The sequence below is a fragment of the Catellatospora sp. NPDC049111 genome, assembly GCF_040648615.1.
GTDB classification, from domain to species: Bacteria; Actinomycetota; Actinomycetes; order Mycobacteriales; family Micromonosporaceae; genus Catellatospora; species Catellatospora aurea.
Genome location: NZ_JBEZEB010000016.1, coordinates 1 through 56,005 on the forward strand (window position 1 = coordinate 1; position 56,005 = coordinate 56,005).

The 56,005-nt window shown below is 71.0% G+C and carries 50 protein-coding genes and 1 pseudogene (1 of these 51 cut by a window edge); 12 read left to right on the forward strand and 39 right to left on the reverse strand.

Annotated features, from left to right (window positions below):
• Positions 1-175: 175 nt before the first annotated feature.
• The 3 genes from AB0B66_RS22150 to AB0B66_RS22160 all read right to left on the reverse strand — a co-directional run bounded on the left by AB0B66_RS22150 (position 176) and on the right by AB0B66_RS22160 (position 4,626).
• A complete protein-coding gene (locus tag AB0B66_RS22150; RefSeq protein ID WP_360532827.1) occupies positions 176-1,240 on the reverse strand; it encodes a DUF916 domain-containing protein in 1,065 nt (354 codons plus the stop codon).
• A 73-nt stretch (positions 1,241-1,313) separates the two neighbouring features.
• Entirely contained in the window at positions 1,314-3,290 is a 1,977-nt protein-coding gene (locus AB0B66_RS22155) for a metallophosphoesterase family protein (RefSeq protein ID WP_360532830.1), read from the reverse strand.
• Positions 3,291-3,417: 127 nt separating this feature from the next.
• Positions 3,418-4,626, reverse strand: a complete 1,209-nt coding sequence (locus AB0B66_RS22160) for a HupE/UreJ family protein (protein ID WP_360532833.1) — start codon at positions 4,624-4,626, stop codon at positions 3,418-3,420.
• Positions 4,627-4,804: 178 nt separating this feature from the next.
• On the opposite strand from AB0B66_RS22160, the gene AB0B66_RS22165 reads away from it, so the two are divergent.
• Positions 4,805-5,482 carry a hypothetical protein gene (locus AB0B66_RS22165; RefSeq protein ID WP_360532836.1) on the forward strand — a complete coding sequence of 226 codons (678 nt, stop codon included), beginning with the start codon at positions 4,805-4,807 and terminating at the stop codon, positions 5,480-5,482.
• Positions 5,483-5,486: 4 nt separating this feature from the next.
• On the opposite strand, the gene AB0B66_RS22170 is transcribed toward AB0B66_RS22165, so the two are convergent.
• From AB0B66_RS22170 to AB0B66_RS22240, 15 genes are all read right to left on the reverse strand, one after another.
• Positions 5,487-6,851 carry a hypothetical protein gene (locus AB0B66_RS22170; protein ID WP_360532839.1) on the reverse strand — a complete coding sequence of 455 codons (1,365 nt, stop codon included), beginning with the start codon at positions 6,849-6,851 and terminating at the stop codon, positions 5,487-5,489.
• A gap of 340 nt (positions 6,852-7,191) precedes the next feature.
• Positions 7,192-7,956 carry a hypothetical protein gene (locus tag AB0B66_RS22175; protein ID WP_360532842.1) on the reverse strand — a complete coding sequence of 255 codons (765 nt, stop codon included), beginning with the start codon at positions 7,954-7,956 and terminating at the stop codon, positions 7,192-7,194.
• A complete protein-coding gene (locus AB0B66_RS22180) occupies positions 7,949-8,398 on the reverse strand; it encodes a hypothetical protein (RefSeq protein WP_360532845.1) in 450 nt (149 codons plus the stop codon). Before AB0B66_RS22180 ends, AB0B66_RS22175 begins: the two co-directional genes overlap by 8 nt.
• A gap of 1 nt (position 8,399) precedes the next feature.
• The gene (locus AB0B66_RS22185; RefSeq protein WP_360532848.1) at positions 8,400-9,509 is read right to left on the reverse strand and encodes a PASTA domain-containing protein; all 1,110 of its coding nucleotides are present in this window, start codon (positions 9,507-9,509) and stop codon (positions 8,400-8,402) included.
• A complete protein-coding gene (locus AB0B66_RS22190) occupies positions 9,506-9,967 on the reverse strand; it encodes a phage tail protein (protein ID WP_360532851.1) in 462 nt (153 codons plus the stop codon). The genes AB0B66_RS22185 and AB0B66_RS22190 overlap by 4 nt, the downstream gene beginning before the upstream one ends.
• The gene (locus AB0B66_RS22195) at positions 9,957-12,491 is read right to left on the reverse strand and encodes a putative baseplate assembly protein (protein ID WP_360532854.1); all 2,535 of its coding nucleotides are present in this window, start codon (positions 12,489-12,491) and stop codon (positions 9,957-9,959) included. The genes AB0B66_RS22190 and AB0B66_RS22195 overlap by 11 nt, the downstream gene beginning before the upstream one ends.
• Positions 12,488-12,883 carry a GPW/gp25 family protein gene (locus AB0B66_RS22200; protein WP_360532857.1) on the reverse strand — a complete coding sequence of 132 codons (396 nt, stop codon included), beginning with the start codon at positions 12,881-12,883 and terminating at the stop codon, positions 12,488-12,490. Before AB0B66_RS22200 ends, AB0B66_RS22195 begins: the two co-directional genes overlap by 4 nt.
• Positions 12,880-13,218, reverse strand: coding sequence for a hypothetical protein (locus AB0B66_RS22205; protein ID WP_360532860.1), 339 nt, complete (start codon positions 13,216-13,218; stop codon positions 12,880-12,882). Before AB0B66_RS22205 ends, AB0B66_RS22200 begins: the two co-directional genes overlap by 4 nt.
• Complete coding sequence (locus tag AB0B66_RS22210; protein WP_360532863.1) at positions 13,215-14,699, reverse strand: phage baseplate assembly protein V; 1,485 nt, start codon at positions 14,697-14,699, stop codon at positions 13,215-13,217. The genes AB0B66_RS22205 and AB0B66_RS22210 overlap by 4 nt, the downstream gene beginning before the upstream one ends.
• The gene (locus tag AB0B66_RS22215) at positions 14,696-15,334 is read right to left on the reverse strand and encodes a hypothetical protein (protein WP_360532866.1); all 639 of its coding nucleotides are present in this window, start codon (positions 15,332-15,334) and stop codon (positions 14,696-14,698) included. The genes AB0B66_RS22210 and AB0B66_RS22215 overlap by 4 nt, the downstream gene beginning before the upstream one ends.
• The gene (locus tag AB0B66_RS22220) at positions 15,322-16,365 is read right to left on the reverse strand and encodes a hypothetical protein (RefSeq protein WP_360532869.1); all 1,044 of its coding nucleotides are present in this window, start codon (positions 16,363-16,365) and stop codon (positions 15,322-15,324) included. The genes AB0B66_RS22215 and AB0B66_RS22220 overlap by 13 nt, the downstream gene beginning before the upstream one ends.
• Before the next feature lie 187 nt (positions 16,366-16,552).
• Positions 16,553-17,041 (reverse strand): phage tail protein, encoded by a 489-nt coding sequence (locus AB0B66_RS22225; protein WP_203691588.1) that lies wholly within the window; start codon positions 17,039-17,041, stop codon positions 16,553-16,555.
• 1 nt (position 17,042) lies between these two features.
• Positions 17,043-18,263: a phage tail sheath family protein gene (locus AB0B66_RS22230; RefSeq protein ID WP_360532873.1), complete on the reverse strand. Its 1,221-nt coding sequence runs from the start codon at positions 18,261-18,263 to the stop codon at positions 17,043-17,045.
• A gap of 2 nt (positions 18,264-18,265) precedes the next feature.
• Complete coding sequence (locus tag AB0B66_RS22235; RefSeq protein WP_360532876.1) at positions 18,266-18,958, reverse strand: hypothetical protein; 693 nt, start codon at positions 18,956-18,958, stop codon at positions 18,266-18,268.
• 124 nt (positions 18,959-19,082) lie between these two features.
• Positions 19,083-21,635 carry a CHAT domain-containing tetratricopeptide repeat protein gene (locus AB0B66_RS22240; RefSeq protein WP_360533239.1) on the reverse strand — a complete coding sequence of 851 codons (2,553 nt, stop codon included), beginning with the start codon at positions 21,633-21,635 and terminating at the stop codon, positions 19,083-19,085.
• 147 nt (positions 21,636-21,782) lie between these two features.
• Here AB0B66_RS22240 and AB0B66_RS22245 point away from each other — a divergent pair, with 147 nt between their 5' ends.
• The gene (locus AB0B66_RS22245; RefSeq protein ID WP_360532879.1) at positions 21,783-22,964 is read left to right on the forward strand and encodes a S8/S53 family peptidase; all 1,182 of its coding nucleotides are present in this window, start codon (positions 21,783-21,785) and stop codon (positions 22,962-22,964) included.
• Positions 22,965-22,977: 13 nt separating this feature from the next.
• Here AB0B66_RS22245 and AB0B66_RS22250 read toward each other — a convergent pair whose 3' ends face one another.
• A complete protein-coding gene (locus AB0B66_RS22250) occupies positions 22,978-24,216 on the reverse strand; it encodes an RNA-guided endonuclease TnpB family protein (RefSeq protein WP_360532882.1) in 1,239 nt (412 codons plus the stop codon).
• A gap of 115 nt (positions 24,217-24,331) precedes the next feature.
• Between AB0B66_RS22250 and AB0B66_RS22255 the strand changes: the two genes are divergently transcribed.
• Together AB0B66_RS22255 and AB0B66_RS22260 are read left to right on the forward strand one after the other, a co-directional pair.
• A complete protein-coding gene (locus tag AB0B66_RS22255) occupies positions 24,332-24,901 on the forward strand; it encodes a sigma-70 family RNA polymerase sigma factor (protein WP_360532885.1) in 570 nt (189 codons plus the stop codon).
• Complete coding sequence (locus AB0B66_RS22260; RefSeq protein ID WP_360532888.1) at positions 24,901-25,341, forward strand: hypothetical protein; 441 nt, start codon at positions 24,901-24,903, stop codon at positions 25,339-25,341. Before AB0B66_RS22255 ends, AB0B66_RS22260 begins: the two co-directional genes overlap by 1 nt.
• Positions 25,342-25,448: 107 nt before the next feature.
• On the opposite strand, the gene AB0B66_RS22265 is transcribed toward AB0B66_RS22260, so the two are convergent.
• The 4 genes and pseudogenes from AB0B66_RS22265 to AB0B66_RS22280 all read right to left on the reverse strand — a co-directional run bounded on the left by AB0B66_RS22265 (position 25,449) and on the right by AB0B66_RS22280 (position 31,146).
• Positions 25,449-26,588 carry a hypothetical protein gene (locus AB0B66_RS22265; RefSeq protein ID WP_360532891.1) on the reverse strand — a complete coding sequence of 380 codons (1,140 nt, stop codon included), beginning with the start codon at positions 26,586-26,588 and terminating at the stop codon, positions 25,449-25,451.
• A 173-nt stretch (positions 26,589-26,761) separates the two neighbouring features.
• Positions 26,762-28,135, reverse strand: coding sequence for a cellulase family glycosylhydrolase (locus AB0B66_RS22270; RefSeq protein ID WP_360533242.1), 1,374 nt, complete (start codon positions 28,133-28,135; stop codon positions 26,762-26,764).
• 36 nt (positions 28,136-28,171) lie between these two features.
• Positions 28,172-28,636 (reverse strand): annotated as a pseudogene (locus tag AB0B66_RS22275) (CBM35 domain-containing protein); the annotation flags it as partial.
• Positions 28,637-28,701: 65 nt separating this feature from the next.
• Positions 28,702-31,146 (reverse strand): PQQ-dependent sugar dehydrogenase, encoded by a 2,445-nt coding sequence (locus AB0B66_RS22280; protein WP_360532894.1) that lies wholly within the window; start codon positions 31,144-31,146, stop codon positions 28,702-28,704.
• A 303-nt stretch (positions 31,147-31,449) separates the two neighbouring features.
• On the opposite strand from AB0B66_RS22280, the gene AB0B66_RS22285 reads away from it, so the two are divergent.
• From AB0B66_RS22285 to AB0B66_RS22300, 4 genes are all read left to right on the forward strand, one after another.
• Positions 31,450-32,007, forward strand: coding sequence for a hypothetical protein (locus AB0B66_RS22285; RefSeq protein ID WP_360532897.1), 558 nt, complete (start codon positions 31,450-31,452; stop codon positions 32,005-32,007).
• Between the two features lie 116 nt (positions 32,008-32,123).
• Positions 32,124-33,380: a helix-turn-helix transcriptional regulator gene (locus AB0B66_RS22290; protein ID WP_360532900.1), complete on the forward strand. Its 1,257-nt coding sequence runs from the start codon at positions 32,124-32,126 to the stop codon at positions 33,378-33,380.
• A 124-nt stretch (positions 33,381-33,504) separates the two neighbouring features.
• Positions 33,505-36,936, forward strand: coding sequence for a ThuA domain-containing protein (locus AB0B66_RS22295; protein WP_360532903.1), 3,432 nt, complete (start codon positions 33,505-33,507; stop codon positions 36,934-36,936).
• A 119-nt stretch (positions 36,937-37,055) separates the two neighbouring features.
• The gene (locus AB0B66_RS22300; RefSeq protein ID WP_360532906.1) at positions 37,056-38,342 is read left to right on the forward strand and encodes a hypothetical protein; all 1,287 of its coding nucleotides are present in this window, start codon (positions 37,056-37,058) and stop codon (positions 38,340-38,342) included.
• Between the two features lie 281 nt (positions 38,343-38,623).
• On the opposite strand, the gene AB0B66_RS22305 is transcribed toward AB0B66_RS22300, so the two are convergent.
• The 5 genes from AB0B66_RS22305 to AB0B66_RS22325 form a co-directional block, all read right to left on the reverse strand.
• Positions 38,624-39,247, reverse strand: coding sequence for an AAA family ATPase (locus AB0B66_RS22305; RefSeq protein ID WP_360532909.1), 624 nt, complete (start codon positions 39,245-39,247; stop codon positions 38,624-38,626).
• Entirely contained in the window at positions 39,244-39,885 is a 642-nt protein-coding gene (locus AB0B66_RS22310; protein WP_360532912.1) for a 3'-5' exonuclease, read from the reverse strand. Before AB0B66_RS22310 ends, AB0B66_RS22305 begins: the two co-directional genes overlap by 4 nt.
• Positions 39,852-41,030, reverse strand: coding sequence for a hypothetical protein (locus AB0B66_RS22315; RefSeq protein ID WP_360532915.1), 1,179 nt, complete (start codon positions 41,028-41,030; stop codon positions 39,852-39,854). The genes AB0B66_RS22310 and AB0B66_RS22315 overlap by 34 nt, the downstream gene beginning before the upstream one ends.
• 173 nt (positions 41,031-41,203) lie before the next feature.
• The gene (locus AB0B66_RS22320; RefSeq protein WP_360532918.1) at positions 41,204-41,419 is read right to left on the reverse strand and encodes a hypothetical protein; all 216 of its coding nucleotides are present in this window, start codon (positions 41,417-41,419) and stop codon (positions 41,204-41,206) included.
• Positions 41,416-41,622 (reverse strand): hypothetical protein, encoded by a 207-nt coding sequence (locus AB0B66_RS22325; protein ID WP_360532921.1) that lies wholly within the window; start codon positions 41,620-41,622, stop codon positions 41,416-41,418. Before AB0B66_RS22325 ends, AB0B66_RS22320 begins: the two co-directional genes overlap by 4 nt.
• A gap of 165 nt (positions 41,623-41,787) precedes the next feature.
• On the opposite strand from AB0B66_RS22325, the gene AB0B66_RS22330 reads away from it, so the two are divergent.
• The 4 genes from AB0B66_RS22330 (at position 41,788) to AB0B66_RS22345 (ending at position 44,596) form a co-directional block, all read left to right on the forward strand.
• A complete protein-coding gene (locus tag AB0B66_RS22330) occupies positions 41,788-42,825 on the forward strand; it encodes a helix-turn-helix transcriptional regulator (RefSeq protein WP_360532924.1) in 1,038 nt (345 codons plus the stop codon).
• A gap of 16 nt (positions 42,826-42,841) precedes the next feature.
• On the forward strand, positions 42,842-43,174 hold the full coding sequence (locus AB0B66_RS22335) for a DUF296 domain-containing protein (RefSeq protein WP_360532927.1): 333 nt from the start codon (positions 42,842-42,844) through the stop codon (positions 43,172-43,174).
• 218 nt (positions 43,175-43,392) lie between these two features.
• Positions 43,393-43,761, forward strand: coding sequence for an antibiotic biosynthesis monooxygenase (locus tag AB0B66_RS22340; RefSeq protein ID WP_360532930.1), 369 nt, complete (start codon positions 43,393-43,395; stop codon positions 43,759-43,761).
• A 178-nt stretch (positions 43,762-43,939) separates the two neighbouring features.
• On the forward strand, positions 43,940-44,596 hold the full coding sequence (locus tag AB0B66_RS22345) for a YdcF family protein (protein ID WP_360532933.1): 657 nt from the start codon (positions 43,940-43,942) through the stop codon (positions 44,594-44,596).
• 22 nt (positions 44,597-44,618) lie between these two features.
• On the opposite strand, the gene AB0B66_RS22350 is transcribed toward AB0B66_RS22345, so the two are convergent.
• The 11 genes from AB0B66_RS22350 to AB0B66_RS22400 all read right to left on the reverse strand — a co-directional run.
• Positions 44,619-45,191, reverse strand: coding sequence for a hypothetical protein (locus AB0B66_RS22350; protein WP_360532936.1), 573 nt, complete (start codon positions 45,189-45,191; stop codon positions 44,619-44,621).
• Between the two features lie 47 nt (positions 45,192-45,238).
• Positions 45,239-45,751: a hypothetical protein gene (locus tag AB0B66_RS22355; protein ID WP_360532939.1), complete on the reverse strand. Its 513-nt coding sequence runs from the start codon at positions 45,749-45,751 to the stop codon at positions 45,239-45,241.
• Positions 45,752-45,835: 84 nt separating this feature from the next.
• Positions 45,836-46,552 (reverse strand): hypothetical protein, encoded by a 717-nt coding sequence (locus AB0B66_RS22360; protein ID WP_360532942.1) that lies wholly within the window; start codon positions 46,550-46,552, stop codon positions 45,836-45,838.
• A 44-nt stretch (positions 46,553-46,596) separates the two neighbouring features.
• Positions 46,597-48,036 carry a rhamnulokinase family protein gene (locus tag AB0B66_RS22365; protein ID WP_360532945.1) on the reverse strand — a complete coding sequence of 480 codons (1,440 nt, stop codon included), beginning with the start codon at positions 48,034-48,036 and terminating at the stop codon, positions 46,597-46,599.
• Positions 48,033-50,063: a bifunctional aldolase/short-chain dehydrogenase gene (locus tag AB0B66_RS22370; RefSeq protein WP_360532948.1), complete on the reverse strand. Its 2,031-nt coding sequence runs from the start codon at positions 50,061-50,063 to the stop codon at positions 48,033-48,035. The genes AB0B66_RS22365 and AB0B66_RS22370 overlap by 4 nt, the downstream gene beginning before the upstream one ends.
• Positions 50,063-51,244, reverse strand: a complete 1,182-nt coding sequence (gene rhaI, locus AB0B66_RS22375; RefSeq protein ID WP_360532951.1) for an L-rhamnose isomerase — start codon at positions 51,242-51,244, stop codon at positions 50,063-50,065. Before rhaI ends, AB0B66_RS22370 begins: the two co-directional genes overlap by 1 nt.
• On the reverse strand, positions 51,244-51,573 hold the full coding sequence (locus AB0B66_RS22380; protein ID WP_360532954.1) for an L-rhamnose mutarotase: 330 nt from the start codon (positions 51,571-51,573) through the stop codon (positions 51,244-51,246). The genes rhaI and AB0B66_RS22380 overlap by 1 nt, the downstream gene beginning before the upstream one ends.
• A gap of 19 nt (positions 51,574-51,592) precedes the next feature.
• Positions 51,593-52,645, reverse strand: a complete 1,053-nt coding sequence (rhaS, locus tag AB0B66_RS22385; RefSeq protein WP_360532957.1) for a rhamnose ABC transporter substrate-binding protein — start codon at positions 52,643-52,645, stop codon at positions 51,593-51,595.
• A gap of 46 nt (positions 52,646-52,691) precedes the next feature.
• Positions 52,692-53,699, reverse strand: a complete 1,008-nt coding sequence (locus tag AB0B66_RS22390; protein WP_360532960.1) for an ABC transporter permease — start codon at positions 53,697-53,699, stop codon at positions 52,692-52,694.
• On the reverse strand, positions 53,692-54,726 hold the full coding sequence (locus AB0B66_RS22395) for an ABC transporter permease (protein WP_360532963.1): 1,035 nt from the start codon (positions 54,724-54,726) through the stop codon (positions 53,692-53,694). Before AB0B66_RS22395 ends, AB0B66_RS22390 begins: the two co-directional genes overlap by 8 nt.
• On the reverse strand, positions 54,723-56,005 hold the 3' portion of the coding sequence (locus AB0B66_RS22400) for a sugar ABC transporter ATP-binding protein (RefSeq protein WP_360532966.1). 217 nt of this gene lie beyond the right edge of the window; 1,283 of the gene's 1,500 nt are visible here — the last part of the coding sequence; the start codon falls outside the window, past its right edge; it ends in the stop codon at positions 54,723-54,725. The genes AB0B66_RS22395 and AB0B66_RS22400 overlap by 4 nt, the downstream gene beginning before the upstream one ends.

Sequence of the window (56,005 nt, forward strand, 5' to 3'; positions counted from 1 at the left end):
CGCCGCCGGGAGTCCGAGCCGACCGGCTGAGCCGGTCCCGGCAACGCGGACGCGGGGCGGGGGCCGGGGGGGGGGGCGCGGGGGGCCCGCGCCGGCCCGCCGGGCCCGTCGCCGCGGGTGTCCGGGCACGCTCTGGGTGGAGCGTGCCCGGACACCCGCCGTCGCGGGGACCGGTTCACCGCTGCTTGTCGCGCAGGGCCTGTTCGACGGCCTGCTCGACGCGGGCGTCCTCGCGCTGCCGCCGCCGGGCGCGGTTGCGGCGGGATCCGACCAGCCCGACGGCGACCACGGCGGCCACCGCGACGATCAGGATCAGCAGCGCCCACGGCATCGCCCAGGTGCCGCCGGTGGCTTCGACCTGTTCGAGGTCGGTGCTGGAGCCGGAGGCATCGGTGAGCAGTGGAGTGAGGGTCGCGGTCGCTGTGAGCTTCGTCGCGGGCGCGACGCCGTGCACCGGTGCGGTGACCGTCCAGCTCTCACCGGGCAGCAGCTGCGGTGGCGCGGCGATGTCCCCGGCGTCGGCCCGCAGCCAGCCGAACGGCCCGGTGACCGACACGTCCTGCCGCGCCGACAGCACCGCGTTGCCCGTGTTGTGGATCCGGTACGTGACCGTCGCGTCGCCCTTGGCCAGCGGGTTCGCGGAGCCGGTGTAGTCGACGTGCAGGTCCTCGACCGCGAGGCTGGGTTTGAGTTCGCCGCTGATGCGCAGCTTGACGCGGATGCCGAGGCGGCGGTCGACGTTGATGGTCTGCGCCTGGTCGGTCTGGGTCAGCGAGGTGACGATGCCGCCGACGTAGTCGCCGGGGGTCGCGTTGGCGGGCACGGTGACGGCGAACGGCACGGTGACGGTCTTGCCCGGCGCGACGGTGATGTTCGGGCTGGTGGTCTGCAGCCAGACGCCGACGGCGGTCGACTTCTGGTCCTTGGGGAGCAGGTCGAGCTGGCCGGTGCCGGTGGTGAACCCGTCGGCGGCGTACACGGCGAGGTTCAGCGGGGTGGTGCCGCGGTTCGCGACGACGAGGGCGTCGTCGGCGCGGCCGCCGGGGTTGACCGCGTAGCTGTAGCTGGACCTGTCGGCGCCGTACCCGTTGGAGGCGGTCCGGACGGTCCAGGCGACGTCGCCGTCGGCGGCCAGCGCCGGGCCGGCACCCGGGCCGACGACCGCGCCGACGGCGAGCAGCGCCAAAGCGGTGGTGCGGAGCAGGGCGGCGACGGCTGTACGGCGGGTGGAGGTGCGCATTGCGGTGGTTCCTCGGATCGGTTCGGTGGTGGGGCGGGCGCGGGACGCCCGCCCCACCGTCATGGGTTGACGATCAGCTGCTCAGCGCGGTGATCGTGATGGTGGCCCGGTAGCTGCCCTTGGCGACGCTGTCCGGGATCTTCAGGGACAGGTCGGCGCCGAGCTTGGCCGAGCCACGCGGGTGGCCCTGCTCGGCGGCGGCCAGACCACGGGCGACGGACAGGCCGAGACCCTGGTCGTCGTACGCCGACAGCACTGCGGCCCCCGGCTGCGCGCCGGCACCCGCGTCCAGCAGGAACGGCGTCCAGCCCAGGAACGCGCCCGGGAAGGTCTTGTCGCCGTCACGGAACTCGCCCGCGCTCGCCGAGATCGACCACGGGGCCAGCGAGCGGCGGCTGTCCGTCACGAGGATCGGGTTGATATTCCCGGTGGCCTCGAAGAAGGTGCCGTTGCGCTCCTGCGCGGTGCCCAGGTCGACCAGGCCGTTGTAACCGTCGATGGTCCAGCCGAACTCGCCCGGAGCCGGGTTCGGCACCGCGACCTGCACGTCCTGGCCGGAGCCGTGGTACGGACGCACGGTCACCTTGTCGACGATCGAGCCGACCGGCTGCGCCTCGCTGGTGTTGTAGCACCAGCTGCCCTTCTCCACCGACGCGTTCGGCGCGGCGCACGTGCCGCTGCGCAGGTTCTCCAGGACGAGCTTGTCGGCCCGCACCTGCACCTTGACGTAGCTGCGCACGTGCTCCTGGTTCTGCACCGAGTTGTACCAGTAGCTGTCCGGGTTCAGCGGGTCCGGGCCGTTGCCCCGGATGCCGGTGCCGGTGGCGTCGGGCTTCTTGATGTCGTAGTACTTCGAGCCCGAGGCCGAGTTCGCCGTCACGTAGATCACGCCGCCCGGACCGGGGAACACCTCGGCCGCGCCGGGCTGCTCGTCCGGGTTGGCCTTCTGGCCGTTCTTGATGGCGTAGCTGCGGGAGTAGCTGTGGTCGTGGCCCTGCAGCACCATGTCGATGCCGAGCTGCGAGAACGCGGTCGTGAAGTGCTCACGCCGGTCCTTGTTGTCGGTGTCGGTGGCGTGGCTGGCCGGGGAGTAGATGGAGTGGTGGTAGACCAGCACCTTCCACTTGGCCTGCGCGCCGTGCTTGTTGATGACGTCGGTGATGTAGGCGACGTGGGCCGAGTCGCCCACGTTGCCGCCACCGGCGGGCACCGCGTAGCTGTTGCTGTTGATGTCGATGAACAGCACGTCCTTGTACACGAACCAGTAGTCGCCACCGGACTTGGTGCCGGCCGGGTTGCCGTTGTCGTAGTACGGGGCCGAGCGGTCCGTGTTCGGGGTGAAGTGGTGCTGCTCGTAGGCCTTGCCGCCGACGTCGTGGTTGCCGATCGTCGCCACCACCGGGTACTGGCGCAGCTGGTCGGGGGCCAGGAACGAGGTCCACTGGGACTCGTTGTTGGCCGACTCGACGTGGTCGCCGCCGGAGACCAGCAGCTCGGCGTTCGGGTTGGCCGCGGTGGCGACCTTGAGGGTCTCCTCCCAGCCCGCCTGGTCCTTCAGGGTGTCGCCGGACGAGCCGATCTGCGGGTCTCCGAAGAACAGGAAGTCGTAGTCGCCTTCGAAGTCCTGCGTCTGGAAGGAGTACGTCGGCGACCACGCGCCGTCGCCGCCGACCCGGTAGGAGTACCGGGTCTTCTCCTTCAGGCTGGTGATGGTCGCGTGGCGGTTGTAGCCGCCGCTGGTCGCGATGTTCGCGCCGCCGATGGCGTCGAACGCGGCGGCCGTCGCCGGGAACTCGCCGTTCACGAGCGCGGCGGTCGGGGCGAGCTGGACCTTCTGCGCGGTGTCGGCCGAGGAGTACCAGGTGAGGACGCGCTGGGACTCGTCGGCGCCGACGCCGAGGATGACGCCGGTGAGGCTCACCGGGTCGGCGGCCGAGGCGGCCGTGCCCAGTCCGCTACCGACGGCCACGGCCGCGCCGAGCAGTGCGGCGGTGGCCCCGACGGCCAGGCGGCGCCGCACAAGCCCGGGGGCCCGTGTCTTGTTGCTCAATGTTCCGTTCCTTTGCCGAGGGAGCGCCCGAAAGCGCCCCTGAACTGGTGAAGCGTCCTCACGCTCGTCCGGCGTGGTGAACCGGGAGTGAATTCGCCGCACAAGTTAGTTAGCCTTACTAATAAGATCACTGGCCGGTCAGGCGCTGCATGAACCAGATCAGCCCCATCACGGCCACCCCGCCCGAAATGAGCCCTGTCGCCCACCGGCCCGCCACGGGATTGCGCCGGCGCAGCACCGACAGCAGCGGGAACACCACCGCGATGACCGCGAGCTGAACCACTTCGATGCCGACGTTGAACACCAGCAGCGACCACAGCAGCGTCCACGACCACGCCTCGTCGATGCCGAGCGCACCCGCGAACCCGAGACCGTGCACCAGCCCGAACACGAACACGACACCCAGCCGCAGCCGGCCCGCCCGGTCCAGGCCCAGCCGGCCACCCGACGCGGGCAGCTCCAGGACCTGACCGCCGCCGCGGCGCAGCCGCCACAGGTGCCAGCCGGCGACGACCGCGATCGACAACGCGATCACCGGCTCCACCACGATCGCGGGCACCGCGACCACACCGAGTGCGGCCAGCATGAACGTCACCGAATGCGCGAGGGTGAAGCTGGTCGCGGCGAGCACGATCTCGCGCACCCGCCGCGAGCCGGCGATCAGCGCCAGCAGGAACAGGATGTGGTCGATGCCGCCCAGCAGGTGCTCCGCCCCGAGGCTGAAGAACTCCCAGAACCGCTGGTACCACGACTGCGCGGTCGAGAACGACGGTGTGCCCGCGTCGAGTGCCGCACTGCCGGTGTGCCCGTCGAGGTGGTAGGTGACGATCGTCTTGGTGTCCTTGACGTACTGCTCCCCGTCGGGGAACAGCGCGCTGCGCACCTCGTGGCCGTCGCCGTCCGGGCAGGCCCAGTCCAGCAGCAGCCGCGCGTACGGCACCCCGTCGCGCTCCCCGATCGAGAACCCGCCCGCCTGCGTCGGCGTGCACGCTCCCCCACCGGAGGAGACCGCGAACCGGTCCGTGACATAGCCGACGGCCGCCGCCCGGTGCGCGTCGAGCGCCGCGGCCTGCCCGGCGGTATCACGGGCCTCGAACGCGGCGGTGCCCGCCTGGAAGAGGCCGTCGTCGTGGCGCTCGTCGGCGGCGGAGACGACGAGCAGGTCGTACTCCAGCTCCAGTGCGGTGCGCGCGTGCCCGGCGTCACCCGCCGTGACGTCGGCGTACACGGTCGAGCTGAACCCGTGGGCTTGGGCGGGCGCGGCGCTCAGAAATGCGAAAGCCGCCGCGGCGATCCCGGCGGCGGCGACGATGGTCCTGCGTAAACGGTCTGACATGGTGCTCCTTCGGTGCTGGCGAGTGCACGCTGCCCGCCGACGGTGAACACCGGACCGACCACCGGCGAACCGACCGCGAACAATCGCCCAGAACCCGACGAGACGCGCTGGCCGGCGGGCATCTCTGCGGTAGGAATACGGGGCACGAAGGCACCACCCACCCTGGAGCACGATCACCTTGCGCCCCACGTTTCGCGCGGCCCTCGCCGCGGCGGCCGCCTTGGCCGTCGCCCTGACGGCCGGCTGCGGTTCCGGTGACGACTGGACACAGCCGCACCCCGCACCCCACCCCGTCGGCAGCCCCGGCCCCGGCTTCGTCGACCCGTCCGCGCGGCCCGCCCCGGAATCGACCATCACGCCACGGCCCGGCTCCTGGGCCGGGGTACACCCGTCGGAGGGCTACCGCGTGGTGCTGCTCACCAGCGGATCCGACGCACCGACCAAGGCACTGGCCACCGCGGTCCGGCAATGGGCCGACGACGAGGAGGTCGACCTGCGTACCGTCACCGCGGCCGACGCGCACGACCTCGTGCCCAGCATCGTGCGCGCCATAGACCTGAGACCGGACCTCGTCGTCAGCGCCGGCAACGACCTCATCGACCCGCTGGCGCTGGTCACCGCGAGCCACCTCGACCAGCAGTTCCTCGTCGTCGGGGCGGAACTCGCCGAGCCCACCGGCAACGTCACCGCCGTCGACTGGTCCGGGGCGTCGTTCCGCGGCGAAGGACTCGGCATGTCCTCGACCTACGACCCGGCGACGTTCACACCTGAGCGCTGCGCGGCCGCGATCCGCGCCGGGGTCACCGCCGTGCTGCACCAGCTGACCGGCATCGTGATCTGGCTCGACGAGATCTGACCGGTCAACCGGCCGGGTCTGGCCAGTGCTCGGGGTCCGTGAGCGACAGCTGCGGGTACCCGCCCGCGGCGTTCAACGCCACGAGCAGGTCGATCGGCGCCGCATGGACCAGCGCCTCAGCCATCGGCGTCCAGCCCCGCCGGCTGAGGGCGTTCACGTCCAGCCCGGCGGCGAGCAGGCGCGGCAGCAGTTCCTCGTCGTGCTCGAACATGTGCATCCGGTGCAGCAGCGTCCGGCCCTGACCGTCGCGTACGTGCGGGTTCATGCCCGCGTCGAGCAGCGCGCGCACGACCCGGCTGCCGCCGTGCTCCATCCGCCGCCACAGATCGTGGCGGTGCTCCCGCAGCCGCTTCGGCGCGGCGTCGTCACCGTCGAGCCAGCCGAGTTCGGCCTGGAAGCAGCCGCGTATCGTCCCACCGAAGGCGCGAAGGGCGTGCTCGCGCCGCCGCTCGGCCCCGTCGTGGTGGAGCAGTTCGACCTGCCCGTCCCGCATGCTGATCCAGTGCCACTGCCGGCCGCACCGCACCCGGATGCGCTCCTCCTTCCAGAACCCGGCGGGAACCATGGACGTCGCAACGGGGCGGGTCTCGGCACCAGCGGCGGGGAACAGCGCCGCTCGCACCAAGGGATGCAGCTCCGCGACGCCGATCCGGTCGTGCCCGATCAGCTCCAGGTCGACGGGCGGGCGCAGCAACATGGGATGCAGGCAGAGGTCCACGCCGATCGACCCCGGCCGTGGTGGAGCCGGTTCAGCGCAGGCCAACCGGTGACGATCACCAGCCGCCTCCAGGTACACCTTCCTGTGGTAGTACCGCTTCAGCCTGCTCTCGTCGCCGCGCAGCCGGTACGACCGGTGGCCGAACTGGGCCGTGAGCCGGCGCAGCTCACGAACCGCGAACGACGGATCGGCGCGGCGCAGCACGTCACGCAGCTCGCCGACCCGCCGGGCGTCCCACAGATACGGCGCGAGCGGGTAGACCGGAGTCTCTTCCAGGTCACCGGCGCGCCTCGCCTGCACGGTGAGCCGCTGCGAGCCGGTCACCCACTCCGGCGACCGGACCACGAGCACGGCGCTGTCCGGGGTCACCGGCCCGTCCGGCGCCAGCAGGTACGTCAACCCGGCGGACAGGCCTGCCGTCCCGCTGCCCGAACGTGGCAGATGCCATCGGAGCAGGTCGGGCGCGAACCCGGCCAGCAGGTCCGCGACCGGGCCGGCATCGTCGATGTCGACCGTCACCCGGGCCGCCTCGCACGCGGCCCGCCAGTCTCCGCGCTCGCGCGCCTCGGCGCACTCGGCGATCATCCACTCGGGGACCGCGTACTGTCGGACCATCCGCCGGACGCCCAGCGCGTCGCTCGATCCGCCCACCCTGTCCCCCGTACCGTCGCCGCCGAGTGGCCCTGACCACCCGCGGCCGGGCAGGTCGTCGCCGCGGCGGATCTTACGAGGGCCCTGGGATATTTTCGGGCCGGGTCGCCCAGGATGCCGGCACGCACCCTCCGGTCGGCTCCTCGGACGTGCCATGCAGCGAACGCGGCTACATCTATTTTGATGTGGGCACATCAAAATAGATGTAGCCGTTGTCGAGCCGACCTTTGCCCGCGCGGGAGCGGTGGCGCGGCCCGCCTGCCGTCGGCAGGCCGCGCCACCGCCTGGTTCGCGTGTCGGGGCCCCGGTGTCGCCGGGCACGCGAACCCGGGTCCGCGGCTCAGGTGGCCGCGGCGGCTTTGAGCTGCTTGCTGCTCTCGACGGTGACCTGCACCGCCCGGACGATCGCCGGGACGGACCCGACGAGCAGGATGATCGCCCACACGATCCCGACGATCGCGAAGACGATGCCGGCGATGGCGTCGGTGATGCTGACCAGGATCCCGGGCACGATCCCGTGCAGGAACACGGCGACGACGTTGCCGAGCAGCGATGTGATCATCATGGCGACAAGGCCCTTGTTCTGCAGGAAGCGCTGCTGCGCGATGATCAGGCAGGCGATCGCGACCACCTTCAGGAACATGATCAGCGACAGCACCGTGGCCGCCTCGCCGCGCGGGAATGATCCGAACAGGATCAGGTAGACGATCGTGCCGAACGGGAACGCCAGCAGCAGCGACACCATCAGGATCAGCTTGGCGATGGCGACGAACAGCAGCACCAGCGCTGTGATGATCAGGATGATCGCCCCGACCAGGGTGGCCACACCCTGCGCGCGGGCATGCAGCCGCTTGGAGGCCAGGATCGCCACGCCCATGAGCACGGCCGTGCCGAGCAGCACCACGTCGATGAGGGCGAGGTAGCTGATGGCGATGCCGCCGGGTCGTTCCGCGACGCCCGGTGGCACGTCGGCGCCGAGTTCGGCGGCGGTGCCCAGTGCCGGGCTCGTGAGGCCGAGCAGCAGTGAGCTGCCGGTCTCGACGGCGACGACGAGGCCGAGCGCGACCAGGGCGACGAAGAAGAACGGAGTGCGGAGCCTATCCATCGCTTCCTCCCAGGGTGACGGTGCACTTGTCGCAGGTCAGGGTGATGTCGACGCCCTGGTCGTCCACGGCGACGCGGATCGGCTCGCCCGCCGGCACGTCGCGGTCGAGGGTCGTGTCGTCGTGTGGGGCGCGGGTGACCAGGCGCAGCGGCCCGTCGGGGCGCAGTTCGACTTCGCGCAGGTCGCTGTCGGCGGCGGCGACGGTGAGCACGCAGCCGGTCTCGACGACGAGCACACCGTCGGTCAGGCAGGGTGCGGACAGGTCCGCCGGGTCGACGGGGTCGGGGTCGCCGAACCAGTCGCCGAGGGTCTGGACCAGGGCGTTGTCGGTCGGATCGGTCATCGTGCCGTCGTCGGCGGTGGCGACGCCGGTGACGAACAGCGCGACGATCAGCACCGCGACCGCGGCGAGGATCTTCTGTCCTCGGGTCAAGGCGGGCATGTCAGTGCTCCAGGTAGACGCGCACGGTCCCGGCCTCGGTCGCGGTGCCGTAGTCGTCGAGGACCTGGACGTTGACGAACACCCAGCCGTTGTCGCGGACGTTGTTGACGGTGTTGTAGTTGAGCGTCGGCATCGCCGGGGTGAACTCGCGCGCGGTGGCGATCTGGCTGGACACGGCGGGGGTGGGCTGGCAGACCTCGCCGAACGCGGACTTGGTGCAGCGTTCGATCTGGACGGTGATCAGCCAGCGGACCGGCCACGAGTCGGGCTGGGTCCACACGAGGGTCGGCATGCGGTTCGGCGGGACGCTGGAGTTGGTGACCGGCTGGGAGATGACGGGTTTGGCGGCGGCGGCGGAGATACCGAGGTCGACGGTGCTGCCCTTGGCCGCGGTCGCGCCGCCGGGCAGGGACTGCCGGGTGACGGCACCGGGGCCGCGGGAGTTGTCCCAGCCGAACTGGACAGTGCCTGCCACGAACCCGGCCTTGGCCAGGGCGGCCTTGGCATCGGCGGGCGGCAGCCCGATCAGTTTCGGCACGGCGACCAGTTCCACCGGAACGGGGCTGGCCGACGCCGCGGGTGTCGCCGACGCCGTGGGCTGCGGAGTCGTGGTGGCCTGCTCGCCCTCGGGCCAGACGACCCAGGTGATGACGCCGATGACGAGGACCGCGAGCGCGGCGGCAACCACGATCCACCACGGGAACGGCTTCTTCTCCGGGGCCGGCGGGGCGGGCACGACGACGGCGACGCGGCGGCTGAGGACCGAGGTTTCCTCGGGGGCGTCGGACAGTTCGGCGTCGCGCTGCGCGCCGAGGGTCAGCGGCGGGGTGAGCCGGGCCTGGAACTCGTAGCGCCCGGCCGGGGCCGCCTGCGGAACGTTGATCTTCACGACGAGGGGCGCGGTCGCGCCGGGCTTCGGGCGCGGGTACTCCTCCACGGTGAACCAGGACGCGTCGGTGTCCTGGCCGGTGTGGAAGTCGATCCCGGGCCGACCGGTGCGGCGGGACTGGTTGGTGATGGTGAAGGTGACCTCGGCGGCGCGGTCCTGGCCGAGGGTCACCTCCGGGGTCGCGGTGGTGATGACCCACTTCTCGGTCTTGTCGGCGGTCATGGCAGTTCTCCCATTTCGAAGGTGGTGGCGGCAGGCTTGTCCAGCTCGACGATGTGCCGGACGCGTTCGAGCAGGTCGCTGCCCGCGGGGATGCGGACGATCAGGTGGAACGGCCGGTCGGCCGACTCCTCGATCTCGATGTCGGTCAGGCCGGTGGCCAGGGTCACCGCGGCCCGCAGTCCTTCGCGGGTGCCCCGGGACTGGGCCAGGGCGGTGCCGTGTGCGACCAGGTCCCGGCCGTGGCCGAGGTGGTCGACGGCGACCCAGCGGGCCAGGAACGGCACCAGCTGGGGCGGGCAGCGGTACGGGTGGAACAGGTCCTCGACGGTGGACAAGCGGGCCTCACCGGAGGAGTGCAGGCCCTCCATCACGTCGAGCAGCGCCCACAGCACCCCGGTCGGGTGCATGGCCCGCTGGTAGGCGGCGGGCAGCAGCGCGGCGATCGCGTCACGGCGCATCTTCGGTCACCACCTCGATGTCGTGCTCACCGGACACGAGCAGCCAGGTGGGCGGGATGGTGACGAGCTGGCGCAGTTCGATGTCGGCGGCCGAACGCCATTGGCCGGGAGCGGCGACGACGTGCGTGCCCCGGTTGCCGCCGGCGAACACGTGACTGCCGCCGGCGATGGTGCGCACGGGTTCGAACCGGGTGCGGTCGCGCAGCGGCAGACCGCAGTTGACCGACGGGGACTCCCACTGCGGCGCGGCGGCCGTGGTGTCCAGCTGCAGCACTCCCCCGCTCTGGCTGGCGGCGTACGCGGTGCCGTCGACGAAGTCCAGGCCCCAGCAGGTGCCGCCGGTCCACCCGGCGGACAGCTCCTGCCAGCGCACGTCGGCTTCGAACAGCCGGGCCCGGTAGCAGCCCTTGCCGGGCTTGCGCGGGTCGGTGGTGCCGGTGCCGACCCAGAGGATGGTGTCGGGCCCGTCGAGCTGCACGGACAGGGCACGGGTGTCGACGCCGTTGAGGCCGACGTGGGCGAAGGTGCCCTGACGCCCGCCCGCCGTGGACAGGTAAACGCCGTAGGTGGTCTCGGCGGCCAGGGCCACGCCCCACACGCCGCGTTCGGACACGAACGTGCGCACCGAGTTGAAGCCGCGGTCCTGGTCCTTGGCGTCGACGATGATCTGCAGCGGGACCGCGCCGTCGAGCAGCGACATCTCGTACAGGCCGACGTCGGTGGCCAGCAGCAGCGACACCGCCTCCTCGCGGTCGATCCACGCCGCCTCCAGTACTACGGCGTCGATCTCGGTGAGCTTGCGCCACGTCTCGCCCAGGTCCGCGGAGACGTGCACGCACGAGCCGCCTTCGTCGGAGTTCGTGACGACGGCGACCGCGCCGGGGCGGGCCACGACACCGGGCCGGTCGGACACCGGCGCGGGCACGACCTGGCGCACCACTTCACCCGCGAATACGGTGACCAGCTCCCAGCCCTCACCGTCGTTGGTGGACCGGAAGACCTGCTCGCCGCCGCCGGCGTACCAGGTGCCGGGCTGGTAGCCGTCGGCGGCGATCGAGGTGACGTCGCGGCTGGGCGCGTGTTCGAGCACGAAGCGCACGTCGTCGACGTAGCGCACGCCGGGTTCGGCCTGCTCCAGGATCCGGTACACGTTGGAGGCCCGCAGCGGCTCGCCGAAGGACCAGCCCTCGACGGTCGCGGGGGCGGGCAGCGGGCTGATGGTCTGGTGCAGGCGGTCGTGGATGCGGCGGCGTACGGCGTCGACGTCTTCCTGGCGGCCGACGACGACCCGGCCCTTGACGGCGACGGACTTGTAGCGGGCCCAGGTGGTGGTGACCGAGGTGCCGAGGGCGCGGCGGCGGTCCAGGTCGGCCTGGGTGTGCAGGCGCACCTCGTCGAGCTGGCGTTCGGCGAGGGCGGCGACGGGCAGCCGCCAGCCGGGCCGGGCCGCCTCGGGCACGAACGGCACCAGGGTCACCTCGACCTCACCGGGGCGGGCGAACGACCACATGGACGCGCGGGTGAACGCGCGGGCGCGGGCGACGGCCGGGGACCCGGCGGTGGCGAGCAGTTCGAAGTCGCGGGCGGTGACGGCGCGGTGCAGGCTGAACAGCTCGTACGGCCCCCGGCGCGCGGCGGCGTCGACCTGCTCGATGTCCCGGCCGCCCCGTGCGGCCTCGGCGTTGGTGACCCGCAGCCCCGGGATCTGGTCGCGCAGCGCGGTGAGCGTGTTCGCGGCGACGTTGCCGGACGCGCCGCCGCCGACGCGGTACCAGAGCCGGATCTCGCGGTGGGCGGCCGGAACGGCTCCGGGCACGGTGCCGCCGTCGAGGGCGGGCGCGAACGTGACCGTGCCCGCGGCCGGGTCGAGCAGGTACGCCCGGTCGGCGGGGCCGAGCCCGGCGAACGTCTCGACGCGCTGCCAGATCTCGAAGGTGCGGCCGTCGTACTCGCGGGCCGCGCCGGTGACCGGCCCGGTCGTCTGCACGCCGAGCAGCACCTCCAAGGGCTCGCCGGTGGTCGCCAGCGGTGCCCGGTCGGCGCGCAGGACCAGGCCGGGCAGGCCGGTGCCGAGGCCGAGCAGTTCGCCGTCGACGAGTTCGCAGTGGTAGGCGCGTACCCGCGTCTCGGTCTCGCCCTCGGCGATGACGGCCGGGACGGTGGTGGTAAACAGGACCGGCTGCGGGTCCGCACCGCGCGCGGCGGCGACCCGGGTGCCCGCCGGGATGGCGATGCGGCCGGTGTCGGCGCCGGTGCGGGTGAACGTCAGCTCCGCCCAGGCGGCGGCGGGCGGGCGGCGGGTGACGCCGAGCAGGTTCAGGAACTCCAGGTACGCCTTCTCGGGCAGCCGGTTGAGCCGGTACAGCATGACCTCGGTCAGGTACGCGAACGCCTCCAGCAGGGCGACGCCGGGGTCGTGGACGGACAGGTCGGTCCAGTCCGGGCAGGAGCGGCGCACCCGGTCGCGGGCTTCGGCGACCAGGTCGTCGAATCTGCGGTCGTCGAGGTTCGGCACGGGGATCATGACGGTTCTCCGAGGTCGATGGGGTAGTCGAGGACGCCGGCTGCGAGGGTCTGCCGGACCCGGTAGCGCAGGTGCACGTTGAGCCGGGACGCGTTGTCGGGGTCCGGGTCGGCGTCGACCTGCTCGATGTCGATGCGCGGCTCCCAGCGTTCGAGGGCGTGGCGCACGTAGTGGATGGCCAGGCCCGCGGTGGTCTGGTCGTTGGGCGCGAACAACAGCCGGTGCAGGTGGGAGCCGTACTCGGGACGCATCAGACGCTCGCCGGGCACGGTGCCGAGCAGCAGGATGATGGCCTGGCGGATGGCGTCGTCGCCGTGGACGAGCGCGACCCGGCCGGCGGCGGAGGTGACGATGCCGTCGCCTTCGCTGAAGCGCAGTGAGGTCGGGGTCATGAGGTCGCCTCCACGAAGGTCTGGCCGGGGATGCGTACGCGGTAGTGGACGGTGCCGGGCACGGTGCCGTCGGTGAGGCCGTCGAGGCTGTCGAGGACCACGGCGTCGCCGTCGATGCGGATCCAGTCGCTGTAGCCGGTGAACACGCGCAGGGTCTTCACGCAGGGCTTCATGGTCGCGCCGATGTTGGGGCAGCGGGCGACGGCGCGGCCCTGCGGGTCGTCGTCGACCAGCACCGGGTTGCCGGCGATCTCGACCCAGTGCTGGGACGGGTTGTTGGTCACCTTGCCGTCGTGGTCGCAGCGCACATCGGACGACGAGTCGATGAGTCTCATCCCGGGATCACCTCGGTGGGTAGCCCGGGGATGAGCGCGCGCTCGAAGTCGACGTTGGCGGCGCGGATGGTCATCCGGTGCCCGGGGGCTTCGATGACCAGGTCGGTGCGGGCCAGCAGCCGGACCTTGCCGGGGGCGAGTTCGAGGGAGCTGCCGTCGGCATTGGACAGTGTGATCGACTTGTCGGTGTCGTCGACGAGGACCTTCTGCCCTTCGGGGCTGTGCAGGCTCCACCGGCGTACCCGCCCGCCGGACACGCCGCTGTCAGGCGGCGACTGCGCGCCGAAGACCGCGCCGAGCACGATCGCTTCGGCCGGGTCCTCGTGCGGCAGGGCGAGCACGACCAGGTCGTCGGGGTCGGGCAGGGCGACGATGCCCTTGCCGGGCCCGGCCCCGGGGCACAGCACGGGCAGCCAGCCGAGGTCGAGGTCGCCGTGGCCGGGCAGGGTCACCTGGACCCGGCCGCGGCCGTCGGGATCGTCGACGCCGGTGACCCGGCCCAGGGCGATCGCGGCGGCGCTGGGCTGTGCGGGGCCTTCCGGAGGTTCGGTGCCGAACACCGTGCGGTAGCCGTCGGCGTCGATCGTGTGCACGGCCATGCACACCGGATAGATCCCGTCGACGGCGTCGCCGACGCCCGCGATCTCGACCGCGCGGCCGGGCCGCAGCGCCGGGTCGCCCTGGGCGGTGCCGCTGACGCACAGCACGCGCGCCGCAGCCCGGTCCAGGGCCGCCTGGGCGGCTTCGGCCTGCAGGCCGGCGGGCTGGTCGATGAGCGCCCGGTCACCGTCGCCACCGAGTCCGGGCGGCGAAACAGCAGGCCCCGGCCGGTATCCGGGCGCGCCGGCCCGGCCGGTGGTGAACTCGCCGCCGGGGTGCCAGCCGAAGGTGGCCACAGCCCCGACGGCCCGGTCCGAGTGCCCCTCGACGCGGCACCGCCAAAGCGTGTCGCCGACCTTGAGCGGCAGCGCGGGCCCCTGCGGCCGCAGCGTCTCCAGGACCAGGGTCCGCCCGTCGAGCACCGGGTACCGGCCGAGCCGGGCGGCGGTGCGGGCGAGCAGGTCCCAGTCGGTGGCCCGGTGCTGCAGCAGCCGCTCCAGCGCCGGTCCCGGGTCGGGGCAGCGCACCGTCAGGCCCAGTCCGGCGGTGAGTTCGCGGGCCAGGTCGGCCAGGGTCACGCCGGTGAAGACCCGCGGCCGCTGCCTGGCACGCAGGCGGTGCAGCAGGTCGTGGGCGACGACGGTCCAGCCGGTCTCCGAGCCCGGACCGCGGGTCAGTTCGACGGTGCCGATCTCGCCGTCGAACAGCGGTTCGCCGTCGACGTCGAGTTCCAGGCGTGCCCCGAACGGCCAGCCCGTGGGCGTGTGCATGGTGAGTTCGGCCTGGGCGGGCAGGCCGATGCGCTGGGTGACGCGGGCCGACAGGACCCGGCCCGGCACGGGCGCGCCGTCCAGGCGCACCGACACGACAGGAATGATCATGACGGGACTCCGAGCACGGACCCGGCGCGTACGGCCAGGGGGTTGTCGATGCCGTTGTGCTCGGCGAGTTCCCGCCACCTGGTCGGGTCGCCGAGCGCCTCGGCGGCAAGCAGGTCGAACCGTGCGCCGCCGCCGTCGGAGCCGTCGCCGGTGGCCTGCACCGCGCTGGCCGCCGTCGGGGCGGGCGGCGCGGCGGGCTCGCCCTCGCTGCGGACCAGCTTGAGCCGCAGCCATGAGCGCCGCGGGGTGCCGGTGGCGTCGATGGCGTCCAGGCGCTCGGCCACGTTCACCACCACGCCGGGCAGGTTCCACGTCTTGCCCCAGACCAGGCGCACCAGCGGCGGGCGGCCCTGCCCGTTCTCGGCCAGCTGCCACAGCCGCCCGGTGAGCCGGCGTACGTCGTCGGGCCGGTGCGCCTGCTCGACCAGGTCCACATCGAACAGCAGGTCCAGGACCAGTTCGGTGCGGCCGCCGCCGGTGAACAGCAGCGCGTCGTCCACGCCGGTGCCGACCACCGCCCCGGGCAGCGCCGCGGGGCGCACCCCGGCGAGCCGCCGTACCACCAGGGTCTCGGGGTTGACCAGGCAGTCGATGCGCTCGCCGGTGGCGTCGACGAGAAAGGCTATGCGTTCCACGGCCTGCCCTCCTGTTGGCTCTGCCGCACACGGATGCGGTCGGGGTCGGTGCGGGTCGGCGCCGGGACGGCCCACAGTTCGGCGTCGTCGAGCAGCTCGGGCCAAGGACCGGGTTGCTGTTCACGGCCCGGCTCCCGGCCAGTGAGCCGGGGCCACGGCGCGGCGACCACCGACGGTGCCGGGGCGCCGTCGGCATGCCCGCCCGCGGGACCGTCTTCGCCCGGTGCGAACCGGCCGGCGACAGCGGGTGGGCGTGCCGCCGGCACCACGTGCGCCGGGGTGAACGGCGACGTCCACGGGTCATGGCTCGGAGCTCGACCGACGTCGGGGTTCGCAGCAGAATGGCGCTCGGCGTCACCCTGATCCGTAGCGCAGAGCCGCGGTGCACGCGTGGTCGCCACCGCTGTGCCTGCGTCGTGGCGCACGGTGTCCGGGTGGGTCGTCTCCGCTCGCGGCGGATCCGTTCGAATGGCAGGGTCGTCCGTCTTGACGCGCTCGAATGCAGGCGTACCTGCCTGCTCCGAAGACAGGGCCTCAGCCGCGGTCGACCCGGCCTCCGGGTCCGTGAGAGCGGTGTCGCTCTGCGCGGCCCACATCTTTTTTGATGTGGGCACATCAAAAAAGATGTGCGGGGACGGTGAAGGTGTTGCTGTGGCGGGCCGTGCCTCCATCGGGGCGGGCTCCTGCCCGGGTCGGCTCGGCGTCGGTCGGTGTGCCGCATAGCCGATCGTCGTCGCGACGGCCGGGGCGGTCCGCGACCGATCAGCCACCGCAGGCCGGTTCGTCACCGTGTCCGCCGAGGTCGGATCGGCCGAACCGGCCGCACGGGCGGATGCCGAGGAGGCGACCGGCCGCGCAGCCGTGACGGGAGTCGTCGCTTCCGCACCCTCGACGGCCCGGCCTACCGAGGAAGTGCCGGTCGGCATCGGGTCAGCCGGGCCGGTGGAGTCCGACCGTCGGCCGAGGTCGAACCACGCGAGCGCCACCGGACCACGGGGCAGCGCCGGGTCGAGGTCGGCGGCGATCCCCACGGCCGCGGCGGCACGGCCACGGTCGACGTCGGCCGCGTACGCGGGGGCGGCCGGGCGCAGGGGCGGGGTGGACGGGGCGTCCGGAGCGGGCGTGGGCCCGCCGAGCCGGACGGCCCCGTCCCACGGCGTCCTCGGCTGGGGAGCGGCGCCCCTCAGGCCGAGGAGGCGCCGCAGCCAGCCGAGCAGGTCACGCAGCCGCGCCGACATTGCTGGTCTCCCGCTGGATGCCGTCGTGTGCCAGCACCAGCGTCTCCACCGCGAGTTCGCGGCTCATCGCGTCCAGCGGCGAGCCGTACCACTCCTGGGGCCAGGCGTTGACGAGGTTCCAGCGCAGGGCTTCGGCCGAGCCGGAGCTGTCGAGCATGACGATGGAGACGTTGCGGCGGCTGACCTTGCCCTCGACGGCGGTCATCAGCCACTCCCACAGTTCGAGGGAGGAGGTGAGACCGAAGCGCAGGGTCACCGGGGCGTACGTGACGCGGCCCGGGATGGCGCGCACGACGGAGTTGTTGCCGGCTTCGCGGTACGAGATGGTCTCGACCTTGATGCCCAGGCCGCCGACCTCGGTGAAGTGGCCCTCGGTGACGTTGTTGATGAGCAGCTTGAAGTTGTACGCGCGGTACGGGTCCACCAGGTTGCCGGGCTGGGCGGCGGGGGTGGCGGTCACCTCGGGCATGTCAGGCTCCTGCCTGGTCGCCGCCGGCACCGGCGGACTGGCTGATCTTGAAGATGACGAACTCGGCCGGCTTGACCGGCGCGATGCCGATCATGGTCACGACCTGGCCCGCGTCGCGGACGTCGGCAGGGTTGGTCTCCTCGTCGCACTTGACGAAGAACGCCTCCTGCGGCGAGCGGCCCTGCAGCGCGCCGTCGCGCCACACGCGGGTGAGGAACGCGCTGACGTCGCGGCGGATCGACTTCCACAGCAGGGTGTCGTTGGGCTCGAACACGATCCAGCGGGTGCCGTCGCCGATGGACTCCTTGAGCATGTTGAACAGCCGGCGCACGTTGAGGTAGCGCCACTCGCTGCCGGAGGCGGCCAGGGTGCGGGCGCCCCAGATGCGGATGCCCTCGGCCGGGAAGTGCCGGATGCAGTTGACCCCGGCCGGGTTGAGCACGTCCTGCTCGACCTTGGTGACCCGGTACGACAGGTCGACCGCGCCGCGCACGGGCTCGTTGGCCGGGGCCTTGTGCACGCCGCGCAGGGTGTCGGTGCGGGCCCACACCCCGGCGACGTGGCCGCTGGGCGGGGTGTTGACGACGTCGCCGGTCAGCGGGTCGCGCACGACCAGCCACGGCACGTAGAAGGTGCCGTAGTCGGACTGGCGCGGGCGCAGCCCGCTGTTGTCCTCGGCAGGGGCGGCGTCGACACCGTCGGCCGGGCCCTTCTTCGCCGAGGGCTTGGCCGGGGTCGCGCCGCCGACGCGGGTCAGCCGCTCGACGTCACCGGTGTGCTCCGGCCCGTCGAGGATGGCCATCCGGTCGCCCATCAGCTCGCAGTGCGACAGCAGGTCCTCGTAGGACAGCGCGTCGGTGTAGCCGGGCGCGGCGACGATGGCGACCTCGTCGATCGCTTCGAGCAGCCGCAGCCCGCTGCGCTGGCGGCCCTTGCCGGCCAGGGGCTCACCGGGGGCGATGTTGACGACGTAGCAGCGGCCGCCGCCGTTGTCGAAGAAGCCGTACACGGCCCGCGACAGCGGCGTGCTGGCGGTGGCGTCGCCGACGAACACGCGGACGAACTCCGACCAGCTGTTGACCGCGACCGCCTCGTTGCGGCGCGCGGCGGCGTCCGGTGCGGTGCCGACGAATCCGGCGGTGCTGGTGCCGACCGACTCGATCGGCCTGCTGCCACCGGACACCTCCTCGACGTAGATGCCGGGTGAGGAGTACACAGGCATTGCTAGACCTCCTGGATCTCGCAGGTGATGACGACGGGTTCGGCCGAGACGGCCGCGACCTCGGCGGACAGCAGCAGCCCGCGACCGGCGACCGACAGGCGCACCGGCCGGTCGGCGGCGACGGGCAGCTCGAAGTGGCCCCGGGTGTCGGTGTACGACGCGGCGGTGCCGTCGGCGGCGGAGACCCGCATGCCGACCAGCGCCACCCCGCCCGGGGTCTGCACCCGGCCGGTGAGCCGCCGCAGCGACACCGTGTCCAGCCGGCCCGGCTGGGTCACCCGGGGGATGTGCGGGGCGGCCGTGGTGACGTGCACCGCGACCTCGCACAGCAGCGCGACGCGCAGCCGTGCCCCGAGCGCGGTCCACAGCGTGTCCGGGACCGGCTCGGCGAGCAGGTACGGCACGCCGCCGGTGAGGATGCGGTCGAGGGCCTCGATCGCGGTGGCCTCGGGGCCGTCGGCGTGCAGCAGGAACCGGACCCGCAGGCGCAGCGGGTCACCGGGGCGTGCGGGCAGCGTCTCGGGCAGGACCGCGTACGGCCACACGGCCACCCACGGTCCGCCGAAGGCGCCGGACTGCACTCCGGTCGCCGCGGCCGGGTGTTCGACCCGCACCGCGACGTCGACTTCGGCCAGGCTGGCCAGCAGCAGCGCGGACGCCCGGGCCAACGGCCCGTGGTCCTCGTGATACCGCATCGGAACCTCCGCCTCGTCTCGTGCCGGGGCGGCACGATCACGAGACAGAGCGTCCGGTCACGGGCGGTGATACACCCACTGCTGTCAGCTGCGTGACGGGTCGGGCGCTGATTTCCGACGCAGGTCAGGCGGCCCCGGAGCCGAAGCAGCTGAAGCTGTACGCGGTCGCCCAGCGTTCGACGGGCGCGGCGGCCTGGGCGGCGGCCAGCGCGGCGGCCGGGTCGTGGCCGGCGCGCAGCCGCTGGTGCAGGCCGAGCATCAGTTCGCGGGTGGCCTCGTCGTCGACGGGCCCGGTGCTGGCGACCAGGGTCCGGGCCCCCGCGCCGAGCAGCGCGGCGGTCAGCCCCATCAGCTCGTCACCGGGGTGCACCGCGGACAGGCCGGTGTCGCAGGCGGACAGCACGACCAGGTCCGGGGCGCGGCGCAGCGTGGTCAGGTCGTGCACGGTCAGCGGCCCGTCGGCGAGGTCGAGGTGCGAGAACAGCGGGTTGTCGGCCCGGAACTCGCCGTGCGCGGCCAAGTGCACCCGGCGCGCCCCGTCGATCGCGGCGAGGGTCGCGGCGACGGTGGCCTGCGGTCCGGTGAGCTGCTGCGCGCCGGGGGCGAGTGCCGCGAGGGCCTGGACTTCGCCGATGGCATGGTCGGGGCGGGCGGCGGCGACGAGCACGAAGCGTTCGTCGAGGTCGGTGCGGCGGTTGGCGGTGCCACGCGCCCAGGCGGTCGCGGACGGGGCGACAGCAACGGGCCGCCCGCCGCAGCTCGGCATCGCCGCCCAGGGCAGCGCCTGCAGCGCTCCGGTGGGGACCACGACGAGTTCCCGGTCGCCGGTCAGCGCGGCGACCGGCCGCAGCAGCCAGTCGTCGAGCTGGCGCAGGCCGTGGCGGGCGGCGGCCTCGGCGGCGGCCAGCGACGCCGGGGAGCCGTAGCGCAGCACGAGGCGGCGCATCGCGAACCGCAGCGCCGCGATCTCCGGACCGAGCGCGGCAGCGTCGACCAGCGGGCTCAGGCGCACCCGGCCACCGGCGACGACGACGGCGAGCAGCCGCCCGTCCTGCTCGACGAGCTCGACCAGGGCGCGCTCACCGAGCCCGGCGGTGATCTCGTCGACGGAGCCTGGGGCGTCCACGGGCGACGTCGCGGGTCCGGTGCGCCAGGTGCGGCGGCGGATCGCGTCCTCCAGGGCGCGCTGGCGCTGCAGGGGCCGGGCCCGGCGGATCGCGTCGAGGGAGTCGCCGGCCAGTTCGGCGGTGACCCGGCGCAGCTGGGCGAGTTCGCGTACCAGGTCAGGGTCGTCGGCCGGGGTGCTCGGGGGCAGGCGCAGGGTCGCGGCGCGCCAGCGTTCGGCCCAGGCGAGCACCTGCCGGGCGGAGCGCTGCGACAGGGCCAGGCGTACGCCGAGCGCGGCGAGGTCGCCGCCCTCGGCGGAGCTGAGCACCCGCAACTCGGTCGCGCCGAGCGCCGCCCGGTACTGGTCGAGCAGCCGCAGCCCGTGGCGCAGCGCGCGCCGGGCCCCGGCGAGGTCGCCGTGGTGCAGCCGGCTGAGCGCCTGGGCGTGGCAGGCCCGGATGCGTAACCGGGCCGGGCCGTGTCCGGGCACGACACCGGCGAGATCGGCCAGCGCGCCGGGGTCACCGCTCTCGGCGGCGTACAGACGTGCTTCGAGGGCCTGTTCGGGCCACCCGGCGACGTCGAGCGCGTCGGCGAGCACCCGCAGCCGGGCGGTGCGCCGCTTCGGTGCGGCGCGGACCTGCAGGTACTCGGCGTGCACAGCCCAACGCCCGCGCTCCTGGCGGGTGAACGCGCGCCGGGCGAGCCGGGCCGCCTCCCGTGCGCCCGCGCCGTCACCGGCCGCGAGCGCCGCCTGCGCCTGCAGCAGCCGGGCCTGCGGCAGCAGCGTGCCGAGCCGGGCCGCGGCTGCGATCTCGACGGCCTCCTGCGCCGTCTGGTGCGCCTCGGGCAGCAGCCGAGCCGCCAGCAGCAGCTCGGCCCGGTCGATGAGCGCCTCGGCCGGGCGCGAGCCGCTGCGCCGGAAGTGCTCGTCGGCCTTGTCGTACCAGGTCAGCGCAGTGACGATGTCGCCGCTGGACGCCGCCACGAACCCGAGGTTGTGCTGGGCCTGCGCCGCCGCGGCCGGCAGCGCCAGCTCGCGGTACAGCTGCTCGGCACGCCCAAGATCGGCGCGGGCCTGCGCGAACGCGCCCCGGTAGGTCTGCAGCACGCCCCGGTTGGTCAGCGCCCTGGCCTGCCACAGCCGGTCGTCGTGGCGGCGGAACGCGGCCAGTGCCGACGTGTACGCGGCCAGCGCCTGCTCGTCGCGGCCCAGCCGGCGAAGCAGGATGCCGTGCTGCATCCGGGCCCTGGCCAGCGGCAGCCCGTCCAGCACCGACAGGGCCCGGCCGATCTCGGCCAGCGCCGCGTTGGGGCGGCCGAGGTCGTTGAGGACCAGCGCCAGGCTCATCCGCGACAGCGCCGCCAGCTCCGGCAGGCGGGCCCGGCCCGCGACCGCGATCGAGCGCCGCAGCCGCGCGGCGGCCAGGGCCGGATCCTGCAGCTCACGGGCCGCCAGCCCGAGGATGCGCAGCGACATCGCCACACCGGCCGGATCGCGGTCACGTTCGGCGCGGGCCAGCAGCCGCTCGCCGAGCACCCCGGCCCGTCGCGGGTCGGCCATGACCATCGCTAACACGCGCTCATGCTGGAAGACTCTCGCACGACCGTCCTATCGACACGGACAGTAGTGTCAGCGTTGCGACACATCTGGATGTATCAGCAGGCCGTCGGCCGCACTCTGTTGCAGGACGCAACACGAGACGGAGGAACGACGATGGCTATGCCGCAGGACCGCCTGCACCGCTGGCAGGACCGCCGAGCCCGGCGCATGGCCGGGCTGCCCTGGCTCGGCCAGGAGACCCGCGCCGACCGCAAACCGGTCTGGTACACCCGTGACGAGCTGCTGGTCCTGTCCGACCACCGGGCGTCGGCCGAACGCGTCCTCGGCGGCCTCGGGCACACCCGCGGCGTCGGCGAGACCGAACTCGCCCCCGGCCTGCTGCGGCTGCGCGCCGACGGCCTGGACGTGCCGACCGCCGCCCGCCGGGTGCGGGAAGCCGCCGCCCGTGACGGCGACGAGCGCACCGTCGTCAGCCCGAACCACGTGTTCGTGTCCACGCCGTTCGAGCACGGCGGCCCGTTCGGCCCACCGCAGCCGGCCCCGAAGCCCGGCGACCGCCCCGGCCCGCGCAAACCCGGCCAGCAGGTCGGCGTCGCGGTCATCGACACCGGCGTATGGCGCGACAGCCCGCTGCCCGCGCACGCCTACACCGCCGCCCCGACCGACTACGAGATCGACACCGACGTCGACGACGACGGCGTGATGGACGGCGACGTCGGGCACGCCAACTTCATCATCGGCGTCATCGGCGCCCGCACCGGCAAAGCCGACGTACGGGCCATGCGGGTGCTGGACACGTTCGGCCTGTGCACCGAAGCCGACCTGATCCTGTCGTTCGCGCGGCTCACCGACGAGAAGCTGATCAACCTGTCGCTCGGCGGGTACACCCTCGACGACCAGCCGCCCCTGGCCCTGGCCACCGCCCTGTCGGCACTGCTCACCGGCCGCGACCGGCTCGTCGTCGCCGCCGCGGGCAACGACGGGCTGCGCGACCGGCCGTTCTGGCCCGCCGCGTTCGCCGGCACCGACGTGCCCTGGGCCGACCAGGTCGTCGCCGTCGCCGCCCACGACGGCAAGGAGCTGTGCGACTGGAGCAACGCCGGCCCGTGGGTCACCGTCACCGCCCCCGGCGCCGACATCACCAGCACGTTCGTCAAGCACGGCCAGTTCCCGACCGGCTGGGCGTTGTGGAGCGGCACCTCGTTCGCGACCCCGCACGTCGTGGCGCTGCTGGCCGAGCAGACGGTCCGCAGCGGCTCGACCGAGGTCGCGCTCAAGACCGTGCTTGCCACCGCCGCGAACCGCTCCTACGGCGGATACCCGGGGCTGGCTTGACATCTTCCCCGCCCTAACGGACGGGGACTCCCGTGGTCACCCTCGGGTCTTCCTGTTTCGCCGACAACTGCCCCGACCGAGAGGATCCTCGTTGAGGTCTTACACTGTCTCCACAGGCTGTCACCGCCAGTCCGGCGGCCAGGATGTTGCGGGCCGCGTTGACGTCGCGGTCGTGAATGGTACCGCATCGGCACGTCCACTCCCGCACGTTCAGCGGCATCGATCCTGCCAGGGCACCGCACGCCGAGCAAAGCTTCGACGACGGGAACCAGCGGTCCACGACTACCAGGTCCCGGCCATACCAGGCTGCCTTGTACTCCAGCATGGTGCGCAGTTGCCGCCAGGCCGCATCGCTGATCGCGCGGGCCAGACGATGGTTCTTGACCATGTTACAAACGGTGAGGTCCTCGATTACGATCGTTTGGTTCTCACGAACGAGCCGAGTCGTCAGTTTGTGCAGGTGGTCACGCCTACGGTCAGCCATACGACCGTAAATGCGGGCGACCTTGATCCTGGCCTTGGCCCGGTTCGCGGAGCCCTTCTGCTTACGGGCCAGGTTTCGCTGTGCGCGGGCCAGCCGCTCGCGGTCGGCACGCTCATACCTAGGGTTGGTGACCTTCTCGCCGGTGGACAGGGTAAGCAGGCTGTTCAGGCCGGCGTCAATCCCGACTCGCCTGGTTGCCGAAGTCTCGGCGATCACGTCCTCGCAGAGCAGGGAAACGAACCAGCGTCCGGCTGCGTCCTGCGACACGGTCACCGTGGACGGCGAGCATCCCGCCGGCAGCGGCCGCGACCACACGATGTCCAGCGGCTGACTCATCTTCGCCAGGGTCAGCTTCTCGTCGCGCCACCGAAACGCGCTGGTGGTGTACTCCGCCGACCGGCGCGAACGCCTCTTGCTCTTGAATGTCGGGTGGTTGGTGCGTTTTGCCCAGAAGTTGGTGAACGCGGCCTGCAGGTGCCGCAGCGCCTGCTGCAGCGGCACGGACGAGACCTCGTTCAAGAACGCCAGGTCGTCGATCTTCTTCCATGCGGTGAGCAGGGCCGAGGTGGCGTTGTAGTCGATCCGCGCCTGGCGCAGCGTCCACGCCTCGGTCCGGGCCTGCAAGGCCATGTTGTAGACCAGCCGAACGCACCCGAACGTCCGCGACAACTCAGCAGCCTGCACATCGGTCGGGTAAAAGCGGAACTTGAACGCCCGCTTCACAGTCCTCGACACGATTCGCATCCTAAACAGACGCTCGGCGAGCATCGGAGGTGGGTAGAAGTCGGTCCGCCTCAGCGACAGATCGGCTTTCCGTTTACTGCTCCGCAGGGGTTCCGTTCCTCTCCGGCCTGAAGGCCGGAGTGTCCACAGAAGGAATCAGATGACCCAGACCCCGCCCCACACGCTGCCCGAATCGGACACCGCCGCGCTGCTGCGCCAGGCCGCCGAAGGCAGCCAGCGCGCCTGGAACACCATCGTGGAGCGGTACTCCGGCCTGGTCTGGTCGGTGGCGCGCAGCCACCGGCTCGGCCAGGCCGACGCCGCCGACGTCTTCCAGGCCACCTGGCTGCGCCTGGTCGAGCACCTGGGCGCGATCCGCGAACCCGAGCGGCTCGGCTCGTGGCTGGCCACCACCGCCCGGCGCGAGTCCCTCGCCGTGCTGCGCCGCGCCGGGCGCGATCTGCCCGTCGGTGACCTGCTCACCCTCGAACCGCAGGACCGCTCCGCCCCGGAGGTCGACAGCGACCTGCTGCGCCGCGAACGCGACGGCGTGCTGTGGCGGGCGTTCGCGCAGCTGCCCGGGCAGTGCCAGTCGGTGCTGCGGCTGCTGCTGATGGACCCCGCCCCCAGTTACGCCGAGGTCAGCTCGGCCTTGGACATCCCCGTCGGCAGCATCGGCCCGACCCGTGCGCGCTGCCTCGACCAGCTTCGCCGGAGGTTGAACCCCTGATGACCGCGTACGACGACGACACGCCTGCCGAGCTGCGCGGGCTCACCACACGCATGGACCCGGTGCCGCCGCACCTGATCGCGCTCGCCAAGGAGAGCCTGGCCTGGCGCGACACCGACGCCGCGCTCGCCCAGCTGGTACGCCAGATCGACCTGGCCGGGGTGCGCGGGGAGGACCTGCCGGACCTCTTCACGTTCACCGCCGGCGAACTGACCATCGAGATGGAGGTGGCGGTGACCGGGCTGACCGCGGCGCTGACCGGCCAGCTCGTGCCGCCGCAGCCGGCCAGCATCCGCGTCGACCACGCCGACGGACCCACCTGGGTCGAGGCCGACCCACTGGGCCGGTTCTCGGTGGCCTGCGTGACCCGCGGGCACCTGCGCCTGCACTGCCATCCCGCCCAGGGCGGCCCGGTCCAGACGTCCTGGACTTTGATCTGAATCCGAAGGTGGGGCGGGCCGTGGTCCCCGGCCCGCCCCACGAGACCCGATCGCACTGATCGGGTCTGGCGGGCGGTCAACGGGGGCCGCCCGCCAGTCATCCACCGCTACAACTGCTCCTCCTTCGGCCCCTCCACCACCAGCTCCAGGTCGATGCTGCCGTCCTCGGCCGGGCTCTCCACGACGTGCGTGCCGAACCCGGACCGGGTCAGCGCCCCGAACCCGGCGAACATGTCGGCGACCGAGGTCATCGCCCGGCGGGCGCCGAGCCACCGGTTCTCGTTGTAAGCGTGGTAGGCGTCGCCGTACGTGATCCCGTCGGTCAGGCTCAGCAGCGGGCGCTTGCGGCCCGAGTTCACCTTCATGATCGCGGCGAAGCTGACCAGCATCAGGCCGAACACGTTGCCCGCCCAGGTCAGGTTGAACTCGTCCACGCCCGGAACGCTGTTGCGGCCGCCGGCCGCGGCGGTGAAGCTCACCGTCTTGTTCTTCTTGTGGTACGACTGGATCCAGCCCGTGTGCCCGTCCAGCGGATGCTGCGGCGTGGTGCTGGCCAGCCCGCCCCGGTGGATGTACAGCGGGGTCTCGATGATGAACGGGCGGCTGAAGTCGATGACCGCGTTGCCCAGGTGCAGCAGCCCCTGCGGCGGCGTGTTCGCCGCGATCATCTGCTCGCGGTGCTCGACGAGCTTGCGCTGGTCCTCCAGCTCGCCGAGCACGTCACCCTCGGCGAACGGGTCGCCGATCGACGGGCCGAACCGCTTCAGCGCCGGCACCGGGCCGCCGGCCGGCGAGAACATCGACAGCATCCCCCAGAACGGGGACCACGACGTGGTGTCCTCGAACTCCTTCTGGAACTCCTCCGGCACCGGCTGGGCGTAGGTGTGGTTGAGGTACGCGTGCTCCTTGCCCAGCCGGTTCTTACGCCGCAGCACCCAGCTGAACCCGACGAAGTAGGGGCTGCGCGGGCGGTACGTGCCGTCCTTCGCGTTCGACTGGACCTCGCACGCCTCGGCCAGCTTCGCCATGCCGGTGCCGCCGTTGTCGCACATCGCGATCGGGGCCAGCTCGGGCTTGTCGAGGTTGAACTCGGTGCCGGTGGTGTCCTTGGCCAGCTTCGTGAACGACTCCTCGTCCAGGTCGTTGACCTGCACGCCGACGAGCAGGTTCAGCTTCTTGAGATTGAGGCGATACTTCATCAGCGCGCGCTGCTTGATGAGCTGCCAGGCGGTCGGGTCGGGCTGCATGCTGCCTCCTCGGGGCGGCACGCGGTCGGAGGTGACCGCGTGTACCCGAGCAGATGAGCGGCGACCCGCGCCTGATACGGCTCGCGGTGGCGGGCATCGGACACCACCCGATGGGCTGACGGCGGGCCCGCACCACTGGTGTGCGGGCCCGCGTTCCCCGAACCCGGGCCCGCTCAGCCGGTCGGGAAGTTGTCGGCGGTGCGGATGCGGTCGCGCACCCACACCCCGGCGGCCTTGAGCCGGCTGGTCCCCGCGTACGGCCCCGTGCCGCAGGTGCCCGTGGTGAACACGGCCCCGGTGCGGAAGTCGTCGCTGAAGTTCCAGTTCGTCCAGCTGATCTTCTTGGCCGCCATCAGGTCGATGTAGGCCTGTGCCTGGGTGAAGTTGTTCGGGCCGTCGCCGGAGGCTTCCTGGGTGCCGAACTCGGTGACGAACATCGGGATCTGATCGGCCGCCCGCGACAGGGCGTTGAGGTAGCTGCTGCCGTGCGAGGCGGCATAGAAGTGGAACGTGTACATGATGTTGGTCGCGTTGACCTTATTGTTGATCACCTCGGTCTCGTTCGCGCCGTCCGACAGGCCCAATGACGACCAGGCCCGCGTGCCGACCAGCACGACCGCGTCGGAGTCGACGGCGCGGATCGTCGGGATGATCTGCTCGGCGTAGCTCTTGATCGCCGCCCAGCCGACGCCGTTGGGTTCGTTGGCCACCTCGTACAGGATGTTGGTCTTGCTCGCGTGCCGCTGCGCGATCGCGGTGAAGAACGTGCGGGCGCGGGCCAGGTTGTAGTTCGGGTCGCCCGGGGTGAGCATGTGCCAGTCGACGATGACGTACATGCCGCGCGCCGTGGCCTGCTCGATGTAGCCGTGCACCCGGTCGGTGAACAGCTGCGGGTTGGTCTCGTAGCCGTCTTCCTGGATGTACATCGACACCCGCAGCACGTCGGCGTTCCAGTCGGTGGCCAGCGCGTTGAGCGAGGAGTCGTTGACGCACTGCGGATACCACTGGATGCCGTGCGTCGACATGCCGCGCAGCTGGATCGGCTGGTTGTACCGGTTGCACAGCTTCACACCGCACACCCGCAGCTGCCCGTTGATCGCCACCGGCGTGGTGCCGGTCGGCGGACTGGGCGAGGCGCTGGGGCTGGGCGGCACTGACGGGCCGGTGCCGTACACGTCGAACTCCCACAGCGAGTAACCCCACTGGGTCGCGCGCGCCGTACCGTACACGCGAACGTAGCGGCCGTTGGCGCTCAGCCCGGTGATCGAGTCTGTGCCGCCGTTGCCGCTGGTCGTGCTGTAGACGCTGGTCCAGGCGTTGCCGTCGGCGGACACCTCGATCCGGTACCCGGTCGCGTAGGCCGCCTCCCAGTTCAGCTCGACCCGGGTGATCGCCGACGATGCACCCAGGTCGACGCGCAGCCACTGCGGGTCGACGCCCGCCGCGCTGGCCCACCGGGTCGTGGTGCTGCCGTCGACGGCGTTGCCTGCGGGCAGGGTGGTGTCCTCGACCGAGGAGGCGGTCGCGGGCTTGCCGCGCGACAGCAGCGTCTCGCTCGGCCCGGTGTTGACCTCGACGTCGAGGTAGTCGAGGTTCGCGGTGCCTGTCGCGGTCGTGGCGGCAACCCGGACCGTGTTGTTTCCGGCCGCGAGCAGCGCGGTGACGGTCTTGTTGGTCCATGTCGTCCACGCGCTGGTGGCGTTGAAGGCGCTCGCGGCGGACACGACGGTGCCGTTGACGATGATGTCGGCCGGGCGGTTCGCGCCGCTGCCGTTGGCATACCGGATGGTCAGGGTCGCGCTCCCGGCGCTGGGCAGGTTCACCGTCCACTGCACGGCCGAGCCGATCGCGTTGTCGGTGTTGACGAACCCGCTGCCGGAGTACCCGGCGTGGTTGGCTTCGACGACGCCCTGCGAGATGGTCGCCGACTCGGCCTCGTAGCGGGTCGGTGCGGCCCACGCCGGCAGGGTCGCGCCGACGGCGAGGGCGGTCAGCGTCACCAGCGACGCGGCGGCGGCCGCGCGCCACGGCCTGCTGAGGATCTTCATACACGTTCTCCAAGCTGTCGTCGGGGGTGCGGGCCCGTGGCGGTGCGGCCACGGGCCCGCACCGGTCAGGACGCGAAACGCAGGCGCACGATGACGTTGTTGAGCACCGTCGGCGTGCCGCCGTTCATGTCGTTGTTGGTCGAGGTGAGCCACAGGCCGCCGTCGGGGGTCTTGACGACGGTGCGCAGCCGGCCCCAGGAGCCGTTGAAGAACGCCCGCGGGGTGTCGGTGGTGCTGCCGGTGATGCGCATGACCCACAGGCGGGTGCCGCGTACGGCGGCCATGTAGATCCAGTCGTTGACGATCTCGATGCCGCTGGGTGAGGCGGACGCGGTGCTCCAGGTGCGCACCGGGTTGACGAAGGCCGGGTTGCCGCAGGTGCCTTCGCAGGTCGGCCAGCCGTAGTTGGAGCCCGGGGTGATGATGTTCAGCTCGTCCCAGGTGTTGTCGCCGAACTCCGACGACCACAGCCGACCCTGCGAATCCCAGGCCAGGCCCTGCGGGTTGCGGTGGCCGAGGCTGTAGACGCGGGTGCCGAACGGGTTGCCGGGTGCGGCCGCGCCGGTGGTGGTGACCCGCAGGATCTTGCCGTTGAGCGAGTTGAGGTTCTGCGAGCGGCTGCTGTCCTGCCCGTCGCCGGTGGTGATGTAGATGTAGCCGTCGGGGCCGAACTTCACCCGGCCGCCGTTGTGGAAGCGGTTCTTGGCGATGCCGGTGACCAGCGCCTCGCGCGGGCCGATGGTCCCGTTCTCGAACTTGAACCGGACGAGCCGGTTGTCGGAGGCGGCGGTGTGGAACGCGTACACCCAGTGGTCGGTGGCGAAGTTCGGGCCGACGGCCAGGCCGAGCAGGCCGCCCTCGCCGGTGGTGGTGACGGCTTCGGTGATGGTGCCGACGACGGTCTTCTGACCGGCCAGGGTCACCCGGACGATCTCGAACCGGTCGCGTTCGGCGACCAGCGCGCTGCCGTCGGGCAGGAACGCGATGCCCCAGGGCAGGTCCAGCTGCGTGTTGACGTTGCGGTCGAAGACGGGGTCGCCACCGCCGGCCTGCGTGGACGTCGTCACCGGCAGCACGGCGCTGACCGGCGAGGTGTTGCCGTTCGCGTCGTAGGCCAGCACTGTGTACTGGTACGTCGTCGCGGCGGTCAGGCCGGTGTCGGACGCGGTCAGGTCGGGCACGTCGGCGATCTGGGTGCCGTTGCGCGAGACGCGGTAGCCGCGCACGCCGACGTTGTCGGTCGACGCGTTCCAGGCGAGAGTCACGGTGCTCGCGGTGACGCCGGTGGCGCGCAGGCTGCCCGGGGTGGTGGGCGGCTGGGTGTCGGTGCTCGGCGGGGTAGTGACGGGCAGGTTGTTGCTGCCCTGCGACGGGTTGCCGGCCGCGTCGTAGGCCAGCACGCTGAACACGTACGACGTGTTGGGCTGCAGGTTGTTCAGGGCGGCGGTGAGGATGTTGCCGCCGACCTCGGCCACGACGTTGCCGCCGTTGTAGACGACGTAGCGGGCGACGCCGACGTTGTCGGTGGACGCGTTCCAGGCCAGGTCGACGCCGTTGGGGCGGACCTCGCCGACGACGCGCAGGCTGCCGGGCGCGGTGGGCGGCTGGCTGTCCGACGGGGCGGTGACCCGCAGCCGGTCCAGGTTGGGGCCGCCGTTGACGGTGGTGGCCGTCGCGCGGATCGTGTTGGTGCCGGCGGTCAGGCTCGCGGTGACGGTCTTGTCCGCCCAGGTGGGCCACGCGCCGGTGCCGGCGAAGGACAGGCCGGGCGCGGCGGGGCTGCCGTTGACGGTGATGTCCATCGGGCGGTCGATCGTGGTGCCGTTGGCGTAGCGCAGGGTCAGCGGGTAGTTGCCGGCGGCGGTCACCGAGACGGTGAACTGCACGTACGACCCGGTGACGTTGTCGTAGTTGACGAACCCGGTGCCGGTGTAGCCGGCGTGGTTGGACTCGACCAGGCCCTGCGAGATCGTCGCGCTCTCGGCCTGGTAGTCGGTGAACGCGGGCGGCGGGCCGGTGGTCAGGTTCCACTGCTGGCTGGTCAGGCCCGCGATGCAGGACCAGAGGTGCAGTTTGGCGGCGTCGGCGGTGCTGCCGCTGACGACGTCGAGGCACTTGCCGGTGACCGGGTTGACCAGGGTGCGGGCGGTGCTGCTGTAGGTCCACTGCTGGTTGGGGTTGGTCGCCGAGCAGTCCCAGATCTGCACCTTGGTGCCGTTGGCGTTGACGCCGCCCGCGACGTCGAGGCACTTGCTGCCCAGCGCCCGGATGGTGCCGTCGGTGCCGACGGTCCAGGTCTGGGCGGCGCTGGCGTTGCAGGTGTAGATCTGCACCTGGGTGCCGTTGACGGTGGTCGCGGACGGGATGTCGATGCACTTGCCGGACGCGACGCCGGTGATCGGGCCGACCGTGTCTGCGGCGGCCGGTGCGGCGGCGACGACCTCGATGGTGGCGGCGACGCAGATCGCCACGGCGAGGACGGCGAGGCGGCGCAGGGGCGGGGAGTTCATACGGGGGGCTCCGTTCCTCGCGACTGGCTCCGCGAGACCGGAAAACGGACGCTCGGGGCAGCGGGACGGCGGATGCCAGCCAAGAGTGTTAGTTAAGTTAACTTATAGACTGTGAACGATATTGGTCCACATCAGTGCGGTCAAGCCGATCAGTCCGAATTGGCATGCTCCCGGGAGATGCCGCTCCACAGGTCTGGCGTTGGCAACTACTTGCCAGGACTTGCCGAGACTGTGAACTTCCTTTAGGTTGAGCACTCGCAACGGCAGCTCAGAGTGGGTGCCGGTCAGCAAATCTGTGGTCCGGTGGCGACCCACGCGCCCACCGGACCACCCTTCCTGGAGGACGACATCACATCGACACACCGGCGGCTCGGCGCACTGGCCCTGGCCGCCACACTCGGCCTGGCGGGCTGCACCAGCGACAGCGGGGCCGCCCCGGCGGCCGCGGCGTCGCCGGCCGCCAACCCCGCGATCAGCCCCGAGCTGCCGCGCTACGTGGCCGCCGCCGACGAGGCCAACGTCCAGGGACCGGCGACGGTGATCCGCGCCGGCGCCCGGCCGACCGTGGTCGACGACAACGGCCGCGTGCAGGCGATGGTGTTGCGCGACGAGAGCCGCACCACCTTCACCAGGGGCAACTACCGGCTGACCGTGTACTGCGTCGGCGCCGGCACCCTGTACGCGCACTTCGCCATCGGCGGCGTCTCCAAGATCGAGGAGCTGCCGACCTGCGACACGGCCCGGCCGACGGTGTCGTCGGTCGAGCTGAGCCTGCCCGCGGACGCGGCTGACCTGTCCGTGATCATCATGCCGATCGGCGACGCCCAGGCGGGAGTCGCCTACCAAGTGCAGCGGCAGTGACGCCGGCACAGGCCCGGCCCGCCGGGGACCCACGGGGGGTCCCCGGTGGGCCGCGGCCGTGACGCCGCAGCGACGCGGACTTGCCAAAACTTGGCAAGTTGCGCAGCATGGGGGGCATGCCTGACCAGCGGCCCGACCACGGACGGGCCGAGAGCGCCGTGCCCGATCAGCCCGCCTTCGGCCGGCAGCTGCGCGCCCTGCGCCAGCAGCGCGGCCTGTCTCAGGCCGAGCTGGTCGGCACCGCCCTGTCCACGGCGTACCTGTCGCGACTGGAGTCGGGCCAGCGCCCGCCGACCGCGAAAGTGCTCAAGCTGCTGGCCGAGCGGCTCGGCGTGCCGGCGGACGCGTTCGCCGTCGCGCCGCCGCAGGGCCTGGGCGAGATCGTGGCCAAGGCCGCCTCCGCGCCCCGGCCCGACGACGCGGTCCCCGCGCTGCGCCAGGCCCTGGCCGAGGCCACCGCCGCCGACGCGGGCAGCCGCTGGCACGCGCTGTGGCTGCTCGCCGAGATCCACACCCGGCGGCTGGAGCGCGCCGAGGCACTGGCCGTGCTGCACCGGCTGGTCACGCTCGGCGACGACATCGGCGACCCCGAGCTGCGGGTGCGCGCCCGCAACCGGCTCGCGCTGTGCCACCGCTCGCTCGGCGAGATCCCCGCCGCGTACGCCGTGGCCCAGCAGGCCCTGGCCCTGGCCGACGAGCAGCCGGTGCCTGCCGACGACGCCGCCCGAACCCTGCTGACGCTGATCTCGGTCGAGGCCGAGCTGGGACGGCTGCCCGACGCCCGTGCCCACGCCGACGACCTGCGCGCGCTGACCGCCGACCGGACCGGCACGCTGCCGGTCGAGGCGCTGTGGACCGCCGCGACGGTCCGGATCCGCCAGGGCGACGACGCGGCCGCGCTGGAGCTGCTGCACCAGGCGCTGCACCGGCTGGACAGCCACGACGACCTGGTCCTCTGGCTGCGGCTGCGGCTCGCGGCGGCGTCGCTGTGCCTGCAGATGACGCCCCGCCAGGTCGAGGAGGCCGCCGCGCGGCTGGACGAGGCGCACCCCGCCGTCGCGCTGGTCGGCACACCACTGCACAACCAGGAGTTCCTGCTGCTCAGCGCTCAGCTGGCGTACCAGCGGGGACGGGACGAGGCGGCCGAGGCGGCCTGCGCGGGTCTCGCGCCGACCGAGCACCTGCTGACCTTCCGCGACCGGGTCCGGCTGCACCTGCTGCGCAATCAGCTCCTGCTGCGCCGGGGCGAGTCCGCCACCGCCCTGGCGAACCTGCGCGACCTGGCCCGGCAGGCACACGAGGCGGCCAACATCGACCTGGCGGCCGAGATCTGGCGAACCATCGCCGAGGCCCCCCACCAGCCCGCTTCCTGAACCACCGTCCGGCAGGCCGGCGCCCCACCCATTGACGCATTCGCTGTCACCAATTTACGATGGCCACCTTCGGCGACCAGCAAGCGCTTTCCATCCTGTCCGTCCCCCATCCGGGAGCGCCCGTATGAGACGCCGTCGCATCATCCTGCCTGCCATCGTCACGCTCGCCGCCCTGGTCCTGTCGACCTCGGTCGCCGGACCCGCCTCCGCCGCACCCCGATTCCGGGTGCTGGTCTTCTCGAAGATCACGAACTTCTACCACGACTCGATCCCCGCCGGCATCGCCGCGATCCAGCAGCTCGGAGCCGCACACAACTTCGAGGTCGAGGCGACCACCGACGCCGCCGCGTTCACCGACGCCAACCTGGCCCGGTTCGACGCGCTGATCTTCAACAACACCAACTCGACGCCCGCCTCCGGAGCCCTGCTCGACGCGTCCCAGCGGCTCGCCCTGCAGAACTTCATCCGCGCGGGCGGCGGCTGGGCGGGCCTGCACGCCGCGTCGGCCAGCGAGCGCGACTGGACCTGGTACGACGGCCTGGTCGGCACGATCTTCGACTACCACCCGGACTTCAGCGCGACCGGCGGGGTGTACCCCGGGCGGATCAAGGTCCTCGACCGCGCGCACCCGTCCACCCGCAACCTTCCTGAGCTGTGGGAACACAGTGAGGAGTGGTACAACTGGAAAACCAATCCCACCGGCCGGGTGCACACCCTCGCCCAGATCAAGGTCCGTGACGGCATCTCCGGCCTCGACGAGGGCGTCGACCACGCGTACTCGTGGTGCCAGAACTACGACGGCGGCCGGTCCTGGTTCACCGCGGGCGGGCACAGCAGCTCCGCGTTCAGCAACACCCTGTTCCTGGAGCACCTGCGCTGGGGCATCGAGTGGGCCGCGGGCGCCGTCGCCGGCGACTGCAGCGCCACCCAGAACGGCCAGTTCCAGCGCGTGCCGCTGGTCGACCAGGACCTCGCCGACCCGTTCGAGCTGGCCGTGGCACCCGACCGGCGCGTCTTCTACATCCAGCGCACCGGCGCGGTGAAGGTCGTCGACCAGGCCACCCTCGCCGTCACCACGCTGATCGACTTCGCGTACACCCCGGCCCAGACCAGCCAGTCCGACGGGCTGCTCGGCCTGACCCTGGACAACAACTTCGCCACCAACAACTGGCTGTATCTGCTGTGGTCGGACAAGACCCTGAACCAGCTCAACCTGTCCCGGTTCACCGTCACCGGCGCGACGGTCGCGCTCAGCTCCGAGAAGCGGCTGCTGACCATCCCGACGCTGCGCGGCGAGGCCCGCGCCAACTCGCACATGGGCGGCTCGATCGCCATGGGCAAGGACGGCAACCTGTACGCCGCGATCGGCGACAACACCGACCCGTTCGAGTCCAGCGGCTACACCCCCATCGACGAGCGGTCCGGGCGGCGCGCGTTCGACGCCCAGGGCACCTCCGGCAACACCAACGACCTGCGCGGCAAGATCCTGCGCATCCGCCCGCAGGCCGACGGCACCTACACCGTCCCGTCAGGCAACCTGTTCGCACCGGGCACGGCCAAGACCAGGGCCGAGGTGTACGCGATGGGCTTCCGCAACCCGTTCCGCATCACCGTCGACCCGTTGACCAACGCGGTTCTGGTCGCCGACTACGGCCCCGACGCCACCGCCGCCAACGCCAACCGCGGCCCCGAGGGCACCGTGGAGTTCAACCGGGTCACCAGCGCCGGCAACTACGGCTGGCCGTACTGCATCGGCAACAACATCGCCTTCAACGACTACAACTTCGCCACCAGCACGTCCGGGGCGAAGTTCAACTGCGCCGCCCCCGTCAACAACTCCCCCAACAACACCGGCCTGACCACCCTGCCCGCCGCCCGCCCCGCCCTGGTCTGGTACGCCTACTCCGCCTCGGCGCAGTTCCCCGAGGTCGGCACCGGCGGCGGCGGCCCGATGAGCGGCCCCGTCTACGACTACGACCCCGCCAACCCCCGCATCTCGAAGTTCCCCGAGTACTTCGAGGGCAAGTGGATCGTCTACGAGCTGACCCGGCAGTGGTGGAAGACCCTGTCGCTGCACAAGACGGCGCAGACGTTCACCGACCCGCGCTTCGGGCCCACCACCGTCGGCGGGCTGCAGTCCATCAACGGGATCTTCGCCGGAATGAGCTGGATCCAGCCGTTCGAGGCCGAGTTCGGACCCGACGGGTCGCTGTACGTCATCGACTTCGGGGCCGGGTCCGGCAGCGGACGCGGCGGCTCCAACGACGGCGCGGGCATCTACCGCATCGACTACGTGGCCAACGGTGTCCCGCCCACCGCGAAGATCACCACGAGCCGGGACAACGGCCCCGCGCCGCTCGCCGTCACGTTCTCCAGCGCCGGCTCCGTCGGGGCGACCAGCTACGCGTGGGACTTCGACGGCAACGGCACCGTCGACTCCACCGCCGCCAACCCGTCCTACACGTACACCACACGTGGCCGGTTCAGCGCCCGGCTGACCGTCACCGGCGCGGCCGGGCTGACCGCCGTGGCCAGCACCGAGATCACCGTCGGCAACACCCGCCCGACCGTCACCATCAACGTGCCGCAGGGCGGCTTCTTCGAGTTCGGCGACCGCATCCCGTACACCGTGACCGTCACCGACCCCGAGGACACCACCATCGACTGCAACCGGGTCGTGGTGCAGACCCTGCTCGGGCACGACTCCCACGCCCACCCGCTGGACAACTACGTCGGCTGCTCCGGCACCCTGGTCACCGAGTCCGGCGGCGGCGACGGGCACGGTCCCGGCACCAACCTGTTCACGCTGATCAGTGCGCAGTACACCGACGCCGGTGCGACGGGGGTGCCCGCTTTGGTCGGCTCGTTGCAGGTCGAGCTGCAGACGCGCAGCATGGAGGCCGAGCACTTCGACGCCTCCTCCGGGGTGAGCGTGCTCGACCGGGCCACGGCACAGGCCGGACGCCGGCTCGGCGACATCGACAACGGCGACTGGATCAACATCGGGCCGGTCAACCTGCAGAACATCAGCGGTGTCGTGGTCGGGGCCAGCTCAGCGGGCACCGGCGGGACCATCGAGTTCCGCAACGGCTCGCCCACCGGCGCGCTGCTGGGCACGGCGACCATCCCGGTCACCGGCAGCTACGACTCGGTGATCTCGCCGACCGTGCCGCTGACCAACCCGGGCGGGACGTTCACGCTGTACCTCAAGTTCGTCAAGTCCGGGCAGACCGGCGACCCGGACATCATGGCCCTGGACTGGCTGCGGTTCAACGGGCGCGGCGTCAAGGTCGAGACCGGCGCGACACTGACGGTCGGGGCCACCCCGACCACCGGGACCGGGCCGCTCACCGTCAACTTCACCAGCACGTCCACGGCCCCGCCCGGCCGTACGATCGTGGACCGGGAATGGCGCTTCGGCGACAACACGGCCACCGTGCATGCCGCCACGGCCAGCCACGTCTACAGCCGCAAGGGCACCTACACCGCCTGGCTGACGCTGACCGACAGCGCCGGCGCGACCCACTCCAGCAGCGTGGTGATCACCGTGAACTGACGCGCCCCTGGCCGGCGGCCTACCGCGAGGTACGGCCGCCGGCCATCCGCTGCGCGAAGAAGTCGCGCGCCGACCTCATCCGGGGACTTCGCTTCCGCCGACTGTTCTAGACTCCGCCGATGGCTGTGGACGAGGACGTTCGGTTGGGGCGCATCGCCGACAAGCTCGCGATGGCACGCGCCATGCCTGAACTGCTCACAGCCTTCGGGGTCGAGGGGCACGAGTTCGTGCTCGAACCACCGGCGACCGAGGCAGCAGTGTCCGCCTTCGAAGCCCGGCACGAGGTGGCCCTCCCTGCGGCATACCGGTTGTTCCTCACCGAACTGGGTGACGGTGGCGCCGGGCCCGGTTACGGACTGGGGCGCCTCGCAGCCTTGTGCGACAGGAGCTGTCACCACCCGGGGCACCTGGCGCAAGCCAGTCCCTATCTGCCCGGACGCCGGTATCTCGATGACTGGGAACAGCGCCACGAGGACCCACCAAGCCCCGACCGGCTCTTCATGCCAGGCACGCTGCAGATCGTCAGTCACGGTTGCTCCCTTGCCACCCGGCTTGTCGTGACAGGGCCCGCACGGGGACGGCTGATCAATCTCGACTACGACGGACCCCTCGGCCCGTACGTGGTCGAGGATGCCGACTTTCTGACCTGGTACGAACGATGGCTCGACGAGCTCGTCGCCGGCTTCGACATGGGCTGGTTCGGCGAGCGGCTGCCGCTGGACCAGCCCGACCTGATCACGGTGCTCACCGACGACCCGTCACCCCACCGGCGTCTCCGGGCTGGCGAGTCGCTGATGCAGCAACCGAAGATCGGCGAAGCCGCCTGGACGGCACTCGCGCACGCCGTGACGGCAGACCCTGACCCGACGGTACGCGCTGCGCTGCTGCACGACCTGACCGAGCAACGACGCGACGAACGACGTCGACCGGACCCAGCTTCGGCCGACGCGAACGAGGTCGCGCGATACGCGCGTTCGTGTGACCCGCCAGGACTCGAAGCACTCGCCATACAGCGCGTGTTGACGTTGGACGACATCGTTCCAGAACTCGACAGTGGCGACCTCGAACGGTCCCGCTACGCCGCGTACATCCTCGGCAGGGACTTCCCATGGACCAGCCAGGAGAAGGTGCTGCAAGAATTGCTCGACAGCGTCGCTCGGCGGCTTCTCGCGGATCCTGACCCCCTCACCCGCTCTCACGGCGTGGTGGTGGTCAATCGTTTCGATCTCGACCATCTTCACCCCATGCTGCGCGAGTCGCAGGAGTGTGAAAGCGATCCCTGGGTGTTGCACTACATCGACTGGTGCCTGACCAGGAAGGCACGCCTTGCCGCGTACTCCGACGACCCCTGGGCCGCCGACCCCCTGGCCTCATCCAACCCCTGGGAATCTGCGCCCCCGTTTTGATGCTCTCAAGTCGCCCTCCGACGGTCGGATGTTCATCTCCGCTGATCAGGGCGATGGAGACGGCAGTTGCGGGTTCGACGCAGCAGAGGAAGCGGCACCGAAGTGTTTCGGTCGGCGGGTTAGCGGGTTGGCGGCTTCGACCGCGATCAACGAGCGCATCGACGAGAGGTACGCATCGAGCCCATTCGACTCGTAAAGTCGGGCACAACGGCACGGCTTCAGCGTCCGGGGGCGGCACGAGGGAACCGCCACCCGGACGCGGGCCGTCACCTATGAGCCGCTCAGGCATCGGCGAGGTTCTGTATGGGAGACGCCTGAGCTGGTACGGCAGGGCGGCGGCTGAGCACGTAGTCCAGTACCCGTTGTACGGCTGCTTCATGGTTGTGCGGGGTCAGCGGCTCGCCCGGAATGCCCAGCTCGTTGAGGACGTCGGTGATGCCCTGTGCAGCCATCGCCCGGAAGCGGCCGTCAGGGTCGCGGGGCTTGTTCGTCCCAAGCGGGATGGATGGGTCGAGCTGTGCAGAGAAGATGAGGTCGTAGGTTTGGGCGTGGTGGCCGGAGAGCGCCAGCAGGTAGGAAGCCCACCGTCCCGGGGCCGCGTCGCCACGGTAGGCCAGCGCGGCTCGGTAGTAGCCGAGCGCGTCGGGTACGGGCCGGTCGACGAGGACGACATCCGCGTCGAGCCCCGCTACCAGCTCCCGCGATATGCCAGCGGTCATGATCCAGAGCGTGCTTTCGGGAACGTGGTTGTAGAGGATGGGAAAGCCGAGGTTCATCGCCTCTTCGCCGAGGTCGGACACCACCGTGACGCGGATGGCGCACTTCTGGAGTGCCGAGCTGACGGCCGTCACGAAGGTGGTCTTCCCGGTCGAGTGGGTGCCTGTGACTGCGATCTTGATGGTCACCAGAGTGTGCCTTCCTGCGAGATGAGGGGTCGGCTGGGCAGGGTGGAGCCGGGCAGGCTCGCCCAGTCGAAGAGGGTGTCGCGCGCGTCGGTCGCCTCGGCGAGAACCGCGAACAGGCGAGCGGTGGCGTAGGCGTCGAAACCTGCGCGGTGGCGCTTACCGCGTTCATCCGCGAGGACGATCTGAGCGTGCGCCAGCAGGGGGTCAAGGCCGTAGCCGCCGAGTCCGGGCCACACCTTCTTGGCCAGCCGCATGGTGTCCAGGATCATGGGCGGCTGCCACTCGGGCAGTTGGACGCCGAGGACCTTGCGCTCGACGCTGGCGTTGTGGGCGATCGGGATACGGTCGCCGAGTGAGTCGAGGAGTTCGTCGGCGAGTTCCTCGATCGACGGGGCTTGCGCGACATCGGCGTTGGTGATGCCGTGGACCTTCTTGGTGACGAGCTGTGTGATGGGCTGGGACGGCTTGATCAGCCACGTATGCGGCTCGCCGACGATCGTCAACCCGTCAAGGTGCACCAGGGCGATCTCCACGACTTCGGGTGTCGGCTGCCCGTTGCCTTCGACATCGACCACGACGAAGCGGAGATCGTCGAACTCCGGTGTCATGTGGTTGCTCCCTCGGGTCGCGGTGTCCATCCGATGTCGGCCCGCCCGTGCCGGCGAAGGTGGTGCGGTTTGTCGACATCGTGCACCTGATAACCGAGCGTGTGCTGCATCAGATACCGCGGCTGTTCGCTCAGCCCTTCGACGACCACGGCCCGGTCGTTGATCTCGACCAAGCGGCACCCTAGGTCGGCGGCCATCTGCGCTACGCGGGCGGTGTCCGGTCGCTGCCAGGCGTCGGCGCATCGGCCGACCTGGGCGACAGGGCAGATGTCGCACAGTTCGCGGATTCCGTAGTGGCCGTTGTAGTCGGCCACCTGGTGCGCGTAGGCCACCCCGCAGCTCGTCTTGCGAAACAGCGGGGCGCGAAGTCCGTCGTCACTCATGAACGTGGACAGGATCCGCGTCTCAAGGTCGCCGGGGAAGATCTTGCGGCGGGCGGTCTCGCCGTAGGGCTCCGGGAGTCCGTGCGACCGGTAGTAGTCCTGGATCTGCTGACGGTAGAACAGCCCCGTGTAGACGACCGCGTGAGCGCTGGCCGACAGCTCCCGGGCTCGGCGGATGTGCTCGTCGGTGTCGTTGAGCCCAGGGACGATGGGCCGCCAGTAGAGGACGGTGCGGTAGCGCTCGGCCAGCCGGTACGCCGTACACAGCGACTCGGCGGCGATTCTGGAGTCGACTGGCTCGACGCGCCGATCATCGATGCCGGAATGGGTGACGAGTAGCGTGATCTTGATGTTCCGGAACGCGTTGAGCCGCTGACAGTCGTCCGGCTCGACTCTCCACCGGGTGATGACCAGAACGTGGTTTTTCAGGCCCCGATCGTCGAGCAGCTTCAGGACACGGAAGGTATGCGGTTTGACCTGCGGGAGCATGGGATCGGTCGCGCGGTTGAAGAACTGGATCGGCGTGATGTGCGGCTGAAAGTACCGGTGCCCGACCAGCATCTCGACCGCTTCCTCGTCACCCATGAGCGCGCGAGGAATCTTCATCTCGTAGTTGTGGAACAAGTGCCGCACGCAGTACGCGCAATCCAGCGGACAGCCCACCACGTGGTTGAGGCTGAGCCCGGACTTGCGGTACTCGATCACATCCCGCAATGCCGGCATGAGTTCGGCCTGCTGCTCGCCTGTCAGTACCGGTAGGCGACCGGGCGTTCTTCTCGTTCCAGTGCTCATCGCTGCCTCCATGCAAGGACATGGCGAGGACCGGCGTCGCCAGCGGCGTGCCGGAAATGCGTGATGGGGCGCTACCTGATGGTCATCTGGCTACGGTTCACAGGGACCATGAGATCCCTGCTGACAGGCTGCCAGCTGGTCATACCTATCTGGCGGTTCGACAGTGCCGATGCTCACGTGTCGGGGAAGCGGCCGAGCATTTGGCCGGGGAACGGATAGACGGTGCCGCCGACGCCCGGCCCTTCGGTAATCACAACCTTGGGCAGCCCGGTGTTGGGGTTCACCCCGACGATCTCGCCAGCCGAATTCGGGGAGATGTCGAGCCTCACCCGGTCACCGACACTGACGCTCGCCCCGCCGACGATCACCCAATTCGTACGCGAGGTCACCGGAGCCCCCTGAGCCCCGTGATGACGGCCCGGTAGAACCCGGTGGGCTGTGCATACCACGGCACTTCGTCGCTCGCGAAGCCCAACTCCTTGTTCTTCGCGGCAACCGCTGCGGTCATACGCTCGGCTACCGGATGCACCTGCTGGGTGGGCCAGTCGGCCCAGTTCGGAAAATTACTCTCGTCGGTTGAACTCGCGACCATGGTTGATGTCCTCCCCTGCGGTGCTTATGGTCTGGTTAGGGCAGCGGAGCGGATGGATGCTTGGATCGCCTCCGCCCCGCGCCTGCACTCAGAGTCACCCGAGCCATCGGGGTGAGTCACTAGGACCGGCCACCGCACGTTATTTGCCGCAAGGGGGGTGCATAGATGGTTGACGGGGCTGACCTGCGTCGAGCGCGCCGGTATGTCGATGTGACGTTAGAGCATCTGGCCAGCCAGGGAGGCAAATCGCCGGGCCATCTGTCCCGCGTCGAGGGCGGTCGGCGTGAAGTGACCCCGAACATTGTGGCCCTGTACGAACGCGTCCTAGGTTTCAGGATCGGTGGCCCGGATGATCCGTCGGTCCCTACGGTAGGGGATGTGGATCGCAGGAGCGCACTCAAGTTGGCCGGGGCCGCCGTATTCGGTGGCGCGGCGGTCGAACCCGTGGTGGCCGAGGTTGAGGACACCGCCCAGTGGCTGGCCTGGGAAATCTGGCACCGGGCCAGCGGCCCGGCGATCAGCGAGGCAGTTGTGCCCGGCGAACGCATCCCGGCCATGCGTCAGCTCGTCGCCGTCCGCCAGGTTCTACGCGACCCAGACGGCCTACTTCGGTTCTCCGTGCCAGGCCTGATCGACTTCCATATAGCGTCGCGGGTGTTCGGCGGCATTGCCACGGGTCGGCGCGGCGACCTGGAAACAGTGCAGACCAGCCACGAGACGGACCAGATCATCCGCGGCTTCGTCGAGCGCGACACTACGGCGGCTGACACGCTCGGCCATTGGATGCGGGCAGGCGCTACACCAGTGCTGCGAGTCAACTCCGCCGGCATCCTCGCCAAGCTGCGCACTCCGGAGGCAGCCGATGCCGTCGCAGGTGCGTTGCGCACCGATGAAAGTGCACGGCACCTCTACCTGGCGGCGGTCGCCCACCGGGTGCTGGGCCTGCCTTGGAATGACGCTCTCCGCTACGCCGCGACTCCTTCGTACACCGAGGACTACGCCGCCAGACTGGTCAACGAGCTGTGTAATCCGCGCGATCCAGCCGCCCGATGGTGCTCCGCGGTGCTGCTCGGCCACATGAACATCACCGACCGCGACCCGGTCAAAGCAGCTATCGCCGAGAACCTCCGTACCGAGGACTCCCGCGAGAACCTGCGCACGATGGCAGCGCTCCTCGCCGAGGCCGATCCCGTAACCGCCTAACCCGAAAGCGAACCCAATGATCCTCGTCTCCGTCCAGCCTGGCCAGGAGGTCATGGCAACCATCACCGCCGAACTCGCCCGTCTGGGCGTGGCGAACGGCGCCGTCGTATCTCTCATCGGAGGGATCGATGCCTGCGTGATCTCCAACATGCCAGCAGATGACGCGACCAAGGACATCTTGACCGCGTACGAGCAGCCCTTCGAGTTGACAGGAACCGGTGAGATCAAGGACGGCAAGCCGCACCTGCACGTAGTGCTTGGCAAGGAAGGTGATGGGGCGCTCGCCGGTCATCTTCACGAGGCGCACGTGCGGACGTTCTTCGTCAACGCCTACGTCCTGCCGCTTTAGGTTCTTTCTCACGGCACATGTCGTCGGGCAGGCCTCGTCGTCCAATCCGCCTTCCTGGGCGCGTGACCGTCACTCCCGTGATCTAGCCTGCGCCGGTGAGCCGCTGCTACCTGCGGATCCGTTACGTGGCGGTCGGCAACGCGATCACCCTGCGACGCAGGATCTTCAACGTGAATGCCCAGATGAACAGTTGCCCAGGCACGCAAGTACCATAAGCCGTGACTACTCCTTACGGACACCGGCCTGAGCCGCCGTACCATGTCGCCATCTTCACGATCACGCCGAGCGGAACGGACCCCGAAGGCTACGCGGCGATGAACGAACGGATGGTCACCCTGGCTGAAGCACAGCCCGGCTACCTGGGCCGGGAGTCGGCGATCCTGCCGGACGGCAGCGACCTCGTCGTCATCTACTACACCGACGCCGAATCGATCCATGCCTGGAAACAGAACCCCGAGCATGTGCTGGCACAACAGCTCGGCCGGCAGAAGTGGCTCGCGCGTTACCGCGTCGAGGTGGCGTATGTCGAGCGCGCGTACGAGTTCACCGCAAGCCCATGCGCGGATGCGGAACGAGATGCCGAATAGGGCAGCGGCAGCCCTCTGAGGTCAGCTGACTCAGCGCGAAAGCATCCAGTGGCTATCAGCCTTCGATTCCGTCCACCGCGCGCGCCATCCTGCCGTGGTAGAACCGGGCTTGGCAAAGTTGGCAGCCACTGGTTGAACCTGCCGCGTGCACGGCGACGGCGGACTGAGGGATGTTCACATGACAGCGACAAGCCTGTCGCCGGCCATCCGCGATGACGTGAAGGCCCTGTGGGATTACCACGACATGCACCACGATGCTCGACGATGCGATGTAGGGATCGGCCTCGGCAGCCATGACCTCGGTGTGGCGATCGTGGCTGCCGAGCTGTTCAACGCCCGAATGTTCCCGCGGTTGATCTTCAGCGGCGCGAACGCGCCCACGACCATCGAACGGTTTCCGCAGGGCGAGGCAGTGGCTTACCGCGATTACGCGATAGCGCAGGGGGTGCCCGAGGACGCCATCCTGATCGACGCCAAGGCGACGAACACCGAGCAGAACCTCAGGTTCTCCCGTGCGCTGCTGGCGGAGAGAGGCATCGAGGCGCGATCGGTGCTGCTGATGTCGCGCCCGTATCAGCAACGGCGGGCTTACGCGACGTGCAAGAAGGTGTGGCCCGAGGTCGATGTCGTCTGTCGGTCCCGGTCGCTCTTGCTTGACGACTATGTGGCGAGCATCGGCGATGCGAAGAAGGTGGTCGACATGCTGGTCGGTGACACGCAACGCATCGAGGTGTACGCCGAGCGCGGGTTCGCCATCGCTCAGCCGATTCCGAGCGAGGTCAGAGCCGCATTTGTTCGTCTTGTGGCGGCGGGATACACGAGCCGACTGGCGTAGTCACCGACGTCGACCGCGATTATCACCCGTGGCGAAGGGTGCAGGCCGGGCACACCTCGATCTCTCGGAGCCGGGCGAGTGCCCATAGGTCATGCGAGGGAAGCACCCGCTCCGCATCGCGTGACAGACAATCCGGCGCTGTTGCTCCGCTGACCGCGTGCGCCACTGCACGATGCCCGTCCGGCACGATGAGTGAGACGTTGCTGTAGTCGTCCGCTATCGGCCCGCCGTCAACAGTGGTGCATTGGATGGGATTGATGATCTCGTACCAGATCACGAGATCGGCCTGGTGGATGGCACGCGCGATAGTCCTGGGGTCTACCTTGGTGGTGTTGAACCAAAGCAGGGGGTCATGGGCATGGTCGCGTTCATCCCCTGGCCGGTACAACTCCACTACCTGCCACGTCATATCCCGTGCCGCCGCGCGAGCGTCGTCTGCCTCGGCTCCGTCCGCGCGCCGCACGATGGGAACCTGGCCCGACACCGGCGCTGCATCATCGACCGGACAGTACCGCGGATCAAGCTCGCGCAACGCTTCCGCCACCGTGTCCGCCCCCTGTCCATACAGGATGACGCCCCGCCGCTCACCATTCATCCGCATATTCTCAGCGGGCCGATACCCGGATGCCACAACCCGGGCGTCTAGGAGCGGCGTTGTGGGGCATCCGGGTGCTCGGCGGTCCGGCTGCTCTCGCGCCAGGCCTCCAGGCAGTCGTTGAGATCTGCGACCGCTCGTTCGGCAAGGCTCGGCCCGCTCGACATCCCGTAACTTCCGAGCTCCTTGAGTTCGACTCGCTGGTCCGGCTTTCCGGGCCGCATCCGAGTCACGACCGGGGCAGACGCCCCGGCGCCACCCGCTGCGGCAGAGTTGAGACCGCCCAGCGTGATCTGCGAGATCTCACTCCAGGTAATCCTCGTCGTCTTGGTCACGCCCCTCACCGTGATGCCCTGCGGACCGGCCGATACGCCGACGAACAACGCCCGAACCGCGCCCACCACCAGAAGGCCGGTCATCAACGCGAAGCCGATGCCCGCCCACCATCCCCCCGGGTGCTCGAAGCACCCGATGGTGCTGGCGGTCGACGTCAGCGCCATCACCGACATCACCAGGCACAGGACGACGTTCCAGAACGGGGAGCGCCAGCTCTTTCGCATGGGCACACGGTAGATCACCGATGCTGCTGCCCCGGCCGTATTCTTGCGGCAGGTGCCCGGCTTACGCCGGATGTCAGCCGTGGCCTACGCAAGCGCCGCCCGGACCTGGCTGAGACCATGCTCGCCGCGTACCCACACGCGGACACAGCGGGTACGCGGTCCATCGCTGGTGTAACTCATCGCGTCACGTATGGCGACGTTCTCGCCCAAGAGCCAGCGGGAACACGGCCCTGACGCCTCAGCCACCTCGGTGAGTCCATCCAGCTGTGCCGCCAGGTGGTCGACGAGCGCCGCCCAGCCGGATCCGGCGGCAGGCTCATGCCAGGGATGCCAGGACGCCACCTGGTCCAGAACGGCGTGGTTCTCGATGAGGTGGTACACCGACGGCGCGATCTCCAGGAACGGGCCGCCGCCGGTCACTCCGACCCGGCCGTCGGTGTGCACCGCATAGGCCACCGGTGACGAGATGTGTTCACCGATGAATTCGAAGTGCCAGCCCCGCACGTCGCGCCGCATCCAGTCACCCAGGTCGAAGTCCCACCAATGCTGGACCTCGTGAGCGCCGCCGGGCATGAGCACGCTCTGGCGCACCAGGTACTGAAGCCCGCCGAAGCGGGCCGCGAACCCTTCCCTGCGGATCACGAGCTTCATCGGAGCCGGGATCAGGCTGCCCGTCCGGTCGCGGACGCGGTGAAAGTCGGTCGCCAGGCGCGGGCTGGATTCCGTTTTGCGCCAACCGGTCCGGGCCAGGAGGTCTCGAGCGCGTTCAGACAGCCCGGTCGGGTCGTCGAGGATGTGCACACATGCTTCCCACACTGCCTTGAAGTCAGGTGCATCGTACGCCGTCAGTGGGTCAGGCGAGCCGCGGCCGCCGACCAGTCCGCATCGTCGCCCTGCGGCTCGAACCGGCGAACCGGCTGCGTGTCGCGGATCAGCTTGCGCAGGTCCGCCAACTCGCCGCCGACCACGCCGAGAGCGCGGGCCTGGACCAGGATGTTGCCGAGCGCGGTCGCCTCGACCGGCCCGGCGAGCACCGGCAGCCCGCACGCGTCGGCGGTGAGCCGGCACAGTAGCTCGTTGCGCGCTCCCCCGCCGACGATGTGCACGACGTCGACCTCCCGCCCGGACAGCCGCTGGGCGTCCAGGATCGCCGCCCGGTGGGCCAGGGCGAGGCTGTCGAGAATGCAGCGCACCGTCTCGGCCGGTGTGCCCGGCACCGGCTGCCCGGTCCGGCGGCACGCTTCGGCGATCCGCGCGGGCATGTCGCCCGGCGGCAGGAACACCGGGTCGTCAGGGTCGATGACCGAACGGAAGGCGGCACAACGAGCGGCCGCCCGCAGCAGCGGCTCAACGTCGTCGCCTCTCCAGACCCGCTGGCATTCCTGCAGCAGCCACAGGCCCATCACGTTGCGCAGGTAACGGACGGTCCCGTCGACGCCGATCTCGTTGGTGAAGTTCGCGGCCCGGCTCTGCTCGGTGAGCACGGGCCGGTCCAGCTCGACGCCGACCAGCGACCACGTGCCGCAGGACAGGTATGCGAACCGCTCGCCCTGGGCCGGCACACCGACGACCGCCGACGCGGTGTCGTGTGACGCCACGGCGGTGACCTGCACAGGTCCGAGTCCGGTATCCGCGTTCAGCACGCCGACTGCCTGGCCGGGCTCACGCAGCGGCGGCAGGATGCCCGCGGGGATGCCGACCTGCCCGGCCAGCTCCGCCGCCCACGTGCCGCTGTTCACGTCGAGCAGCTGCGTCGTCGAGGCGTTGGTGCGTTCCGCGCCGATCTCGCCGGTCAGCCAGTACGCGAGCAGGTCGGGCATCAGCAGCAGCGTCCGCGCCGCCGCGAGCTGCGCCGTATCGCGCGCGGCGACGAGCTGGAACAGGGTGTTGAACGGCTGCAGCTGCAGTCCCGTGGTCGCGTACAGCCGTTCCGGCGGCACCTGCCGCAGCACCCGCTCGATGACCCCGTCGGTGCGCGCGTCCCGGTAGTGCACCGGGTTGCCCAGCAGCCGCCCGTCGGCGTCGAGCAGGCCGTAGTCGACGGCCCACGAGTCGATCCCGATCGAGTCGAGCGGCCCGGCGTCGCGCAGCCCGTCGAGGATGTTGCGGTACAGGTTCAGCACGTCCCAGTGCAGGGTGCCGCCGGCGCGTACCGCGGTGTTGGCGAAGCGCGCGACCTCGGTGAGTTCCAGCAGGTCCGGGCCGACCCGGGCGGCGATCACCCGGCCGCTGGCCGCGCCGAGGTCGACGGCGGCGACCCGGGCCGTGGCCGTCCGGGCGTTCATCGCAGGAACGCCGCGGCGACCCCGGCGTCGACGGGCACGTGCAGGCCGGTGGTGTGGGACAGTTCCGCCCCCGCGAGCACGAAGACCGCGTTGGCGACGTGCTCGGGCAGCACCTCCCGTTTGAGCAGGGTGCGCTGGGCGTAGTACTCCCCGAGCTTCTCCTCGGGCACCCCGTAGACGGCGGCGCGTTTGGCGCCCCAGCCGGAGGCGAAGATGCCCGAGCCGCGTACGACGCCGTCGGGGTTGACGCCGTTGACCCGGATGCCGTGCTCGCCGAGTTCGGCGGCGAGCAGCCGCACCTGGTGGGCCTGGTCGGCCTTGGCCGCGCCGTACGCGACGTTGTTCGGCCCGGCGAAGACCGCGTTCTTGCTGGCGATGTAGACGATGTCGCCACCGGAACCCTGCGCGATCATGGTCCGCGCGGCCTCGCGCGAGACCAGGAACGAGCCGCGCGCCATCACGTCGTGCTGCCGGTCCCAGTCGGCGAGGGTGGTCTCCAGCAGCGGCTTGGACACCGACAGCCCGGCATTGTTGACGACCAGGTCCACCCCGCCGAACGCGAGCGCCGCCGCGGCGAACCCGGCCCGGATCTGCTCCTCGTCGGTGACGTCGACCTCGACCGCGACGGCGGCGTCGGCCGAGCCGATCTCGGCGGCGACCTTGGCCGCCGATTCGGGGTCACGGTCGGCGACCACCACGCAGGCGCCCTCGGCGGCCAGGCGCAGCGCGACCGCCCGCCCGATGCCCGAGCCGCCGCCGGTGACCAGCGCGACCCGGGCCACCAGCGGCTTGGGCCGGGGCATCCGCGCCAGTTTCGCCTCTTCGAGGGCCCAGTACTCGATCCGGAACTTCTCCGCCTCGGGGATCGGCTCGTAGCGGGAGACCGCCTCCGCGCCGCGCATGACGTTGATCGCGTTGACGTAGAACTCCCCCGCGACCCGGGCGGTCTGCTTGTCGCGGCCGAAGCTGAACATGCCCACGCCGGGCACCAGCACGATCGCCGGGTCCGCGCCGCGCATCGGCGGCGAGTCGGCGTCGGCATGACGCCGGTAGTAGGCGGCGTACTCGTCGCGGTAGGCGGCGTGCAGCTCGCGGAGCCGGGCGATCGTCTCGTCGAGACCGGCCGTGGGCGGCAGGTCCAGCACCATCGGGCGGACCTTGGTGCGCAGGAAGTGGTCGGGGCAGGAGGTGCCCAGCGCGGCCAGCCGCGGGTGCTCGGCCGCGGCGAGGAAGTCCAGCACCTCGGCCGTGTCGGTGTAGTGGCCGACCTGGCGGCGGTCGGTGGAGGCCAGGCCGCGCAACACCGGCGCGAGCGCCGCCACGCGGGCATGCCGTTCCGGTGCGGGCAGCGGCTCGTACTCGGGCAGCCGCGCCCCGAACGGCTCGGGGCGGCCGCGCTCGTCGAGGAACGCCTGCGCGGTGCGGATCATCTCGACCGAGCGCTGCTCGCACTCGTCGCTGGTGTCGCCCCACGCGGTGATGCCGTGCCCGCCGAGGATCACCCCGATCGCCTGCGGGTGTGCGCGGCGGACCTCGGCGATGTCCAGGCCGAGCTGGAACCCGGGCCGCCGCCACGGCACCCACATCACCCGGTCCCCGAAGCACTCCTTGGTCAGCGCCGGCCCGTCGGCCGCCGTGGCGAGCGCGATCCCGGCGTCGGGGTGCAGGTGGTCGACGTGTTCGGCGTCGAGCAGCCCGTGCATGGCGGTGTCGATCGACGGGGCCGCGCCGCCGCGCCCGTGCAGGCAGTAGTCGAACAGGCCGACCATCTCATCCTCGCGGTCCAGACCCGGGTAGACGTCGGCCAGTGCCCGCAGCCGGTCCAGGCGCAGGGCCGCGAGCCCGGCCTCGGTCAGGGTGCCGAGGTCCCCGCCGGAGCCCTTCACCCACATCAGCCGCACCGGCTGCCCGGTCGCCGGGTCGATCTCCTCGCCCTTGGCGGAGGTGTTGCCACCGGCGTAGTTGGTGTACGCCGGGTCCGCGCCGAGCCGGTGCGAGCGGGCCAGCAGCTCGTCCTTGGCCGCCATCACGCGCCCCAGCCCGCGGCCTGGCCCTGCGCTCGCTCGTCGCGGATCTTCTCGAAGTACCCCGAGCGCTTGTAGGCGCCGATCGGGTCGGGGTCCAGGCCCATGTCCTCGCGCAGCTCGCGCAGCATCGGGCGCACGTCGGTGTGGTAGGCGTCCATCAGCGCGGCGTTGGCTTCGAGCACGTCACCGGCCTGCTGCGCGGCGGCCAGCGCGGCGTGGTCGACGAGCAGCGCCTTGGCGGTGGCCTCCTGCACGTTCATCACCGACCGGATCACCGCGGGGATCTTCGGTTCGATGTTGTGGCACTGGTCGAGCATGTACGCGATCCCGGCGGCGGGCTCCAGCGCCCCGGCCAGCACGATCTCGTGCATGATCCGGAACAGCTGGAACGGGTCGGCCGACCCGACCATCAGGTCGTCGTCGGCGTAGAAGCGGGAGTTGAAGTCAAACCCGCCGAGCCGGCCCGCGCGCAGCAGCATCGCGACGATGAACTCGATGTTGGTGCCGGGCGCGTGGTGGCCGGTGTCGATGACGACCTGGGCCCGCTCGCCGAGCTGCGTGCAGTGCAGGTAGGCGGTGCCCCAGTCGGGCACGTCGGTCATGTAGAAGGCCGGTTCGAACAGCTTGTACTCCAGCAGCATCCGCTGCTCGGGGCCGAGCCGGCCGTAGGTCTCGCGCAGCGCGGCGGCGAGGCGGTCCTGGCGGGTGCGCACGTCGTCCTGGCCGGGGTAGTTGGTGCCGTCGGAGAACCACAGCTTCAGGTCACGCGAGCCGGTGGCGTCCATGATGTCGACGCATTCGAGCAGGTGGCCGACGGCTTTGCGGCGTACGGCCGGGTCGGCGTTGGTGACGCTGCCGAGTTTGTAGTCGTCGTCCTGGAAGACGTTGGCGTTGATGGTGCCCAGCGCGATGCCCAGCTCGGCGGCGTGGCTGGCCAGGTCGGCGTAGTCGTCGACCTTGTCCCAGGGGATGTGCAGCGCGACGGTCGGGGCGACGCCGGTGAAGCGGTGCACGGTGGCCGCGTCGGCGATCTTCTCGTACGGGTCGCGGGGCACGCCCTGCTGGGCGAACACCTTGAACCGGGTGCCGGAGTTGCCGTACGCCCAGGAGGCCGTCTCGATGCGCTGCCCGCGCAGGGTCGAAAGCACGCGCGACCTGGTCTGCGGCGCGAGGTCGGTCATCACTGGTCTCCTAGCTGGTCTTCAAGGTGGAACACCTCGGTGAGCACGTGCATGTGCTGGTCGGGTCGGCCGGTGTCGAAGAACCCGGCCATCTGCGCCTGCCAGCGGGCGTTGACGTCGGTGCGGTCCATGGCCGCCAGAGCGGCGTCGAAGTCGTCGGTGAGCAGGTAGCCCACCAGCAGGCCGTCCTCGCGCAGGAACAGGCTGTAGTCGGTCCAGCCGGTGTCGCGCAGCGCGGCGAGCATGTCGGGCCAGACCTGGGCATGGCGGCGCCGGTACTCCTCCAGCCGGTCGGGTCTGACCTGCAGGGTGAAGCAGATCCGGCGCACGCCATGCCTCCTTACCGGGTCAGAAGTTGAACTGGTCGACGTTGGACGCGTTGAACGTGAACGGGTCGCCGAGCAGCACGGTGGCGTCCTTGCCGACGGTGTACTCGCCGAGCTTTCCGGCGGTGAACTTGTCACCCTCCTTGCCGGTGATCAGGCCGGACGCCAGCGCCCCACCGGCGTACGCGGCCAGGTAGCCGAGGTCGGCCGGGTTCCACAGGGCGAACGCCTTGACGGTGCCGTCCTTGACGAACGCCTTCATCTGGTTCGGCGTGCCCAGCCCGGTCAGCTGCACCTTGCCCTTGTACGTGGATCCGGACAGGTAGCGGGCGGCCGCGGCGACGCCGACGGTGGTCGGCGAGATGATGCCCTTGAGGTTGGGGTGTTTGGCCAGCAGCGCCTGGGTCTCGGTGAACGACTTCTGGTCCTGGTCGTCGCCGTAGACGGTGTCGACGAGCTTGAGCTTGGCGTACTCGGGCTTGCCGAGTTCGGTCTTCATCAGCTCGATCCAGGCGTTCTGGTTGGTGGCGTTCGCGGTCGCCGACAGGATCGCGATCTCGCCGCCGTCCGGGCCGACCGCCTCGGAGATCAGCTTCACCTGGTTGGCGGCGATGCCCTCGGCGGTGGCCTGGTTGATGAACAGGTCGCGGCAGGTCGGGTTGGTGTCGGAGTCGAACGTGACGACCTTCGCGCCGGCCTGGCGGGCCTCGTTGAGCGCGCCGCAGATGGCGTCCTTGTCGTTGGCGGACACGACGATCACGTCGGTGTTCTGCTGCGACAGCGTGTTGATGTAGCTGACCTGCGCCGACGGGCTGGCCTCGGACGGGCCGGTCTCGCTGTAGCTGCCCTTGATCTCCTCGACCGCGGCCTTGCCGCCGTTGTCGGAGGTGGTGAAGTACGGGTTGTTGACCTGCTTGGGCAGGAACGCGATCTTCAGGCCGGTCTTCATGCTGCCCGTCGACTCGCCGGGGGTGGTGCCGTCGCCGCCGTCCTCGGCGCAGGCCGCCGTGGCGAACGTGAGCGCCGTCAGGGCGGCCATCGCCACCAGGCGTATCCGCTTCGTGCCTGATCTCATGGGAGTGCTTCCTTTCATCGGGGGTGGCCGCGAGGAGCAGGCGGCGTCAGGAAGAGGGCGAAACAGTGGTGGTTCGCCGCCGGCGTAGCCGCTCGCGCAGCATCGCGGCGACATTCGGTCCGACGACCGAAGCGATCAGCAGGGAGCCGGTGATCACCGTCAGCGTGTTCGCCGGCACGTACGCCAGCTGCAGCGCGTTGCGCAGCACCCCGAGCAGGGCGACGGCGGCCAGCACGCCCAGCAGCGCGCCCCGGCCCCCGAAGATGGACACCCCGCCGAGCAGGACCGCGGCGACGACGGCCAGTTCCAAGCCGCTGCCGTTGTCGGCGCGGGCGCTGGCGAACCGCAGCGTCCAGAAGACCCCGGCGAGCGCGGACATCGCGCCGGACGCGACGAACAGCCAGAACTTGGTGAGCCGCACGTTGACCCCGGCGAAACGCGCCGCCTCGGCGTTGTTGCCCATGGCGTACAGGCCGCGGCCGATCGGCATGGCGTGCAGGACGACCGCGAACACGACGGCGAGTGCGGCGACGACCAGGATCATCCACGGGATGGTGGTGCCGGGCAGCGGCTTGATCGCCGTGGTGGTCCAGGTCGTCGGGTAGTTCGCGACGGCCCGGTCGCCGAGCACGACGTAGGCCAGGCCGCGGTAGAGGGCCAGGGTGCCGATGGTGACGGCCAGCGACGGCAGCCCGAACCCGGTGACGAACAGCCCGTTGACGGCCCCGAGCCCCGCGCCCAGCAGCAGCGCGAGCGCGATCAGCACAGGCAGCGAGGTCACCCCGGACACCCACAGCTGCCCCATGACCGAGCAGGTCAGCCCGAGCACGCTGGCTACCGACAGGTCGATCTCGCCGGTGATGACGATCAGGGTCATCGGCAGGGCGATCAGGGCGATCGGGATCGCCTCCAGGACCACGAAGCGCCAGAACCGAGGGCTGGCGACGCCGTCGATGGTCAGCGCGCCGATCACGGCGACGGCGACCAGTGCCAGCAGCACGACCACGTCCCAGGTGCCCAGGGCGCGGCGGATCCGGGCGACGGGCTCAGACATGGGCCTTCCTCTCTCGCAGGCTGCGCGCGACGCGGGCCGACAGCGCCCGGTCGAGGCCGATCGCGGCGAGGATCAGCGCGCCGACCGCGGCGTCCTGCCAGAACGGGTTGATGCCGAGCACCGGCAGCGCGGCCCGGATCGTGGTCAGCAGGACCGCGCCCAGGGCCGCGCCGTACACCGAGCCGCTGCCGCCGAAGATCGCCACGCCGCCGACGACGACCGCGGCGACGACGTTGAGTTCGGTGCCCAGGCCCGCGTTGGCGTCGAGGGTGCCGAACCGGGCGGCGTGCAGGACTCCGGCCAGGCCCGCGAGCGCGCCGCTGGTGACGAACGCGTAGAAGACGCGGCGGCCGCTGGGGATGCCGGACAGCCGGGCCGCGGCCGGGTCGGAGCCGATGGCGTACAGCTCGCGGCCGCTGCGGTGGTTGCGCAGCACGTAGCCGACGGCGACCAGCACGGCAGCGGCGAACAGGGCGAGCACCGGCACGCCGAGCACGGTCGCGGTGCCCAAACGCAGGAACGCGGCGGGCATGTCGGCGGCGTTGATCTGCCGGCCGGTGGCCCACATGTAGTCCACGCCCCGGAACATGTACAGGGTGCCGAGGGTGACCACGAGCGCGGGCACCCGGGCGGCGGCGATCAGGCCGCCGTTGACCGCGCCGAGCACCGCCCCCAGCGCCGTGCCGACGACCAGCATCAGCGGGATCGGCAGGCCGGGCACGGCGACGAACACCGCCCCGGTCGCGAACGCCGACAGGCCCAGGATCGAGCCGACCGACAGGTCGACGTTGCGGGTGATGACCACGACGGCCTGCCCGACGGCCAGGATCGCCAGGATCGTGGAACCCAGCAGCAGGTCCTTGAGGTTCTGCGCGCTGAGGAAGCGCGGGTTGACGATCGTGGTGGTCACCACGAGCAGCACCAGGGCCAGAGCGATGCCGAGCTCGCGTACGGCGAAGGCCCGCCGGGCCAGCCGGGCGCCGCCGCCGGTGGCCGTCTCGGCGGGGGCGGTGTCGACGGCGGTCATGCGGCGGCCGCCTGCCCAGTCGCGGCGAGCATGACCGACTGCTCGTCGGCCCGTGCGCGGCCGATGTCGGCGGTGAGCCGTCCCTCGTGCATCACCAGGACGCGGTCTGCCATGCCGAGCACCTCCGGAAGTTCGCTGGAGACCATGAGCACCGCGACGCCGTCGGCGGCCAGCTGCGACAGCAGCCGGTGCACCTCGGCTTTGGTGCCGACGTCGATGCCGCGGGTGGGTTCGTCGACGATCAGCACCTTCGGCGCGGTGGCCAGCCACTTGGCCAGTACGACCTTCTGCTGGTTGCCGCCGGACAGGGTGGACACCGGGTCGGTGAGCCGGCCCGCCTTGACCTGCAGGCGCTGCGCCCAGGTCGTGGCGGCGCGGCGCTCGTCGCCGCCGAACAGCAGCCCGCCGCGGGTCAGTCTCCAGCGGCGCGGCAGGTTGGTGTTGCGTTCGACGGACAGCTCCATGACCAGGCCCTGCTGGCGGCGGTCCTCGGGGACCAGGGCGAGTCCGGCGCGGATCGCGGCGGCGGTGTCGCCGTTGGGCAGGCGTACGCCGTCGACGGCGACCTCGCCCGCGTCGTGGCGGTCGACGCCGAAGACCGCCCGGCAGACCTCGCTGCGTCCCGCGCCGACGAGCCCGGCGAGCGCGACGATCTCCCCGGCGTGCACGGTGAAGGTGACGTCGTCGAACACGCCGCGCCTGGTCAGGCCGCGCACCTCCAGCCGGGGCTCGCCGGGGATGGTGTCCTGCTTGGGATACATGGCGGAGACCTCGCGGCCGACCATACGGCGTACGACGTCGTCGACGGTCAGCGTGTCGGCGGGGTCGGTGGAGACCCACCGGCCGTCGCGCATCACGGTGACGGTCTGGCACAGGGCGAAGACCTCGTCGAAGCGGTGCGAGATGAACAGCACCGCCGTGCCGGCGTCACGCAGCGAGCGGGCGACGGCGAACAGCCGCTCGACCTCGATCCCGGACAGGGCCGCGGTCGGCTCGTCCATGACCAGGACCCGCGCGTCGAGGGAGATGGCCTTGGCGATCTCGACGAGCTGCTGGTCGGCGATGGACAGTCCGCGGGCGGGACGGTCGGGGTCGAGGCGCACGCCGAGCCGGGCGAACAGCTCGGCGGCGCGCTCGCGCATGGCGGCGTAGTCGACGCGGCGCAGGCTGCGCAGCGGCTGGCGGCCCATGAAGATGTTCTCGGCGACGCTGAGGTCGGCGAACAGCGTCGGCTCCTGGTAGATGACGGCGATCCCGGCGGCGCGCGCGTCGGCGGGGC

What these genes read in the sequence shown, in the direction of transcription:
- AB0B66_RS22335 (WP_360532927.1), top strand. Translation starts at nt 42,842, where the DNA reads ATGATCCTCGTCTCCGTCCAGCCTGGCCAGGAGGTCATGGCAACCATC.
- AB0B66_RS22175 (WP_360532842.1), bottom strand. Translation starts at nt 7,956, where the DNA reads ATGGATAGGCTCCGCACTCCGTTCTTCTTCGTCGCCCTGGTCGCGCTC.
- AB0B66_RS22210 (WP_360532863.1), bottom strand. Translation starts at nt 14,699, where the DNA reads ATGATCATTCCTGTCGTGTCGGTGCGCCTGGACGGCGCGCCCGTGCCG.
- AB0B66_RS22330 (WP_360532924.1), top strand. Translation starts at nt 41,788, where the DNA reads ATGGTTGACGGGGCTGACCTGCGTCGAGCGCGCCGGTATGTCGATGTG.
- AB0B66_RS22290 (WP_360532900.1), top strand. Translation starts at nt 32,124, where the DNA reads ATGCCTGACCAGCGGCCCGACCACGGACGGGCCGAGAGCGCCGTGCCC.
- AB0B66_RS22240 (WP_360533239.1), bottom strand. Translation starts at nt 21,635, where the DNA reads ATGGTCATGGCCGACCCGCGACGGGCCGGGGTGCTCGGCGAGCGGCTG.
- AB0B66_RS22190 (WP_360532851.1), bottom strand. Translation starts at nt 9,967, where the DNA reads ATGCGCCGTGACGCGATCGCCGCGCTGCTGCCCGCCGCCTACCAGCGG.
- AB0B66_RS22255 (WP_360532885.1), top strand. Translation starts at nt 24,332, where the DNA reads ATGACCCAGACCCCGCCCCACACGCTGCCCGAATCGGACACCGCCGCG.
- AB0B66_RS22180 (WP_360532845.1), bottom strand. Translation starts at nt 8,398, where the DNA reads ATGCCCGCCTTGACCCGAGGACAGAAGATCCTCGCCGCGGTCGCGGTG.
- AB0B66_RS22245 (WP_360532879.1), top strand. Translation starts at nt 21,783, where the DNA reads ATGGCTATGCCGCAGGACCGCCTGCACCGCTGGCAGGACCGCCGAGCC.
- AB0B66_RS22280 (WP_360532894.1), bottom strand. Translation starts at nt 31,146, where the DNA reads ATGAACTCCCCGCCCCTGCGCCGCCTCGCCGTCCTCGCCGTGGCGATC.
- AB0B66_RS22250 (WP_360532882.1), bottom strand. Translation starts at nt 24,216, where the DNA reads ATGCTCGCCGAGCGTCTGTTTAGGATGCGAATCGTGTCGAGGACTGTG.
- AB0B66_RS22395 (WP_360532963.1), bottom strand. Translation starts at nt 54,726, where the DNA reads ATGACCGCCGTCGACACCGCCCCCGCCGAGACGGCCACCGGCGGCGGC.
- AB0B66_RS22150 (WP_360532827.1), bottom strand. Translation starts at nt 1,240, where the DNA reads ATGCGCACCTCCACCCGCCGTACAGCCGTCGCCGCCCTGCTCCGCACC.
- AB0B66_RS22225 (WP_203691588.1), bottom strand. Translation starts at nt 17,041, where the DNA reads ATGCCCGAGGTGACCGCCACCCCCGCCGCCCAGCCCGGCAACCTGGTG.
- AB0B66_RS22365 (WP_360532945.1), bottom strand. Translation starts at nt 48,036, where the DNA reads ATGAACGCCCGGACGGCCACGGCCCGGGTCGCCGCCGTCGACCTCGGC.
- AB0B66_RS22160 (WP_360532833.1), bottom strand. Translation starts at nt 4,626, where the DNA reads ATGTCAGACCGTTTACGCAGGACCATCGTCGCCGCCGCCGGGATCGCC.
- AB0B66_RS22260 (WP_360532888.1), top strand. Translation starts at nt 24,901, where the DNA reads ATGACCGCGTACGACGACGACACGCCTGCCGAGCTGCGCGGGCTCACC.
- AB0B66_RS22315 (WP_360532915.1), bottom strand. Translation starts at nt 41,030, where the DNA reads ATGAGCACTGGAACGAGAAGAACGCCCGGTCGCCTACCGGTACTGACA.
- rhaS (WP_360532957.1), bottom strand. Translation starts at nt 52,645, where the DNA reads ATGAGATCAGGCACGAAGCGGATACGCCTGGTGGCGATGGCCGCCCTG.
- AB0B66_RS22310 (WP_360532912.1), bottom strand. Translation starts at nt 39,885, where the DNA reads ATGGACACCGCGACCCGAGGGAGCAACCACATGACACCGGAGTTCGAC.
- AB0B66_RS22205 (WP_360532860.1), bottom strand. Translation starts at nt 13,218, where the DNA reads ATGAGACTCATCGACTCGTCGTCCGATGTGCGCTGCGACCACGACGGC.
- rhaI (WP_360532951.1), bottom strand. Translation starts at nt 51,244, where the DNA reads ATGACCGACCTCGCGCCGCAGACCAGGTCGCGCGTGCTTTCGACCCTG.
- AB0B66_RS22185 (WP_360532848.1), bottom strand. Translation starts at nt 9,509, where the DNA reads ATGACCGCCGACAAGACCGAGAAGTGGGTCATCACCACCGCGACCCCG.
- AB0B66_RS22235 (WP_360532876.1), bottom strand. Translation starts at nt 18,958, where the DNA reads ATGCGGTATCACGAGGACCACGGGCCGTTGGCCCGGGCGTCCGCGCTG.
- AB0B66_RS22195 (WP_360532854.1), bottom strand. Translation starts at nt 12,491, where the DNA reads ATGATCCCCGTGCCGAACCTCGACGACCGCAGATTCGACGACCTGGTC.
- AB0B66_RS22345 (WP_360532933.1), top strand. Translation starts at nt 43,940, where the DNA reads ATGACAGCGACAAGCCTGTCGCCGGCCATCCGCGATGACGTGAAGGCC.
- AB0B66_RS22325 (WP_360532921.1), bottom strand. Translation starts at nt 41,622, where the DNA reads ATGGTCGCGAGTTCAACCGACGAGAGTAATTTTCCGAACTGGGCCGAC.
- AB0B66_RS22350 (WP_360532936.1), bottom strand. Translation starts at nt 45,191, where the DNA reads ATGAATGGTGAGCGGCGGGGCGTCATCCTGTATGGACAGGGGGCGGAC.
- AB0B66_RS22390 (WP_360532960.1), bottom strand. Translation starts at nt 53,699, where the DNA reads ATGTCTGAGCCCGTCGCCCGGATCCGCCGCGCCCTGGGCACCTGGGAC.
- AB0B66_RS22300 (WP_360532906.1), top strand. Translation starts at nt 37,056, where the DNA reads ATGGCTGTGGACGAGGACGTTCGGTTGGGGCGCATCGCCGACAAGCTC.
- AB0B66_RS22200 (WP_360532857.1), bottom strand. Translation starts at nt 12,883, where the DNA reads ATGACCCCGACCTCACTGCGCTTCAGCGAAGGCGACGGCATCGTCACC.
- AB0B66_RS22230 (WP_360532873.1), bottom strand. Translation starts at nt 18,263, where the DNA reads ATGCCTGTGTACTCCTCACCCGGCATCTACGTCGAGGAGGTGTCCGGT.
- AB0B66_RS22370 (WP_360532948.1), bottom strand. Translation starts at nt 50,063, where the DNA reads ATGGCGGCCAAGGACGAGCTGCTGGCCCGCTCGCACCGGCTCGGCGCG.
- AB0B66_RS22265 (WP_360532891.1), bottom strand. Translation starts at nt 26,588, where the DNA reads ATGCAGCCCGACCCGACCGCCTGGCAGCTCATCAAGCAGCGCGCGCTG.
- AB0B66_RS22355 (WP_360532939.1), bottom strand. Translation starts at nt 45,751, where the DNA reads ATGCGAAAGAGCTGGCGCTCCCCGTTCTGGAACGTCGTCCTGTGCCTG.
- AB0B66_RS22295 (WP_360532903.1), top strand. Translation starts at nt 33,505, where the DNA reads ATGAGACGCCGTCGCATCATCCTGCCTGCCATCGTCACGCTCGCCGCC.